Below are 57671 nucleotides of genomic sequence, written 5' to 3'. Positions count from 1 at the left end.
GTGGCCAGCAACATCTCGTAGATTTGAAGAGAACCGAAGATGGTGGAGACTGGACCCAATTCTGCCGCGCGGAAGGCCGGGCCAGTCGTAAATCGATAGCTCCCATAAAGCAGGCACGCCGCACTGATCAGATAGAACGGATTGCACGCCAAGAAGCGCCTCATCCAGTAGAGCAATGGCTGATCCCCATGAGGTAGTTCTAACAGAGGGGGAATTCTGGGTGATCGATTATACTCGTTCATAACAGATCCTCTGGTTGTGTTGCTTAGGGTGCTATTTACTATCTAATATAGCTATTGACTATTACACGCTATCATTTACAGTGTTTTGTGTTTAAATGCAAGTGTTTTCTGATATAAAAAAAGCAGGTGCTATGAAGACTGAGCAAAAGAACGAGAATCCACGCTGGTACACAATCAAAGAAGCTGCCGAATACCTCGGTGTCACCGAACCGACGATCTATCGATGGATGCGCGATAAGTTGATCACCTATCGCAAGATCGGAGATTCGACCCGGTTCCTGCAGGAAGATCTGGATAGTCACGTCCAGGTTTTTAAGAGCGCAAAGGACAGCGAGTCGGTCCAGGAGTTTTGTCCAGTTTGCCACCATAATGAACTGATTGCGGGGCGGATCCAATCCACCGGGCTAAACTATTTTTATCCTGACAAGACCAGATTTTGGACGTTCAAGACCAGCCACATCGAAACCGTGGCGCGTATGTGCACTCGTTGTGGCGCGATCACATGGTTCGGGGATAAGACGAAGCTCACTGGAATCAAAAAGGACGGTTCCCTGCCGACCGCTGAGAATTTGCCCTCATCAGAAACCAACGTTTGAGCCCAAGCGGTGGAATCTCAGGGTGCGAATCATTGCGCCTCCACCAACCGAATACGGAAGCCTTATTGAGGTCCGCATTGTGGGTTGGAGAATCGGGATTCAAAAGTGTAGCTGCCTGACTGGATGGCAAACACGGCGCGGTCGCCTTCGCGGCGAAGGAACTTCACTCCCGGACGCCGTTCCGCGGGCGCGCCGCTTTCCTGCACCACGGCGCCGTCGCGAGCGGGAAGGAAGATGGTCGCTGTCGTGTTCGCGGGAACTGTCGCTTTCAAAACGAAACGTTCGCCGTCGCGCTCCCAGCGCACGGAGATTGGACCGTGGATCGACTCATAACTCGCCTCGACCCACGTGAGATCGCCGACGGGTTGCGGGCGGAGGATGAGTTTCTTGAAACCGGGTCCTGTCGGGTCAACGTCGATGCCCGCGAGGTCTTTGTAAAACCATTCTGTGATTTGCCCGAGCATGAAGTGATTGTGCGACGAGCTGAGGTTCGCATCCCACGATTCAGTGAGGCTCGTCGCGCCCTTCTTGAGTTGGTAGCCATAGCCCGGCTTCTCATCCTGGTTGATCATCCGGTAAATCAAATCCGAGCGGCCGCCTTGGGCAAGCGCCTGGAGGAGGTAACGGAAACCGACGTCGCCCGCGGTCATCGCGTCGCCATGCAGTCCCACATCGCGCACGAGCGCGGCCAGCACGCGAGCGCGGTCGGCGGGCTCAACGATGTTCATCACCAGCGGTAGCGCGTCGGCGCATTGCGATCCCGCAGCGTACGAACCGGTGTCGCCATGAAAGAAGTGGCGGTTGTAACTCCCGCGAATCTTTTCTGCACGATCGGCATAATGTTTCGCGTCGTCCGGACGGCCCAGGAGCTTCGCGATCCGCGAAAGAATCGCCGCATCCTCGAAATAAAATGCCGTGGCGGTCACCGGTGGCGGTGTCAATTGCGCCGGGCCGGGCTTTTTCGGGCCGAGGTCGTACCAATCCCCCAGGCCCTCGGACACGATGTCATCTGTCGCGCGCGTTTCGAGCCAGGCGAAGTACCGCTTCATCGCATCAAAGTGGGTACGCAACAGGTCGAGATCGCCAGTGAATTGGTATTGCTGCCACGGCACGAGGATGAAGGCCGAACCCCACTCCGTCGCATCCCGAAAGGCGCCTTTGAATTTTGCGTATTCCGGCGCAGTCGTCGGTATCAGGCCATCCTCCGTCTGCGCATCGGCCATGTCGTGCATGCCTTTGGCGAAAAGCCGTGTGACATCGAACTCATACCGAATGGCCGGGCCGTTGAGATGATATTGCTCAAGCCACCCAAGCTTTTCGCGATGCGGACAGTCGGTGAGGATGGACACCATGTTCGACCGCTGCGCCCAGCGTACAAGGTCGCGGATGCGATTGAGCAACTTGTTCGAAGTGGCAAAATGTCCGATCGGCGCCGCGCTCGAATGCACGATGACATCTTCCAGTGATTCGATTCGGGGCAATGCATTCGTTTCACCGACATTCGCCGGGAAAAATTCAGCTTTCAGGTATCGACACCCCACGTAAAAGAATTTCGGAAACCATGTCTCTTCGCCATCCGTCGCCTTGGTATATTGCCACCAGGAACTGCCGCGGCTCGCGCCTCCCATTGTGCTGCGATTGATTGTGCCATCGGCATCGACCACCTCCGCCGGCGTGAGCCGCACGACGCTCCCCATCGGTCCGCTCACGCGGAGGCGCGGCATCATCGAGGCGTTCTGCCCAAAATCATAAACCGCACTGCCGTCAGAAAACGCCTTTGTCGCAATGGGCTGCCGCGTCTCAATCGCGCGCAACGGCTCCGTCGCAAAACTCTGGCCGCGTAACGTGTCGCCGACCAGGACCATCCTCACCGCTTGCGGCCACGCGCTGTCATTGAAGCCTGCCCTGGTCCAGTCCACGGGTTCAATCCGCGCGTCAAAGTCTTCCCCGCCGTAGATGTTATTGAATGTGATCGGCCCCGCCAAGGTGCGCCACGTCGGATCGGTGCCGACAAACTCCACCGTGCCGTCAGCATATTCGAGACGCAGGCGCAGAATCGCCCGCAGCGGGCCGAAGGAACCGATGAATTTCGCGAAGCGGTTTCGGCGGACGACATTGTACATACCGTTGCCGAGGATGATCGCGACGGTGTTTGTCCCCTCGCGCAACAACGCCGTCACGTCGTGTGTGTCGTAAAGCGTCGTCCGATCGTAATCGGTCCAGCCGGGTGCCAGCAGGTCCTCACCGGCCTTCGCGCCATTAAAATCGAGTTCATATTGTCCCAGCCCGCAAACATACGCCACCGCGCGACGCAATCCCGGCCGCACGGAAAATTCTTGTCGCAGCAGCAACGACTCGGTCACGACCGGCGAAGTGATCCAACTCCCTTCCCAATCCGCTGGCTTGAGCAACCCCATCGTCCAGGTCGCGTTCTCACTCCACGGCGTAGCGTGCCCATCGCGGTCCCAGGCGCGCACCTTCCACAACACTTGCTGCGACGATCTAAGCGGCGCACCTGCGTACCGCATAAACGCAGTTTCATCCGAAGCGACACGTCCGCTGTCCCACAGATCGCCCCGATCGTGTGCGAGCATGTCCGCCGAGGATGCCGCCAGCACCTGCCACGCGGTCTGTGCCTGCCCGCGCTCGTTGCTCGCCACGCGCCAGAACAATCGCGGCTGCGCCAGATCGACGCCCAACGGATCCACCGCATATTCGCACTTCAAATCCGTTACGCGTAGTGCCGTCGTTCCAAGCTGCTTTGGATCAAGCACCACATATTTGATGTGCTGGCGGTTCCACGTGTACGTGATGTGCACCAGGCCGTCGGATGTTTGGATGACGGCGGGGTACGCATAGCCATTGCCGCTCGGCCGATCTTCGAGCGTCAGAACGTGCTGCCATTTCACGCCATCCGACGAAATCGCCACATCCAGTGGATAACGAGCGCCTTTCGTCGGGCGGTCCGGTGGCGGCGCCGAATGATTGTAAACCAACAATTGACACCCATCCGCCAACGTAACGGCATCAATCCCGGAATTCGGGTTGGGCAATCCGACCGACTCCAACGGGCCCCACGTTTTTCCGCCATCGCTCGACCACGTGGTGGCGATCACCCCGTTCCGCGTACGACAAAGGGCTTGCAGCCGGCCGTCGTGGTGGAAGAGCACGCTCGGCTGGATCGCGTCCAACTTGTTTCCCTTTTCCGCCGGTCTCACGACCTCCCAGGTCTTGCCGGCATCGCGCGTGATCTCGAAATGTACCCGCCAGCCCGCCGCCCCAGCTTCCGTGCTGGAGGGACACAACCAGGCGCCGTCCGCCAAAAGCACCGGCTTGTTCTTGATCGGCCCCAACACGCCCGCCGGTAACCGCACTGGTTTGTCCCAACTTTTTCCGCCATCCGTCGATGTAATCATCATCCCCCACCACTCGCTCGGGGAAGGCCCGACCTTGTAAAACAATACCAGCGGCCCGTTCTTCGGCTGGAACAGAACCGGGTTCCACGTCGGCAGCCGCGTGCCATTCGTCTGCACACCGTTCGCCACCTCCACCGCCTCAAGCCAGTGCCCGCCATCTTGTCGCGCTACCCAGATGCCGACGTCGGGCGCGCGTTCCCGCGTCCCGCCAAACCACGCCGCAACCAGTTTGCCGGGCGCCACCTCAACGATCGTTGAGGCGTGGCATTCCGGATACGGCGCGCGCTCGTTGATGAACGCGGATGAAATCACTGTGGGATTGCGCGGCGCTGCCGCCAGTCCGGTGATCGCGAAGAGTAGAGGAAAGGCAAGAAATCGGGTCTTCATAAACCTCGGGCCGGTGTCGCGACCCGCACCATATCACGCCCGGCAAATCCAAACGCCGCCCACAACAACAGCCCCGCACTGATGACATAGATAATCGCGCCAAAAGCAATGGCCTCGCTCATGTTGTCGATAGGTTTTTCATGCCGGCCGTACTGTGTCGCAAATCCAACGGCCAGCGGCCCGAGCGCGCCGCCGCCCCATCCCACCGTGTTCATGATACCCGCAGCCGTGGCGCGCGCCCGTGGCTCAATCACGTCGAACAGCGACGCGAAAATGTTGGCATCATAAAATCCCTTGGAGAGACCGAAAAGTGTCATGGACGCAAGCAACGTGGTGACACTCGATGTGAGGCCTACCAACCCGACAAACGAAGCGCCCACGAGCAGTCCAAACGCCTGCACCAGCATCCGCCCGCCAACAAAATGGCGCGCCAGCCGGTCGGCCAGTACACCACCCAACGGCACACTCAGCGCGCTCGCGAGATGGATGTATACGCTGCCGGACAGGCCGGCGGCAGTGAGTTTGAAGGCGAATTTTTCAACAAGAAATGTCGGCGTCCACGTGAGGAAGATTGTCGCTACGAAGTTCGCACCGAGAAACGCGGCCATAAGCAGCAGTACTGTCGGTTTACGGAAAATCACGCGGGCCACTTCGCGTACACCCAATGGCGGCAGTACAGCTTGACCGGCTCCCTCGACAGCACCTCGCGCCGGTTCCCGCAAAAAGCAATAAAGTACCAGCGCCAGCACCACGCCGGCGCAACCGAAAAAATAAAATCCCGTACGCCATCCATGTGCTTCCGCGAACCACGCTCCTGCCCAGCTACCCGCGATGGTGCCGATGTAAACGCTCGATTGGTGCAGTGAAAACGCCCGCGAACGGGTACGTCCGTCGTGATAGTCGCTCACCAGCGACATTGTGGCAGGAAAATAAAACGTCTCACCGAGTCCTTCCAGTGCGCGAACGGTTACAAATTGCCACAGTCGACCGCACCACCCGGTCATGACCGTGACGCCGCTCCACAGGAGGCACCCGCCGAGGATCAGTTGCTTGCGGGGCAGACGGTCGGCCAGAAAACCCGCGAACGGCGCGCCGAGCGCGTACACCCACATGAACGCCGAGCCGATTAACCCGAGCTGCACCGCTCTGAAACCAAACTCCTTCTTCAGTATCGGGAAAACCGATGAAATCGCCTGTCGATCCGCGTAGTTGAAAAAGCAGACGAACCACAGCATGCCGACGACAGCCCACTTGTAGTGTCTGTTCCTGTGCCTGGGTGTGTAGGCCGATTCCATTCCGCGAAGCACGCCAACTGTAGAGCGCCTTTTAGCAGAACGTATGGGCTATGCCACGAACAAAGTGTCCTCCCCTCCCACACCTATCCATAGGAAGCTGCCGGCAGGCTCACCCTCCAAACCGGACGCCAAACGGGCGCCTCCACTCCCCGCCCTCAGTTGCAAGGGAGGAGAAAGAGGCGCCCGCAAGGTCATCGTCATCATGCCGCGCCGCTTGCGGCACTGTGTGCTCCGTTGTTATCGACCTTTGGCTCCGCAGTTAGACTCAGCAGCCTGCGTTTCGATCTCGTCCGCCTGATCCGCGCTGATCAAACCCTGCGCCACGAATGCTTCCGCCGCCTGGGTAACTGCGGAGACGTACTTGCCATGATTCTTCCACCTTCCGCCCGAAGCCGGACCGGCGCACGGCGCGATTTGGTCGATGCTGCACCCATCTGCGTCCACAATGGCGCCAGCCGGAGTGTCCGGGCACAGATCCACAGAATCCGGGATTCCATCACCGTCTTCGTCGGTCTCACCGGAGAGCGAAAACGCGGAGTTGAACGGGCCTTGGTGAGTGATGTCGGTCCCAATGCGCAGCCAGTCCGGAGCAAGAGCGTCATTCCGTATCCAGCTTTGCAGGTCGCCCAAGAACGGAGTGCCAGGGGCGACGATCGGTTTGGGCGCGGAAAGCCACAGAAAATCGCCGCCGCTCGATAAGACCTCGGGGCGGAAGAAATAGTGGCCGGCGGGAAGCAAGATCGGCGGGTTGAAGGTCACACTGATCGTCACCTCCTGTCCAGTAACAGGACCTTCGCCATTGGTGAATTGGCCGGGGCTCTTGTTGATGCCGTTCACGACTGAGTTGGACGCGGTGAAGGACGAATTCACCAGCGTGGCGAAAAAGCTCAGGGAACCGTCGGCTCCATCCCGCGTGGCATTGTCGATTTCAACATCGCCGGGTGAATTGGCCCGTGTGGGTACGGTCAGTACGCGGTTGGTATCCGAGTCACCAGGGAAAACGTGATACAGTTCGACTTCAACGTCGCTGATGCTCGCCAGCGGCACTCCCAGGGGAAGCAGGCCCGTGAAGGTTGCCTGGTTGATGAGCGTTGTCTCCGTGAGAATGAAGTCGTCGGCCGTCTCGGTCTGGTTTTTCCCCGGGCTGGACGGACGCGAGAGCGTGGCGATTTTTCCATCCGGATCGCCGGTCGAAAAGGAAAAGGAAACCGCCAGAGCTTGGGATGCCAACAGGACCAAAGCCAGCGCGATTGGCCCCAGCCGTCGAAGGGCCGGCATTTCATTTATAGTTCTCGTTTTGCTACGTTCGTTCCTCATAACGTTCTCCATGGTTGATTTTTTTCGCGCGTCTGACTGGAGCGAAGGATTATCGTCGCTCCAAACAATCAGATTCGCTTTTGCGTGGATATGAGGAACAGGAGGGGAGGTGGTTCCAAAAAAAATTGCGCGGAATGTCCACCCAAGAAGGGAACATATCGGCTGCTCTTGCCTCGTCGTCGGTAGCGGCAGGCCAGGTTCCAACTTCAGCGTCGGGCGGATGTCAGACCGGTAGCACTTTCGATCCAGTACAAGTTTACGGCCTCAGCGAGTTGAGCACTTCCAGCGCTCGCACGGTGGCGGCGCCCCGGGTTTCAACCCCGAGTTTTTCGAATATTTCCTGCACGTGCTTTTTCACGGTGGACTCGGTGATGCCAAGAATCGTCGCGATGTCCGAGTTTGTCTTGCCCTGGGAGAGCCAGAGCAGCGTTTCCGTGGCACGGGGAGTAAGCCCCAGCTTGAGCAGTGGCTCGGCTGAGGAGAAATTGGGTTTGAATTCGCGCCTGGCATTTTGTTGGGAACGGCGCAGCCGCGCTTCGATTGCCTGGACGAGATCAGCGTTGGCCACTGGCTTCGTCAGGTAATCATCAGCTCCAAGGTTCATGCCGCTTCGCAAATCGTCCTTATCCCCTTTGGCGGTGAGGAAGACGAATGGAATCGATGCCAGACCAACATCCTGTTGCAATGCTTGCAACACACCGTAGCCATCCAATTCGGGCATCATGACATCGCAGAGAATCAAGTCAGGCCTTTCTTGCCGTGCAAGCTCCACCCCTTTGCGCCCATTTTCAGCCTCGATTGGCTCGTACTCGTGATAGCGGAGCAGAGCCATGATGTTCCGCCTCATTTCTGGTTCGTCCTCGATCACCAGGATTCTTCTCATGGGTCTATTCCAAAACCGGAAGCCTGACCGTGACCGTGGTGCCTTCTCCAAGTTTACTCACGAGTCGCACGCTCCCTCGGTGGAGTTCCACGCAACGTTTTACCACGAGCAGGCCGAGTCCGGTGCCCGGGCGGGTTTCCACATTGCTTCCGCGATGGAACGCCTTGAACAAGTGTTGGTGATCTTCACCGGGGATACCGATTCCCTGGTCACGAACGATGCAGACCGCGTCCACCCCATCCCGCTGAACCGCGAAACTCACGGTCGCTCCGGGCTCTGAGTATTTCACCGCGTTACTCAGGAGATTTGTGAAAATGTGCCCGAGTAATCTTTCATCCGCCTTCGCTTCCGCCGGAACCGAGGCCAGCGATAATTCGATACGGCACCGCCTGTTTGTCGCCGAAAGAACCTCATCCACCAGGCGGCGGCAAAATACGTTCAAGTCAAGCGTGGCTGGTTGAAAGTCCAACTTGCCGGCGTCCAGGCGGCTGAGAACCAGGATTTCTTCCATCATCCCGGCCATTCGGCGCGTGTTCCGTGTGATGGACTCCAATTGTTCGTCGCGTTCGGCGGGCGGCATCTTCTGGTAAAAATCGCGGAGCAATTCCGCCGAAGACTGGATGATGCCGAGCGGCGTGCGGAATTCGTGTGAGACCATGGAAACGAAATTGCTTTTGAGTTGGCTGAGTTCTTTTTCACGGGCCAACGCCTTGAGGATTTCCCCCTCCGCGTTCTTGCGCTGGGAGATGTCCAGGACCAACGAGAGCATATGGGGTTCGTGGTCAATCGTAATCGTTTCCCCCGAGAGCAGGACGGTGGACGACTCGCCGCAACGATTGCGCCATCGGCACTCCCTTTGACGAATCGAGCCGTTGGTCCGCATATCCCGCCATACCGCCTCCCGCTCGGCAGGATAGTCCCACATGCCCAATTCCGCCGAAGTTCGGCCCAGGACTTCCTCACGCGCATAGCCCAGCCAGTTCAAGAGAGCGTCATTTGCCAGAACATACCTTTCGTCACTCATGCGCAACATGCTGATGAAGACGGGGCTGGCCTGGAACGCCACGCTGAAGCGAGCCTCACTCTCGCGTAATCGTGCCTCGCTTGCCATCAACTCCGCTTCGGCCTTTTTCCGCCCGGTAATGTCCAATCCCATCGCCAGCACGTGCGGCACATGGTTGATTTGGATGACTTTGGAGGACACCAACATGGTGAACTGCTGTCCATGCCGGTTCCTAAAGCTGCACTCACGCTCACGAATGGAGCCTGTGCGGCGCAAGTCTGCCCAAAAGGCTTCGCGATCTTGCGGCTGCTCCCACACGCCGAGCTCGGTCGTGTTCCGTCCGATGATTTCGTCACGCGTGTAACCGGTCCATGCCGCGAATGCATCGTTTACGAGCACAAACTTCCCGTCGCTCATGCGCCCGATGGCGATGAGTATCGGCGACTCCTGGAAGGCGGCGCTGAACCGGGTTTCGCTTTCGGCCAGCGCTGTCTGCGCGCGCTTGCGCTCGGTGTTATCGATGATGCTGGCCCGAACCAGATTCTTGCCCTCCGCCGGCAGGCGCAGCAGCCGCACTTCAGTTGGGATGAGTTTGCCGTCCGGCTGCCGGTGAATCCATTCAAAGACCGGGGTGCCACCGGCCAGGGCTTCATCCATCAATTTGCGGGCGAGTTCGTCGGATCGCCGGCCATCCGCTTGAAGTTCAGGACTCACATCCGCCGGCGTCAACTCAGCCAGTTTTTCCATGGGCACTCCGTAAAGAGTGCAGGCGTGCTCATTCCCGAATAGAAACCGTCCGGTGTCCCCGTCAAAGACCACGATCGCTTCCGGAGCGTGCTCGACAAGCGCGCGAAACTGCGCCTCGCTCGTGGTCAGCGCGGCGGTGCGTTCCGCAACGCGGCGTTCCAGCGACTGGTTTAACTCCAGCAATTCCCGCTCGGTTTTCTTGCGTTCGGTAATGTCGCGCACCACCGACACATTCAGGCTCCGGCCCCCCACCTGGATCGACGTCACCAACACTTCCATCGGAACTTCGTTTCCATCGAAACGGCGGCCCACCCATTCGAACCGATGATTGCCGTATTTTTCAACCAAGGCAATGATCTGAAGCGTTTTTTCGCGGCTCGAAACACCGTCGGGTTGCAAGGGAGGCGAGAAATCTTCCGGCCCCGCCTGCAAAAGCTGTTCCTTCGTGCTCGCGCGCATGAGGTCGACGGCCGCCTGATTGCAGTCCACGAACACACCCATCTGTGGATCGAATAGCAACATCGCATCGGCACTTCGCTCGAACAGGAGCTGGAACATGGAGGGATTATCCGTGAGCGACGACTTCGCCGCACTGGGTCTTTCGTCCCAGTTCCGGCCTGCGGTAACCGGATGCTTCATAAGCCTGCGATTCTCCTAATCGCCCTATAAACCAACCGGAGCGATTCTACAAGGGGTTACAACAAAACACACGCCTCATGGGACGATAGTACCACAGTGCATTGAGGAAAGAATGGAATATGCCCAGGGCTCATACTTCACACTTACATGAATGAGCAATGCAAACTCGCAAGTGTCCGGAGCAAATCGAATGTCCCTGGCTTTAGACGGCAAACAATCATCCGCCGCACGGGAAAGCCACCGACGCGATCCCATACCAGATCGCCAGACAGAACCACGCGAACACCACGGACCAGTGCCGCCTTGGATCCCGGCCGCGGTTTCATGATCCGTCTGGGGTGGATCCGATTGTTTTACGCCATCATCTCAGAGAATTATGTCCTCCCGACAAGGTGAATCGCACAACGGGAACCACCTTATGCCTTCAGATGATTTTGAACAGATAGTGTCCCAGCATTATGAATCGCTCTACAGGTTCGCCCTCAGCCTGACGCGGACAGAGGCCGACGCGTGCGATCTTACCCAGCAAACTTTCTATATCTGGGCGACCAAAGGCCATCAACTGCGGGATCGTAGCAAGGTCAAGTCGTGGCTGTTTACAATCCTGCACCGGGAGTTCCTGCAAATCCGCAGAAGGGCGGTGCGCTTTCCGCATTTCGAGTTGAGCGAAGGGATTGAAGATCTGCCCACCCTCTCACCGGAAATGGTGAACGCGCTTGACGCAGCCCGGGTGTTCGAGCTTCTCGGCCAGGTCCAGGAACCGTACCGGGCGGTGCTCACCCTCTTTTATCTGGAGGACTATTCGTACAAAGAGATTGCTGATATCCTCGAGGTCCCACTTGGTACCGTTCGATCCCGCATTTTCCGCGGCGTGGTCCAACTTCGACAATCAATCCTAGTCGCGGACACGCCGCCACCACGGCCAGCGCCTGAACCGGACACATTCGTCCCGCACTGGCTCAATCTGTCACCGTCCGGCTCGATGGCTGGCGGTGGAAGCATTTGAGCAAATCGTGTGGTCAGACAGCCTGGACGCAAATTGAAATGGCTGCCTCGCTAGGACTCGAACCTAGACAAACTGATCCAGAGTCAGTTGTGCTACCATTACACTACGAGGCAGTCGTGACGGTCCGTAGAAGAGTAGAACGGGGTGAAAAAGGTGTCAAGCCCGCCAGGCCGTTGTGAATCGGCTAGTTAAGCCGCATGGGCATCAGCACGTAGAGGAACGGGGCGTTGACCTTGATGACGCCGGGGCTCAATTCGTCGGTCAATTCCACAAAAACCTCGTCGGCATCCAGGTTACGCAGCGGATCCATCATGTATTGTGGATTAAAGGCAATGGTAATCTCCTTGCCTTTGTAATTGATGGAAAGTGTTTCCTTGGCCTCGCCAACTTCAGGCGTGGTCGCGGTGATCGTCAACGTGTTCTTGCCGAAATTGAGCTTCACGGACTGCGACTTCTCGCTGGCCAAAATCGAGGCGCGGCGGAGTGCCGCCAACAATAGCTCACGTTCCAGTGGAACGCGCTCTTTCGTCTCAGTCGGAATCACCTGGCGGAAATTCGGGTACGTGCCTTCAATCAGCTTGGAGACCAAGGTGGTGCCATCCAACTCGAAAATGATCTGGTTTTCACCGATCGAGAGCTTCACGTCGCCCTTGTCCGCGAGAAGGCGCTCCAGCTCGGCGACCGCCTTGGTCGGCAGGATCAACTCGGCCTCCGCTCCCTTGGGAACCTCGATGTCGTGCTCGATCAGCGCCAGACGGCGGCCATCGGTAGCAACGACGGTGAGCTTGTCACCTTTGAACCCCATGAAAACGCCATTCAAAACATAGCGCGTCTCATCGTTGGAAACAGCGTAGGCAGTTTTCTTCAACATGTCCCGGAGCACTGCTTGCTCAATTTTCAAGGCCTTGCCTGCGCCAGACTCGGGAAAACGCGGAAATTCTTCCTCGGGCAATCCCATGATCTTGTAGAATGACGACCCGCAGCGAATCGAGGCCGCATTGCGGTCGTCCACCTCAACTTCAATCTCCGCCGCAGGGACTTCCTTCAATATGGAAAACAGCTTACGAGCAGGAAGCGTCGTCGAACCGGCCTTTGATACTTCCGCCTCGACTTTACAGCGAACGCCAACATCCAGATCCGTGGTCGTTAAACTCAGGCTGCCAGTGGACGCGTGGACAAGCACATTCGATAAAATGGGCAGCGTTGTGCGGGTGCTCACAACGTTTTGCACGCGCTGCAAGCCGTCGAGAATCGCTTCCTTGGTAACTTTGAATTTGATGGGCATGGCCGTCTGAATACTAAGACTATATTATAATAAGAGAAACAGTCGTTACCGTTCGGGCTGTGAATATCGCAAACAACTTTCCTTGTCAAGGATGCAGCAGGTAGTTGCATCGATTGGCCCCGGCCGAGAAACTTCCGATTTGGGAACCAGTGGATATGATACGGGGACAAATTCCCCAGCCATCGGCATCATTCCGCAGCTGATTGACAACTTGCCGACAGGTTATTGGCGTTGCAGTGATTGCTCCAGGAACGACACGGTCTGGCGCAAACTCTGGTCCTTGGCCGTGCGCTTCTCGATGAGTTTGCAGGCATGGATCACCGTGCCGTGATCGCGGCCACCGAAGCTCTCGCCGATGTCCGCCAATGACCGACTGGTCAGCGTGCGACTCAGGTACATTGCCACCTGCCGCGGGAACGCCACGCTTTGTGGGCGGCGGCGGCTGGTCATATCGGCAATGCGGATGTCAAAATGTTCGGCGACCTTCTTTTGGATCGACTCGATGGTGACTGTCCGCTTGGCTTCTTCATGGAGCGCGTCGCGCAACAGCGATTCCAAGGCATCACGATTGATTTCACTGCCGGTGAGGGATGCAAAAGAGGCGACGCGGATCAGGGCGCCTTCCAGACGGCGGATATTGGTGCGAATCCTTTCCGCGAGAAACTCAATGACCTGATCCGAGAGCTTCACATCCATCAGGGCCGCTTTCTTCTTGAGAATTGCGATGCGCGTTTCCAGCGCGGGTGGCTGGAGTTCGGTCACCAGGCCCCACTCGAAGCGGGAAACCAGGCGGGCCTCGAGGTTTGCGATTTCCGCCGCCGGCCGGTCGCTTGAGAGCACTATTTGCTTATGCGCATCGAAAAGGGTGTTAAAGGTGTGAAAAAACTCGTCCTGCATGCGCTCTTTGCCGGCGAGGAACTGGATGTCATCGATGAGCAGCACATCGACCTGGCGGTACTTTTTGCGGAACTTCGTCATGGTGCTGTTCTGGATGGCCTGGATGAAATCGTTGGTGAATTGCTCGCAGGTGATGTAACAGACCCGGCTGATCTTGCTGTTGCCTGAGGCCGCGTGGCCGATCGCCTGCATGAGATGCGTCTTGCCCAGGCCCACGCCGCCGTAGACGAAGAGCGGGTTGTAGGCTTTCGCAGGCGACTGGGCGACCGCCAGCGCCGCAGCATGAGCAAAATTGTTGTTCGGACCGATGACGAAACTGTTGAAGGTGTACCGTGGGTTCAACTTCGCGTCGAGAGATGCCTTTGCCGCGCCGCGTTTCTCCGTGGCACCAACGACGGTTGGCTTAACGACTTCGGCGGGCGCTTTCAAACCTGGTGCGATGGAAAAACGAACCTGCAGCGGATGCCGGGAGACTTGATTGACGGCCTCGCGGATCAGTGGGAGAAAGTTGTCCTGGAGCCAGATCTGATAGAATTCGTTGGCCACTCCAAGAACGAGGGCGTCCTGATTGATTTCGACGGCCTTAATGGGCGCGAACCACCTGCCAAAAAGTTCTGGATTGAGCATTCCTTGCAGGATTTTGCTCGCGTCTCGCCACAGTTGCTCGTGCCCCGCCGTCATCTTTTCTCCGTCATCGCGATACCTGACTTATTCACAGCTTGCTAACACATTTTCTGTGCGGCAGCCGGTAGGCTGACCTGGCCAAGGACAGGCGGAGAGAAGAGACCTGCACACGAATACCAAGGGAATCAAAACCTTGTAAAACCCCCCATGCGTCGCCAACCAAACGCCCAGCAACTGCGAAAATTACGACTTGGAATCGGCTTTTATACCGATGTGCAGCTGCGTTTTCCCCTCACAACATTCGTGTCAGACTCGGGAGAGAAGCGAACAAAAAAATCCTCATGTCCTGGATAACGGATACGACCAACTAGCGATACATGGCTATTCGTCCAGGCTACTAACAGGTTGTTCACAGCCCCTCCGCGTCCTCGCCTTTACCTTAACGCACAGGAGCATAGCGAGCGAGTTTCCCCGCTTCAAGAAAAAAAGCGTCCGCGCGCAAGAATTCTTTCCTGACGACGTGTACGGTAGAAAAAAACAGGGCTCGAAGTTCGCGAAAACTTCGAGCCCTGCGCGTGACACAATTCCTTTACGCGTCGTAGTACATGTGGAATTCCCACGGATGCGGGCGTAAGCGAATCTGATCCTGTTCTTTGCGCTTCATCTCGATCCAGGTATCGATCACGTCCTGTGTGAAGACGTCGCCCTTGAGCAGGAACTCATGGTCATCTTCGAGTTCGTCGCACGCTTCCGTGAGGCTGCCGGGCATTGACGGCACTTTCTTGAGTTCGCTGGCGGACAACTCGTAAATGTTCTTGTCGAGCGGTTCGCCAGGGTCGATGCGGTTCTCAATGCCGTCCAAACCGGCCATGAGCAGCGCGGAGAACGCTATGTACGGGTTCGCCATCGGATCCGGCGGACGATACTCAATGCGCTTCGCCTTCGGACTGGGTGAGTACGTCGGGATGCGGATTGCCGCCGAGCGATTACGGCTAGAATACGCAAGGTTCACGGGCGCTTCGAAGCCCGGCGTGAGCCGCTTGTAGCTGTTGACAGTCGGGTTCGTGATTGCCGCGATGGCTCGCGCGTGTTTGAGGACGCCGCCGATGTAGTAAAGCGCCATGTCACTCAAGCCTGCATATTCCTTGCCCGCGAAGAGGGGCTTGCCCTTCTTCCACAGGCTCTGGTGCGTGTGCATTCCACTGCCGTTGTCGCCGAAAAGGGGCTTGGGCATGAAGGTGACGGTTTTACTGTGACGCTTGGCGACATTCTTGACGATGTACTTGTACAGCAACATGTCGTCGGCCATCGAAACCAGCGAGTTGAACCGCAAATCAATTTCCGCCTGACCGGCGGTCGCCACTTCATGGTGCTCGCGCTCCACTTTGAGGCCGCACTCCTTCATGACCATGATCATCTCATTGCGGATATCCGCCTGGGTGTCCTGCGGGGGTACGGGGAAATAACCCTCTTTGTGGCGAATCTTGTTGCCGAGGTTCGGGAATTCTTCGCGACCGCTGTTCCAGATGCCCTCGTTGCTATCGATGTAATAAAACGCGCTGTTGGCCGTCTGGCCGTAGCGGATATCGTCGAAGATGAAGAACTCCGCTTCCGGGCCGAAGTACGCGGTGTCCGCAATACCCGTCTGCTTCAGGTAGGCCTCGGCCTTGCGAGCGACGTTGCGCGGGTCACGGCTGTACGGCTCACGCGTGATCGTGTCCACAGCGTCCGCCACGATGCTCAGAGTTGTAACCTGCGGAAATGGGTCAATGATCGCCGTGGCCGGGTCGAGTATCAGCAGCATATCGCTGGCTTCGATGGATTTCCATCCGCGGATCGATGAACCGTCGAACCCGAGGCCTTCCTCGAACACTTCTTCCTCCAGCTCTGAGATCGGCGCGCAGAAATGCTGCCAGGTGCCGAGAAAATCGCAGAATTTTACGTCGACGAGTTGAACGTTCTTGCTCTTACAGAGTGCCAGAACTTCTTTGGGTGTCATGTTTGTCCTCCGGGCCAGATGGTGAACGGGTCACCATCTGGCTGAATGTGATTCGTAGTTGCTCCAGTTTTGCGGCGTTACACAGCCTGATCGCCGCGCTCCTCAGTGCGGATGCGCACGGCCTCGTCGATGGGCAGTACAAAAATCTTGCCATCGCCGATCTTGCCCGTCTTGGCCGTCTTTAGGATCGCATTGACCGCGGCCTCCACGGCGCCGTCGGGCAGGACGATCTCCAATTTCAACTTGGGCAAAAAATCCACTGTGTACTCGCTGCCGCGGTAGATTTCGGTGTGGCCCTTCTGACGCCCGAAACCCTTGACCTCGGTGACCGTCATGCCCTCGACGCCCACGCCTGCGAGCGCTTCCTTGACGTCTTCGAGCTTGAACGGTTTGATAACGGCCTCAATTTTTTTCATCGATTTCCTCCCCTAGTGCGGGTGCGAATACTAGAGAACCGTCCGGGGCCTGTAAACAGAAAAAGCACCCTGACGACTACTCGCCTTCGCCGCAACGGGAGTCGGTACACCGTGTACGAGCAGTGAATTAGCAGTCGATATGCCACAGTGGTTTTAGGAGCACCAAGATCAATGCGCAATAGCTTGTGGGAGAATAGATTGGGCATGATGAGGCCGAACCTCTGAAGGTCGGAAATAAAACGTCGCCATGTGGCAAATTGCCCATGCTGATAAAAACTCGCCCCGCACCGGTTCGTCCCATAAACGCCCGGTCAGTCCTGCAGGTCTTGCACTTGGTTTGCTGTTGCTGCTGCTTTCGACCGCGTGCTAACGTGATCGGGTCATGGACGCACCAGGCAAAGTGCCGGATTCCATCAATTGCCATTCCTGTGGGGCGATCATCGACCTGACGGGACAAACTGGCTTCACTCACGTGGAGTGTAAGCATTGTGGCGCGCTTTCGGTTGTACCGCTGCAGTTCGGCGATTTCCTGTTGCTCAACCCCATTGGCATCGGTGGCGTGGGCACGGTTTACAAGGCCATCGATCTCCCGCTCAACCGCTATCTCGCGCTGAAGATCCTGCACAAGAAGCTCTCCACGAACCCGTTATTCATCAGTAGCTTCTCCCAGGAAGCCCGCGCGGCGGCGTCCGTCAATCACTCCAACGTCGCCCAAGTCTATTCATTCGGCGAAATCGATGGCCAGTATTACCTGTCCATGGAGTTGTGTGACCACGGCAGTTTGGACGACCGCATCACCAAGCTCGGCAAACTCCCCGAGGCGGACGTGCTTTCCATCGGACAGCAGATCACTGCCGCACTGGGTGCCGCCTGGCGACGCGGTCTGTTGCACCGTGACGTGAAGCCGGGCAACATCCTGTTCAATGAAGATGGAGTCCCGAAGATCATCGATTTCGGCCTGGCGCGCAGTCATGACCGGGACGCCGGAGGCGCTGGGGAGGGGGTTTCGGAACAGCTTTGGGGAACACCCTACTACGTTGCGCCCGAGAAACTCCGTGGTCATCCTGAAGACTTGCGCAGTGACATCTATTCGCTGGGGGCAACGCTTTTCCACGCGCTGGCGGGTCAGCCACCATCCGATGCTGCCACGACGGGCGCGGTGGTCGCCCAGCACACGACGCAACCGGCGCTATCCCTGCAAACGCACACGCCCGGCCTGCATGAGCGCACGACGCGGGCAGTTGCCTGCATGTTGGCCCAGGACCCGGCCGAACGGTACGAATCCTATGAGGAAGTGATTCAGGATCTCACCGAGGCGCAGGAAGAACTGAAGGCAGCCAGTGCCGCAAAATCCATCGTCGCTCCAACAGGTGAACGGTTTTCGATGTTGTCGGTACTGGGGATGCTGGCCACACTCGTGGTTTGTCTGGCAGTCGTCTGGTTCATGTGGAAGAACCGGGTGACGATCTTCCGTTGAAGCACCTGAATCACGGTGGGACGGTCGGGGTAATTACCACAATCTGGTTGATCACGCCCTTCACGCCCTTCACGGCGTGCGCGATGGCTTCAGCGCGCCATGACGTGGCGAGATTCGGCGCCGTTCCGCGGAGCGTGACCTTGCCGTCGTCGACTTCCACGATGATGCCCGCCGTTGTTGTGGGGGTGGCGTTGAGCTGACGGCGAATCCTCAGGCCGATGCTCTCGTTGGTTGGTGCCTCACCGGATTCTATGGGCGATGAAACAGGCTGCTCGATGGCCCGCATGGCAGGCCGGGGTTCGTTCGGCTTGTCGGGATTCATTGCGCAGCCGCCACAAAACGCGGCGCTGGCAACGCTGACTCCCGAGATAAAGAAAAACCGAACCCGCATAAGCCACCTGCTCTTCCCAGAGATAATCTAGCACGAAGCAGCGAATTCATGGAAGAATTTCTTCCGTGCCGTCTGTGGCGCTGCCGGATTGCACACCTACTCCGAACAGAACTGTAATGGGATTGTCATCATGTTAGAACCCGACGAGCGGTAGTTTTTTGACCAAGGAGGGTAGACGACCATGGCAAACGGTTTAACAACCGAGTCTCCGGGATCGAGAGTCGGCTTTGCATCTGCAGCAGAAGTGGCACAACGGTTTGGGGCAAGGGTGGACACGGCAATTTCGTTGGTCTTGCCCATGTTCAATGAAGGTCCGGTTGTTGAAGCAACACTGACTCACGCGCTGGGATCCTTGGATCGTCTTTTTGAGGATTTCGAGATCGTTGTCGCCGACGATGGCAGCACCGACGACAGCGCGCAGAAGGTTGCGCAGTGGGCGACCAGGGACGCGCGTCTCAAGCTCGTGCGGCTGCCGAGCAACCAGCGCTTTGGTGGCGCCTTGCGTGCGGGTTTATGCGCGGCTTCCAACGAGTTTCTCGTGTACACGGATTTTGATTTGCCCGTGGCCTTGAACAGCCTGCCCCAAGTCCTCCGTGAGTTTTCTGACGCGGATGTACTGACCGGTTACTCTGACGGCGTGACGAAAGACGCAAACTGGCGGTGCCGAGTCATCTCGCTGGGTTACAATTCTCTGGTGAGGAGGCTGTTCGGGTTGTCGCTACGGGACATTAACTTTGGATTTAAGGCCATGCGTAAATCGGTTTGGGATCAACTGGCCTTACGCTCCTGTAGCCCCTTCGTCGATGCCGAGCTTTTCATAAGAGCGCAGCGCCGGGGTTTCCGTGTGAAAGAGGTTGCGGTGCCATTTTCCCAGAGGCAGTTGGGTGCTTCCCACATTCGACGGTTTGACGTCATCGCCACGACGTTGTGGGACATGGCGCGGTTGCGGCTGGAGCCGTTGGGTGTCCCGAAAAGCCAGTGCTGATGATTTTGGACTCGGCCCCGGCGACGAGCAGGCCAGTTATCTTTGGATGTTCTTCCGGATGCTGATGGTCCGATCAGATCTCGGAACGGTGCCATATGAATTGCGAACGCGAGGTTCATTTTGTTGCCAGTTGATAGGCGTACTGCAGCTCTGTTGGTAGTGGCCCTGGCTCTCACAGTCGGGCTGGGCGTGAGCACCGTATATCGCGCGGCAATCTGGCCAATCCAGAGGACCGATTTCACCGTCTACCAACTGGCCGGCCAAGCTGTCGTTGACGGCACCGACATTTATCAAGTGCGCAATGTGCGGGGGTGGGCCTATGTCTACCCGCCGCCATTTGCGATTCTGATGGCGCCATTTGCACAGTTGTCGGTGTTTTGGGGGGCGTTGGTCTGGTACGTGATCTCCGTAGCGCTGATCGTCTGGGCGCTGGTAATGTGCGTAAGGGCAGTGCGGGCGGTCTTTAGTGTCGATTGTCATCTGTTGATTTTGTCGACAATACCCATCGCGATGTTGTTGGTGTGGTTCATGTCCGGGCTCACCCGCGGACAGGCCTCGGTGTTGTTGATGTGGCTGGTGCTCGCAGCGTTCTGTTGGCATTGGGAAGGTCATGACCTGCGGGGCGGCGCTTGCCTGGCCGGCGCAGTCCTGTTGAAAGCTTTTCCGCTGGTCTTGCTTGGGTATTTCGTGTGGCGGAGGAAATGGAAGCTCCTGCTGGCCGCAGTGGTGACCATCATTATCGGCGGTTTAATTCTCCCTGGTGCCATGATCGGTTTCAAGAGGAACCTCGCGTCCTGGGAGCACTGGGAACGGATCGTTGCCCGACCGGCGCTCGCGAATGAAAGTCAGCGGACGCAGAGCGGATTGAATGATCAACTGCTCGACCCTCAGAAACCGCGCAACCAGTCACTGCCCGCCGTGCTGAGCCGCTTGACGAACAATTCGGTTGCCCGGGTGGCGACTGTGTTCCTCGGATTGGGGATGATTGGGGCGATGTGGACGGTGGGACGGAAAGCGGGGGAGGGGTCCGAGCTCCTCATTGCTTCCGCCGTGATCACTTGGATGCTGCTGGTGCCACCGGTATCGGAGACGCACTATTTCATCTTGCTGCTCTTGCCCTTGATGGCGCTGCTAGCGGTGGCGATGAACGAGCCTGATGATACAACGCGGCGAATTATCCGTTGGACGCTGATTGTGTTTTGTACGCTCGTTCTCGCCTCAGCCAGCATCCGCCGGCTTGAGGTCGTGGGCGCGCCTTGCTGGGGAACCTTGATGGTGTGGATGGCCCTGCTGCTCGTGGTGATCCGGCGCGAAAACAATTCGGAGATTGGTGCGCGGGACAGGACTTGAACCTGCACGGCTTTCGCCATACGCCCCTCAAGCGTACGTGTCTGCCAATTCCACCACCCGCGCCCAAGTCATCGGATCGCCGATAAATTATATGGAAAGCCGACCGCCAGCAAGCTAAGATTTCCCGGCTATGTCAGGGCATTCCAGATGGTCGAAGGTGAAGCACTACAAGGGCACCATCGACGCCAAACGCGGCAAAATCTTCGCCAAGCTCGGCAAGGAAATGGCCGTGGCCTGCAAACACGGCGGCGGCGACCCCGGGTTCAATCCCCGCCTGCGCACCATTTTAATGAAGGCGCGCGCCATGAACATGCCCGCCGACAACATTGACCGCGCCATCAAGAAAGGCACTGGCGAACTGCCCGGTGTCACCTACGAGGAAATCACCTACGAAGGCTACGGGCCCGGTGGTGTCGCGCTCCTGATGGAATTGCTCTCCGACAACAAGAACCGCACCGCCGCCGAAATTCGCCAGATCTTCACGAAACACGGTGGCAACATGGCAGTCATGGGTGCCGTGAAACATCTCTTCCATCGCAAAGGCCAGATCCTTGTCGCGAAGGAACAGATTTCCGACTTTGACCAACTGTTGCTGGTGGTGCTCGACGCGGGCGCTGAAGACATGATTACACACCCCGACAACTACTCGATTCTGACCGACCCGCACCAGATCGAGGTCGTACACAAAGCTCTGGAAGCGAAAGGCATCAAACCCGAATCCGCCGAAGTCGCATTTCTCCCGTTAACGCCATTGCCCGTCATGGACGAAAAGACCGCGCGCAGTGTTCTCGCATTGATCGACGCGCTGGAAGACAGCGACGACGTGCAGAATGTCTACTCCAACTGCGATATCCCCGACGAGATCCTGGAGAAAGTTCAAGCAGCCGCCTAGTTGTGAAAATTCTCGGCATTGATCCCAGTCTGCGCTCCACCGGCTTCGGTGTGATCGAGGCTCAGGGCAATCAGTTGACCCCGCTCTGTCACAGTCATCTCAAGAACCCGCCGAGTCTGTTGCCGTCTCGTTGTCTCGTGCGCATCGCCGATGCCATGTTGAAATTGATCACCGACCACCAACCCGAAGCGGTCGCGATCGAGGGCCTGGTCTACGTGCAGAACACGCGCATTGCCTTCACCCTCGGCCAAGTCCGTGGCGTCATCATCGCCGCCGCCGCGAAGCACGATCTGCCGATTTACGAATACGCCCCGCGCAAGGTGAAGCAATCCGTCACCGGCCTTGGCGGCGCCGGCAAGAACCAGGTCGGAAACATGGTGAAAGTCATGTTGGGCTTGAAGGAAGCGCCGCAGGCCGACGCCGGCGATGCCCTCGCCGTCGCCATCTGCCACGCCCACAGTTGCCGCGGCATCCAGGTCAAGCCGCCGAAGCAAATCTAGGTACTCAGTGTTCGGGGAGCGACACTCATGGAGTCAGAGGAACAAAACTCCGGTTCGCATGTTGAACAGGACGCTTCGGACTCGCCTTCCATGGCGGAGATGTTCGACGGCGAAATCGCCCACAAGCGAGTTTCGCTGTTGTATCAACTCGGGTTGGGCGCAGTCGCCCTGATGATGCTGCTTTTGCCGGCGTTATATTTGGGCCTGATCGCCCTCGTGGGATACGGCGTTTACTATCACATGGATCACGACCTGAGTTGGCTTCAGGGCGGAGATTATAGCTCTGGGCCCACTCTTACGAACATCGTGCTTTATTTTGCGCCCGTGGTATCCGGGGCCATCCTGATTTTCTTCATGTTCAAACCATTTTTTGCACGACGACAGCAGCACTTCTTGCCGATGGACATTTCATCCACCGAACACCCCCTGCTCTTCGCGCTGATTGAAAAGATCTGCCAGCAAATCGGGGCCCCGGTTCCGAAACGCGTGGATGTCAATTGCGACGTCAACGCCTCGGCGAGCTTTCGGCGGGGATTACTGAGCTTGTTCGGTCAGGACGTGGTGTTGACGGTCGGATTGCCGTTGGTTGTGGGGTTGGATGTGCGCGAATTCGCGGGCGTGCTGGCCCACGAGTTCGGCCACTTTGCTCAGGGAACGGCGATGCGGTTGACGTATGTGATTCGCCGGATCAATGGCTGGTTTGGCCGGGTTGTTTATGAGCGCGACCAATGGGACGCGTGGTTGTACCACGCATCGCACCAGCGGGACATCCGTGTGTCGGCGGTGTTCCTGGTGGCGCGCCTTGGCATCTGGTTGTCACGCCGCGTCCTGTGGGGATTCATGTATCTGGCCCATGGCATCAGTTGTTTCATGCTGCGGCAGATGGAATACGACGCTGACAACTATGGAATACAATTGGCGGGGACCGACGGGTTTATTTCGACCTCCAAGCGGCTGCAGGTTCTGAGCTTCGCTGCGCAAGAGGCTTATAATGAACTGGATGACGGATGGAAGCGGCGGCGTGTTCCTGATAGCCTGCCAGTGTTCATCGGCAACAAGGCCGACATTCTCCCTCAAGAGATCCGGACGAGAATTGAGGAGTCCGGCGCCAAAGCCGAGACGAAACTGTTTCATACACATCCATCCGCTGCTGACCGCATTCGACAGGCGGAACGCATGTGCGCCGCTGGCGTGTTCCGTGCCGTCGGACCGGCAACGACCTTGTTCCACCGCTTCGACGATCTCGCCCGAAACGTCACGCTGATGCACTATCAGCAAGGATTGCGATTACCGCTGAGGCCCGAGCATCTCGTTCCCGTCGAGGAGACCGTGCGCGAAAGCCGTGGACAAACGGAAGGCGAGCAGGCGATAAAACAGTTTCTCGACGGGCAATTCTCCGTGTTGCGACCCATTGTCATCGACGACCGGGACATCACACCACCGAAAGATCCGGACGAATCAATCCGGAATCTTGTGGCAGCACGGCAGCGAATGATGCAATCGCCGGCGGATGTGGAACCAGCGCTTAAAGAGTTTCTCGACGCCGACACGAAGCTCATGCAGGCCTGCCTGGCGACACAGTTGCTGACGGTTGGTTGCAAGATACAGCCAGCCGAGTTCCATCTAGGCGCGGCTACGTTGGAAGCAGCAAAACAGGCAACCAGCGAAAACGAACGTCGTCAAAACGATGCCGCGTCGCGTCTGCAGGCATTCGAGGCCGACACGACGATTCGCCTGATTTCGGCCCTGCGCCTCCTTCACTCTCCCCAGGTTGCCGATGGGATCAAAGACGTCGAACAGTTACGGATTCAAGCAACCGAGTTGACAGGGGTGCTTCCCAAGCTGGTGTCGGTTTATTCGCTTTTGCTCGCCCTGCGCCAACAGTTTCTGGGCATGCAGGTTGTCAGTGCGAACCGGTCGAAATGTTCGGAGCCGGGACGGGCGGATTTTCGCATCAATAAACTGGCGCAAGACGCGCAACAAAACATCCAGGCCATCCAGACCAAACTGGCTCACGTCCGTTATCCGTTCCAACACGCGAAGACGGAACTGTCGTTGGCCGATTATGCGATGCCCGATCGCTCCGATAACAATTCCGTGGCGCGCACGTATCAACAGGCGAGCAGCCACCTGGAGCGCCTGTTCAAGCTGTATACCCGGATTCTTGGACAGCTGGTTTTGATCGCCGTGACAGTGGAAGATCGATTTAATTTCTCGGAATCGGAACAGCCCCAATCTGGCTCGTAGGATGTAGTCCCTCTAAAAACTTCGTGTCATTCGAGTCGGATTCGTGCTAATTCGTGCCGTGTGATTGCGTATCTCCATGGCCAACTCGCGGAAGCGACGCCAACCCACATCATCATTGATTGCCACGGTGTCGGCTACGCCGTGTTCATCCCGCTTTCGAGTTACGACAAACTGCCGATGAAGGGCAACGAAGTAAAACTGCTCACGTATCATCACGTCGTGTCCCAGGACGGCACACAGCAGTTGTTTGGGTTCGTCACACCCGAGGAACGCGAGATGTTCCTGTTGCTCATCAGCATCAGCGGCATCGGCCCGAAACTCGCCATCAACATCCTTAGTAGCACGTCGATCTCGGCCCTTCGCAATGCCATCGCTTCAGGTGACACCGCGACACTTTCGACATTGCGCGGCATCGGCAAAAAAACCGCCGAACGCCTCATCGTCGAGTTGAAGGACAAAGTCGGCGGAGCCGGAACCTTCGCGACGAAAGGCCGCGCCGCCACCCCCGAGGAACAGAAGCTCATCGACGCCGTCCTCGCCCTCGTCTCCCTCGGCTACAAACAGGTCGACGCCCATAGAATCGTGCTCGCCGTTGCCGATAAGTCTGGTCCCAAGGCCACCGTCGAGGAATTGGTCCGCGCCGCGCTGAAGAGCGCGTGATCTTTTTAGCCTGCCAGAATCCGACCATCACCCGCATAACTGATTCTAATTGCCATACTTAACTGGGGGGTTCGTTTCGCAGAAACAGTTTTTCCGAGGCCCTATTTCTTCTGAAAATCACCGCATCAACCCCGTGGGGGCGCTCGCTAGCTGAGCTTTCGATTGTCAAAGAACCGCACCCAATCCTATCTCGTAAGAGACGCCAAGTCGAGCAGAATTATCGTTTTACGATGCTCTGTGGCAATAATAGTCCGCAAGCTTTTGGAGGTTTCACGGGGGGGCAGCCGGACCTACGCGGCGTCAAGTCCATCCCACGCCCGAATGCCTTCAGTCACTAGAACGCCGGCCCGACATCCTGTTGCGGCTGCGGCGCTGCTTGCTTTATCGCGCACCTGCGTGATACCGAGTGCGGCTTCAATATTATACTCCGCCCACGGCAGGTGGTACCGAGCCCCGTCCGGGGCAGAAATCAATCGGGAAAAACCAACAGACTCCATAGCGTTGTGGAGCTCATTGTAGTTCTCAGCTGTTGCGTTGTGCAGCTCGACCCTTGTCGTGAATTTTGCCATCGCGATTATCTCCTTCTGTTTTGATCGCTGTTTTTGTTGTTGGTTTGAACTTCCTGACATCGAAAAGTGGATCTCCAACCTCGTTCGGCGGGTGATGGTTGCAAGTCTTCTTCTTGAATAACTCCATCCGAATATTGGGTGTGACCGTGCTCCGGTTTCCGTCGTAATCCAGATAAACAAACTCCGCTGGTTTTTCGAACCAAGGCGTGAGCAATTGCACAACAAGTCCAACGGCTGTTGAGGCGAGTACACCATTTGGCCACACCACTTGCGGACGGCTCCCAGCATCGCCGTAACGATTCGCTTCCTCCGACAGCCGGTCGTCTGTTACCAACTCGACACACCTCAAGCAAGGCTTGCCAGGTAAGGAAAGTATAATTTGTCCGCTAATCAAAAACTGTTTGGCTCCGAGGTTATGGACATCCATCCCGATGTCGATGTAAGGAGTAAGGTGGCGACGTGCAAACCGTTCGAGTTGCTCGCGTTCAACGAAGGAGTCGAGGCATCCAATAAGAATGTCGCATTGTTTCAGCGCTCCCGTTGCGAGGTGCCAGGAATCCGGCACCGGAAAAACTCGCGGCGATTCGATTAATCCACGAATTTGGCGTTCCGCGATAACGACTTTTTTCGTTTCGGTTTCAACGTCGGCAAGCGTTCCGCCGATGAGGCGGTTGGTATTGGTATCGGTGATGTGATCCGGGTCGACCAAAACGAACCCACCGACTCCCAGATGAGCTAATTGCTGAACGACGTGTGAACCCCCTCCACCAAGGCCGACGATACCGATGGTTGATGCTGTGAGAATGCTCTCGCTATCGACACCCAGAAAACTTTGCCGATCGAAGCGCGTCATGAGTATCTCCATATTTTGATGGGCGCGCCGACCTCCACGCAACGGTCGATTACCGTTAACGACTTGTCACCTGCCAACCAAATGTGGCCGTAGGCCGATGTGTCACTTAAAACCAGAGCGCCGTGAGGACATTGCGGCGCAATCTGGAAAAAATTCGGAACAAATTTCGCCTGCTCACGAAGATCAATGCCACTGAAACGGGGAGTGCGACAGGGGCCGTGAGAATGCACATGAAACATCGAAACACGCTCTGACATTGCGCACTGAAGCGCCTTGCGGATGGCTTCGGGGCCAATCATGGCGCCAACGGATTTATCGCGGAGGTAATCCCCGTCGTTCACGGGACGATAATCACGGGCAAGTACCCACAGATTTCCATCCGCCGCCGACACCCCGGCCGTGATGAAACCAACGCGCTCGAAGGCGAAAGGGTGCCGCCTTTCCAGATCCTCGCGGATCGTCTTGAGCAGGTGGTAAGTAATTTTAAACTGAATGCTCATGACAGTGCCCTCAGGTGTGCACACAGCATACTGGTCCAGGGCTGATTCGGAACAACGTTGTTCCAGGAGGGAGCCCACCACGTTCGGCCGAGGACAGTGTGTGGTGTCCAATTTCTACTCTGCCCGGCCCCCTCAAGACTCCGCTCAAAAAAAAGCCGGGTCGTGTACCCGCTATGGCCGGCCGGATACAGCAATAGAGTCATCTGCACAGTACCCTCCCCAACGCGAAACTTGAAATCCGGGAGCACCACCACGGCAACACTGTTCTCCGTGTGGAGGGATGCAGTCGAATGCATCGACCGCATCCCGGCAAATTCCACATCCGCGTCCACTACGACGAACCTCCCCCGGGAACCTGGCTGTAAAAGTGCATACCACGTTTCAAGCGGATCTTTTCTCCGGGTTTCAAAGTGACAAGCTCCCCGTCGCGTTTTTTCAGGTTCAGAAGATAACCCTGCTCAATGGGGAACTTTGCCATCAACTCTTCCGTCGTGTAGACGCCACGCGGAAGTTCGTAGGGAACATCCTTGAAGAACACCTCCACTAGGTGCTTCCGCTCTGGAGCGCCGCTGTGAAAGTGCTCATCCTCCTTGAGGTGCACCACCCCTTCATTCCTCTGAATTTCCTCGTCCTCGTGATCGCCATCCACCTCCCGGTAGAGTTCGCGGCCATGTTGTACATTGCCGAGCTTGTACAGAGCCTCCGCTGTCGTCGGATTCGGTGATTCATGGGGTCTTTGGTCGATATGAATTCTCACTTCGTGCTTACGATTTACTTCCGTTTGTTCTGCAGACATGTAAATGCCCACCTTTCGCTATTTCTAGTTCGCAGCCCATTTTTGCGTAGGGCAGCAGTCAACGCATGAGTTCGTCAATAGCTACAAAATACATATATTTTATATATTGTCAATGTGTTTTTTATGTATTTTTTGGTATTAATTGTGTTGACAATTACTATATAAACTATATATTTCTCCATAAGAAAGGAGTGCGAGATTGCAATGGAAACTCAAGGCAAGAGAACAATGACTCTGAACCTGACAGGGGCTGAAATGGAAGCGTTGGAGCGCTTGTCAGGCTTGAAGGATTTAACAAAAACAGCCGTGTTGCGCCAAGCGCTACGATTGTATCAGATGATTGACCAACGGGCGCGACTCGGCGAGAAGATTTATTTTGAAAACGAAGCCAAAGAAAAGGCTGAGCTGATGCTCATTTGACCGTGGAAGCATCCCCAGTTCATCTCATAAGAGTTGCCGATATGGAACTCGTGCCTGCCGACCTTTTGGACGAGATCGGTGAACAGCATGTCGCACTATGGGAAGAAACTTGGATGCCGCAGATGCTGGAGGCCGCCGCGCGTTTGGGTGCAGCTAAAGCCCCCAAGTCATCTTGGCCGCAGGATTTACTTTGGAACTGGCGCCTGAAGACCGACTGGGCAAAGCCGCTTTTGGGAATGCGTTCGTTTTGCATCGTATGTGAAAAAAGTTTAGAAGGCATGATGATGGTTAACCTGACCAAGACATGTCATCTGGAAGAACAGCGGCACAAGGAATTGGCTTACATAGAGTTTATCTCTACGGCTCCCTGGAATCGAGCCAAACTTTTTGGGGTGGCCCGGTATTACGGTGTAGGCAAGATCCTTGTTAGAGCAGCGATCGAATTGAGCCTCCGGGAGGAGTTCGAGGGAAGGATTGGTTTGCATTCACTTCCACAGGCAGACGATTTTTATCGCCGCAAATGCAAAATGAGTGTGTTAGGGGTTGACGCTAAAAAGGAAAACTTAACCTACTTTGAAATGACTCCTGAACAGGCCAAATTGTTTTTGGAGGAAGATTAAATGAAGATCAAAATCTCAAAAGATTGGTGCCGAAAGCACGGCATATTAGAGGGAGACTCTGAGATCGGGGCGGGGTTCCCGCCATTTTTGCCACGCCAGGAAAAGCCGCAGTCCGATATGATCGACATGACAAGCGAGGTGCGCATTGCCTTCGGAAAGTTTCTTCAACTCTTAAGGAGAAACTGCTCTCTGTCTGTGGAAGAATTGGCAAAGCAAGCCGACATAGATGCGAGCGAACTGCTGAACATAGAGGCAAATGTCAACTACAGTCCAGAGCCCAGAACCGTTTACCAACTTGCGATATATTTTAGGCTTCCGCAGAAGCGATTAATGCAACTAGCGGGCCTGACACAAAACAGAGACCCTCAACTCACCAAAGACGCGGTGCGGTTTGCAGCCCGCTCAGAGCCAACAACCAAATTGAATGCATCTGAAAGAGATGCGTTGGAGGCTTTCATAGCCCGCCTGAGTCAGATGGAGTGAGAAGGGGACGTGTGAAAAATACATTCGTGGGAGAGCGGGCTAAGGCTGATATTGATAAACGAGTTGAACGTCTCCTGCGGGGCTTAGGAAATCCAAAACCACCTATTAATTTGGTTGAAGTGCGAGAGTTATTGCACCTCGACAAAAGCTACTATTCTGGCGAAGACGACGGACTACTGGCAGAGACAGTAAATCGACTTAAGCTTGGGGGAAAACAGTTGCTTTTGCGTCCTTCATTACTCAAGGATGCGATTAAGAAATTTGATCTTCGTGCTTTGTACCTTCCTGATCGCAAGCGAATTTTGCTAGACCAAAATGTGCCCGTGAAGAAACATCGCTGGCTAGAGGCACACGAGATAATTCACGACGTTGTTCCATGGCACTCCCCAGTCATGTTGGGAGATAATGATCATACCCCCACGCCTAACTGCACCGCCAAGATCGAAGTTGAAGCGAATTACGGCGCTGGGCAACTGTTGTTCCCGCGTGGACGTTTTGTTGCAGACGCCCGGGCGTTTTCCCCGGGTTTCGAAGCAGTTCGGAAGCTTTACCCCGTGTACGGCAATACCATGACAAGTACGTTTTGGAGATATGTAGAACTCGTCTATCCCGATGTGCCAATGCTCGGCCTCATTACCGCGCATCCGCATGTTTTGCGCAGACCCACGGATTTCGATCTGACCAAACCATGTCGTTATTTTATCCAATCACCGCTCTTCGCGTCACAGTTCAGCGCTGTTGCTGAGACTGAGGTGTTCGAAGAAGTTTCGAGCTACTGTGGAGCACAGTCCGGTGGTCCTCTTGGCGAGGGGGAGATTGTTTTGACCGACGATAACCACGATCAGCACGTTTTCTTTTTCGAAACTTTTTTTAACAAGCACGAAGCGCTAACGCTTGGAAGATATCTCAGAAAACTCTCAATTGTAGTGGCAGTATAAGCGAAGACTTATCAAGTCGGTCGCCTCAGCGTAATTACTCCTTAATCCCAAATTCCCACAGCATGAAGGCGTACTCGAAACCGACATCACGCAATGCGTCGTAACGGCCACTCTTGCCGCCGTGGCCGGACGGTTCCATATTTATCTGGAAAACCAGCGGGTTGGAATCGGTCTTGTTGGCGCGGAGTTTGGCGACATATTTCGACGGTTCCCAATACATCACCTGGCTGTCGTTGAGCGACGACTCCACGAGGATCGTGGGATACGCCTGTCTCCGGATATTGTCGTAGGGACTGTACGTCCTGATGTAGTCGTACTCCTTCTTGATCTTCGGATTGCCCCATTCCTCGAATTCGCCGACCGTCAGCGGCAACGATTCGTCGAGCATCGTGTTGATGACATCGACGAACGGCACGTCCGCCAGCGCCGCCTTGAACAACTGCGGCTGCATGTTCAGCACGGCGCCGATGAGCAGCCCGCCCGCGCTGGCGCCTTCGATGACCGTGTGTTGTGCGTCAGTGTAATGGTGCGCGTCGAGAAACCTGGCGCACGCGATGAAATCGGTGAAGGTGTCGCGCTTAGTCAGCATGCGGCCCGCATCGTGCCAGCGCTTGCCGAATTCTCCGCCGCCGCGCACGTGCGCGATCGCCACGGTCACACCGCGGTCGAGCAGGCTCAGGCGGTTCGATGAGAACCAGACGTCCGTCGGATCACCATACGAACCGTAACCATAGAGCAGCAGCGGATTGCCATCCTTGCGTTTGAGATCTTTGCGGTAAACGAGCGAGATCGGGACAAGTGTGCCGTCTGCGGCGGTCGCAAACACCCGCTCGGTCTGGTAGTGTGCGGGATCGTAACCGCCTTTGACGGGTTGTTGTTTCAGCAACTTCCGTTCGTGCGTAACCATGTCGTAATCGTAAACGGAGCGTGGTGTCGTCAGTGACTCGTAGGTGAAGCGCAGCGTGGTCGTGTTGAACTCAGCATTCTCTTCCGCGGCCACTGCGTAAGACGCTTCCGGAAATTCGATGCGGTGAGGCGTCATTGTGGAGATATCGTAGACTTCGATTTGCGGCAGTCCGTTCTCGCGTTCAGCCAGCACGAGGTGATTGGTAAATACATCAAGATCCTCAATCGACACGTCATCGCGCTGCGGCACGATCTCCTTCCAGTTCTCACGGCGCGGGTCGGCGATCGGCGCGGTCACAATCCGAAAATTACGGCCTTTGTCGTTCGTGCGGATGTAGAAGAGATCACCACCATCATCGACGTTATACTCGTGGTCCTTTTGGCGCGGCGCGATGATCTTTGGCGGCTCATCGGGATGATCGCTGCGCAGATAGCGCACCTCGTCCGTGGTTTTGCTGCCGATGGCAATATACACGAACCGCTTGCTGCGCGAGCGGCTGATGCTCACATCGAAAAGGGCGTCCTTCTCTTCGTAAATCAGAGTGTCGTTCGTGTCGCCAAGATTATGCCGCCAGACACGGTACGGCCGTTTGGCGTCGTCCTCCGTCACATAAAACAACGTCTCGTTGTTCGACGCCCAAGCGGCGCTCGAGACCAGTGGGATCTTCTCGCTGCGCATCTCGCCGGTGCGCAGGTCCTTCACATGAAGCGCGTACTCCCGAAAACCCGTTTCATCCGTGCTGAACGCCAGCAGATTACCGTCGTCGCTCACTTCATAAACGCCGATCTCCAGGAACCCCTTGCCCTTGGCCATCTCGTTCAGGTCGAGTGTGACTTCCTCAGGCGCGTCGACGCTCCCTTTCTTGCGGCAATGGGTAGGGTACTGCTTTCCCTCCTCCGTGCGGTGGTAGTAAAACCAATCGCCTTCGCGATACGGCACGCTCTGGTCGGTCTCCTGCACGCGCCCCAACATTTCCTGGTAGAGCGTCTCCTGCAACGGCTTGGTCGGTTTCATGAACCATTCGGCGTAAACATCCTCCGCTCGCAGGTAGGCGAGGACCTCGGGATTGTCCTTCTGGCGAAGCCAGTAATAGTTGTCCACCAATCGCTCCCCGTGGATCGTCGTGATGTGCGGAACTTTCTTGGCGATTGGCGGCTGGTTTTCCGCCGAGGTGCGCCGTGGCGATGTCGACTGACAGCCGGCGAGTACCGACAGCGAAACCCAGGCGAGCAGGAAGGCCCTCTTCATATGATTAGTCTTGCCTCGATAGTCATGGTTTTAGCATCTTGCACACATGTCGGAACGCTTCGTCACCGAGACCATTCACGACAAGACGCTGGACGTATCGTTGCGTCCCAGTCTCTTCGCCGATTTTCAAGGACAGGGCAAGGTGAAAGAGCGCCTGGATCTGGCCGTGCAGGCCGCCCGCCAGCGCAAGGAATCACTCGACCACATCCTGTTGAGCGGTCCCCCCGGCCTTGGCAAAACCACGCTCGCCCACATCCTCGCGAAGGTCATGGGCGTGAACATCGTCGTCACCAGCGGCCCCGCGCTCGAAAAGGCCGCGAACCTCGCCGGCCTGTTGACGAAGCTCGACAAAGGCGATGTGTTGTTCATCGATGAAATCCATCGCCTGCAAAAGGTCGTCGAGGAATACCTCTATCCCGCGATGGAAGATTTCCGATTGGATATTGTCATCGATCAGGGGCCGAACGCGCACAGCGTTCGCTTGAACCTGCCGCGCTTCACGCTGATTGGCGCGACGACGCGGAGCGGGCTGCTGACCGCGCCATTGCGCTCGCGATTTCCCATCACGGAACGGCTCAACTACTACAGCGCCGACGAATTGACCTCCATTATTGACCGTTCTTCACGCATCCTGAATGTGGACATCGACAACGGCGGCGCGACCGAGATCGCCGGCCGCTCGCGCGGCACACCGCGCATCGCCAATAATCTATTGAAGCGCGTCCGTGACTACGCGCAGGTCAAGGCGAAGTCCAACAAGATCACCGAGGACATCGCCGACAAAGCGTTGGCGATGCTGGAAATCGACGAACACGGCCTCGATGAGATGGACAAACGCATCCTCGAGACCCTTGTCCACAAATTTGGCGGCAAACCCGTCGGCATTAGCTCCCTGGCTGTCGCCGTCGGTGAAGAGCCCGACACACTCGAGGAAGTGTACGAACCATTCCTGATCCAGGAAGGCTTCCTCAAGCGCACCGCCCAGGGCCGCGTCCCGACAGAGTTGACCTACAAGAAATTGGGTATCAAACCCGATGCAAAACAAAACGAGTTCTTCTAAATGCCGAAGCGGACCGACATCCACAAGATTTTGATCATTGGCAGCGGGCCGATTGTGATTGGCCAGGCTTGTGAGTTTGACTATTCAGGAACGCAGGCCTGCAAAGCCTTGCGCGAAGAGGGTTACAAGGTCGTGCTGGTGAATTCGAACCCGGCCACGATCATGACCGACCCGGAATTCGCCGATGCGACGTACATCGAACCAATCACACCCGAGGCGGTGGAGAAGATCATCGAACGTGAGAAGCCCGACGCGTTGTTGCCGACGCTCGGCGGCCAAACCGGTCTCAACACGGCCATGGCGCTTTGGCGCAACGGCGTTCTCCAGAAGCATGGCGTGGAGATGATCGGGGCGAAGGCGGAGGCCATCGAGAAGGGTGAGGACCGCCTGAAGTTCAAACAGGCGATGCAGAAGATCGGGCTCGACCTGCCCATCAGCGGCGTGGCCCACACGGTCGACGAGGCGCGCGAGGTGGCACGGACGATCGGCCGTTTCCCCGTCATCATTCGCCCGGCGTACACGCTCGGCGGCACGGGAGGCGGCATCGCCTATAACCGCGAAGAGTTCGATGCGATGGCGCAGGGTGGCATTGAGGCTTCGCCGGTTTCCGAAATCCTCGTCGAGGAATCGCTCATCGGCTGGAAGGAGTACGAGACCGAGGTGATGCGCGACAAAGCCGACAACTGCGTCATCGTCTGCTCCATTGAAAACCTTGATCCCATGGGCGTGCATACCGGCGACTCAATCACGGTTGCGCCAATCCAGACGCTGACCGACAAGGAATGGCAGCTCATGCGCGATGCCAGCTTCGCCTGCATCCGCGAGATCGGCGTCGAGACCGGCGGCTCGAACATCCAATTCGCCGTGAATCCCGAAAACGGTCGTCTCTGCGTCATCGAGATGAATCCACGAGTCAGCCGCTCCAGCGCGCTCTCCTCGAAAGCCACGGGTTTTCCCATCGCGAAAATCGCTGCCAAGCTTGCGGTCGGCTATACGCTCGACGAAATCCCCAACGACATCACAAAGTCCACACCCGCCAGCTTCGAGCCGACCATCGATTATGTCGTCGTGAAAATTCCGCGCTTTGCTTTTGAGAAATTTCCGCAAGCCGACTCGACACTCACCACCCAGATGAAATCCGTTGGCGAAGCGATGGCCATCGGGCGGACGTTCAAGGAGTCACTGCAGAAAGCGCTGCGCTCACTCGAAATCGGCGCGCACGGCCTAGGCGGTGGACCCTGGGGCGGCCGGGAAACTCCGCCCCGCGACGAAATCGAACGCAAACTCATCACTCCCTGCGCCGAACGCATTTTTTATATCCGCCACGCCTTCCGCGCCGGCTTCAAGGTCGATGCCGTGTACCTGCTCACCAAAATCGACCGCTGGTTCCTCCACAACATCAAAGAAATCGTCGACATGGAAGAAGAATTGGCGAAAGCGGGAAGCCTGGTCGCGCTGGCGCAGACCAACTAGGGCCACTGCGGTGATTCAAAAGCGCCCAGATCCGGCGCGGGACCTGAAAACGGCAGCCCGATATTGATGCCTTTGTTCACCAGCCGCCCTCCGGGCACCGGGCGCATGAACGGAATCTCCGGCAAGCTCCCGTCATCACGCCGCGGCGCGGTGGCAAAGGAATCGTCGATGTTCAATACGTCATTGCTATTGGCAGCTGGTGAAGAGACGACCTGCCAACTGTTGCTGAGAAGAATAGAGCCGCTGGCAAAGGTGTCCACGCTGACACCCGTGAGGATCGAGAGATTGTTACGCACGACGTGGACACCCGCCGTCACCGTCCCGTGGTTCAGGTTGAAATTGTTCGTGGCATTCCCCCAGGCCGTGTTCTGGTCCACAGTGAGGCCGGCCATGTTGTCATTCTGATCGAAGCCGCGCACCGTATTCTTGAACGACAGCGAATTGAGAATGTGATGGGCAGCGGGAATATTCCCGCCGCCTAATTTGAAGCCGTTCCCGTTACCGGTAAAGTTCGTGATATTCAGGACATTCAGTCCGTTTCGGAACGCCCAGCAATTCGTGATGATCACCGGAAACGGCGCGGCAAACAAATCGTAACCATCATCGCAATTCTCCCACGCGCGGCAGCCGCTGATAATGTTGTCCGGCCCAAGCCCCGCCAGCTTGGCGTCGATGCCGTCCGCGTTTTGACCCAACGTGGGGCCGTCGCAATTGTGATACGCATCACAATTCAGGACGAAATTCGAACTGGCGGGATGGCTGAGCTGCAATCCCGTATCGCTGTTATTATGAAAGACACACAAAGTAATAACGTTCGAACTCCCCGACACGTTCATCCCATTGTCACCGGCGTTCTCGATTTCCAGCCCGTAAACCTGCCACCAACTCGCCGACATATTGATACCGCGATTGCTCGACGAAAAAATCTGCGGCGAAAAATCCAAAATCGGGTGTTCTCCGGGATACGCCTGCAAGCGAATTGGATTTGCCGCGCTGCCGTTGCGGCTGATCGAAATCGTGGCGTTCGTCGTGTACGTCCCGCCGCGCACGTAAATCAGATTTCCGGGATTTGCCACGCTGACCGCTTTGGCCACGGAACGGAACGGCGTGTTGATACTCGTCCCCGCCGCGCTGTCGCTCCCGTTCGTCGCAATATAGTACGTTGCCGTCTCGGGCCCCACCTGCAGTAAGGTCACCACGCCGCGTACAATAAAAAGATTCGTGCCGGGCAGGAATGTGGTTAGTCGTTCGCGTGCCGAACCCGGCGGATCACCCGCCAAACTGTTCGTCGTTGTCCGAAACCACCACGGACGAATCCAGTACGTTACATCCACGCTCGCATCGATATCAATCTGCGCACCGAGTTGGTGCCCCGCTTGCTCGAAGAGATCGACTTCAAAGAAACCGTTGCTACTGCTCGGCGTCGCTACGATCGCGCTGCCCAACCCCGTCTCATTCAGCGGATTCGTGCCGAAAGCAAACTCCGCGAGATTGGCCACGCCATCGCTATCGGGATCGTTCGTCGGTCCGCTCTGGGTCGGGACCGTATTCAGGTTCATCGCCGCCCAGTCGTTGTAAAACTGGGCACCGTTCGACGACAGCGGCAGTGCCAATGAGCACAATGCGAAAGCGACTGGTTTTGTGGGGAAATACACAGCGTTGCCTTTATTATCTCTGCACAAGGCCGACTGCGCAAGGTGCAAGCCGAAAGACGACGCGGAATCAAAGAGCATAACCCCGCATTTCTCTCAAAGACGCGAAACCCGGCTACCACAACGTCAGCATTTCACAAAGAATCTTCAAAAAATCGCACGGCTTCATTGACGTTGTGAATTCCTGGCGTAACTTCCCTGCAACAGGGGCGGAGCAACGGATTATGGACCACTTTACGCAAGCCCGGTGAGGGTTAAGGATCAAGCGGAGCGCGCCACCGCGTACAAAGGTTTCGTGACCGACGCGCTCCGCCATCCGAACATCGTCGGCTGCCACTGGTTCTCCTGCCGCGCCGAACCGACCACGGGCCGCACGCTCGACGGCGAGAACTACCAAAACGGCTTCGTCGACGTGGCCGACACGCCCTACACCGAAACCATCCAGGCCGCCCGCGAAATCAGCTACCACCTCTACGAAATCCGCTCCGGGACGGAGACGGCCCGCCCGCAACTGACCGCCCAGCGGTGATAGGATCGTGCGAAGCCCTACCGCATTCATCTATTTGAGACCCGACCATTTTTGTGTTCGGCAAAAGCGTTTTTACTTGTTCAGTCGACCAAAAATCGCTACGTAGTTAGTGGCTTTTCACATCCTGTGAGGTGATGTTGACTGATTCCGTTGCGATGAATTGGGATAAACTTTTGTGCAGGGACAGAGCTCGTGATTTGTTAGGAGGATCGCGTTCAGGTGTATTGCCCGAGGAACATCGCAGTCAGTTCGAGCGCGACTACGGTAGATCAGTATTTTGTACCTCCGTTCGTCGATTGCAGGACAAGGCTCAGGTGTTTCCCCTTGAACCACTCGATGCGGTTCGGACACGGCTGACCCACTCGTTGGAAGTATCAACAGTTGCGCGTGACTTGGCTGCTGCAGCGGGTGAATGGATGTCAAAAAATCGTGCGTTCCCCCTTGATCCGAGCCGTATAAGGGATGTGGAATCGATTGCGGCTACGTGTGCTCTTATTCATGATATTGGAAATCCTCCATTTGGGCATTCGGGCGAGGACGCAATTCGGTCTTGGTTCGAGACTAAAGCAGAGGAAAACCATCTGTTTTTTGATCAGGATTTTCTGGAGGTTATCGATTACCGAAGGAGTCAAAGGGCGCAAGACTTTTTACTTTTTGAAGGGAATGCTCAGACTTTCCGCATTGTCACGAAGCTGCAGTTGCTAAACGATCTTCACGGACTCAACCTGACAGCGGGCACCTTATCGGCGCTATGCAAGTACACCGCGAGGTCTAATGAAGTCGCAGGAAAAGGCGGGGACCACGAAAAGAGAAAGCCCGGATTCTTTGCATCCGAGAACGATCTGATCAATATTGTGCGGAATAAAACTGGTACCAAGGAACAACGCAACCCGATTACGTTCCTCGTGGAAGCGGCGGATGACATTGTGTATTCAGTCGTCGATATCGAGGACGGGATCAGAAAAGGTGTAGTCACTTGGGATACAATTTCGAGTTGGATGGCAGAACATAAGAAAGCTACGGGTTCCCTGCGGCAGATGCTGAGATCCTCAGCGGCAAGAATACGGGGACACACAAGGGGAGCTTTAGACCTCGAAGACAAAGAGGGAGACCAGGCGATTGCTCAGGTGTTCCGGACAAAAGTTATATTCGCAATGGTTCAGGCGGTGATAAGAGAATACAAGCAGAACTACGCACAGATAATGTGCGGTGATTATCACAAAGAGCTGATAACGGGATGCGAGGAGGGTTGCGTAATAAAGGTTTGCAAAGACGCTTGCTTTGAATTCGTCTACCATTCGCCGGAAACGCTTCAGCTTGAATTGATGGGCAGAACCGTGATCCGCCAGCTGATGGACTTATTTTGGGAGGGGGCAGCTGGTTATCGCGAAGGAATCAGCAAAAGTACATTTGAGGGTAAAATATATCACCTAATGTCGAAGAATTATCGCAGGGTTTTTGAGCATGCGCTCGGCCATGGCGATTTGCCGGAGAAATACTGTAGGCTTCAACTCGTAACGGACTATATTTGTGGTATGACAGATACTTTCGCCTGCGCAACGCATAAGAAAATGTTCAATGGGTAATTCAAAAAATAGTGTCTTAGAACGGCGTCTCCAGCGGAAGATCATCGGTTTTCTGGATGCCGATTCGCGCTGGTCTAGGGGGCTGGCGCAACTTTCTAAGGATATCAGATCTCGCGGGTACCGCGCCTTCTTGTTCGGCGGCTGCCTTAGAGATTTGATGTTATCCAGATCGGGAAACATGTTGCCGCGAGACATTGATCTGGTGGTGGATGTCCCTTCGGTCCAGGAGTTGGAGGAAATTTTTGGTGCGGCTCCGAAGCGAATAACGCGGTTTGGTGGAGTTGCGTTTGATTTGGACTGCTTGTCGATAGACGTTTGGCCTCTTGGCGAAACTTGGGCATTCAAAAACGGATTTGTTGGGCCAACGAGCTTCAAAAAACTACCGAGCACAACGTTTCTCAATATAGAAGCAATCGTCGCTGAATTAACGTTCAAGGACGGGCAGCGACCACAAGTTTATGAAGACGGCTTCTTCTCGGCCATTTCAGAGAGGAAGCTTGAAATAAGATTGGAGCAAAATCCATTTCCGGATGCATGCATTGCACGGGCGCTTAGCTTGGGAGCGAGATTGGGGTATTCTCTTGGCCAAAACTTGACTCGCTATATTGTCGATAGGATTCCCCATACAACCCCCGAGGAAATTGAAGAACGCCAAATTGTGCACTATGGTCACTTTTTCCAGAGCGCAGAAGTCATTGATAAGTGGTTTAGGGACTTAACGGAGATGGAGTTATTCTACAGAGGCAGTATCACGCGTGTGCCCACAATGGAGGAAAACCAGTGCGGATTTAGTTGCCAGCTAGTACATAGAGATGCGCTTGAAAACGCGGTAACCCCAACGGGAATGTGGTCTGCCGTAAATCGAATGGAATCAAAGGGCGAAGAACTGAGGGGCGTAGTTGTGCCTAGCTGGGAACCGGTAGATATGTGGACTTGGCCATTCGCCCACTTTGGTGCGGAGACGCCGAAGTCGCCGAGACGAACCTTTTATAAATTGATCTTCCAGGGCTTTGAGAATTTGTTGTCCCAACGATGTTGTCAGCAAGACCAGGATAGGCTTTAAGCGACAGTCCCTAAGTGCAACTGAGACATCGCTGATTGAATCGGTCGAATTCGCCCCTCATATCGGGTGCCAAGTGCGAGTCGAGATATAACCAGCCCGTCTCAAATCTTCAACCGTCACTTGTCAAAACCGTGAGGCTTCGCTAAGGTCGCGTCCGATGGCGAGCAATCACAAGCAGTCACTTCTTCAAAAAGCCAAGTCCATGGGCTTTTCCGACCGGCAGATTGCAACGCTGGTGGGGAGCACGGAGGATGAAGTGCGGGCGTTGCGCAAGAAGATCGGGTTGGTGCCGTCGTACCGGCTGGTGGACACGTGCGCGGCGGAGTTTGAGGCTTACACGCCGTATTACTATTCCACCTACGACACGGGCGACGATGAGGTGCGGAAGACGGACACGCGCAAGGTGATGATCCTCGGCGGCGGACCGAACCGTATTGGGCAGGGGATTGAGTTTGATTACTGCTGCGTGCATGCGGCATTTGCGCTCAAGGAACTCGGGCTCGAGACGATCATGGTGAACTCGAACCCCGAGACGGTCTCCACCGACTACGATACCAGCGACAAGTTGTTCTTCGAGCCGTTGACGCTGGAAGACGTGCTGCATATTTACGAGCGCGAGCAATGCTGGGGCGCGATCGCGCAATTCGGCGGGCAAACGCCGCTCAACCTCGCGCTGGGCCTGCAGAAAAACGGCGTCAACATCATCGGCACCTCGCCGCAGAGCATTGAGATGGCCGAGGACCGCAAGATGTTTTCCGCGATGCTGGACAAACTTGGCATCCCGCAACCGCCCAATGGCCTGGCCACGAATGAAGAAGAAGCGCTCGCGGCCGTGCACAAAGTGGGCTATCCCGTGCTGGTGCGTCCGTCGTTCGTGCTCGGCGGGCGCGCGATGCAGATCGCGTACAGCGATGACGAAATCCGTCACTACATGCGCTTCGCGGTCGAAGCGTCACCTGAACGACCCGTGCTGGTGGATAAATTCCTGGAAGAAGCTTTTGAAGTGGACGTGGATTGCATTGCCGACATCGGCGTTGGGGGGAACACGGTCGTGGTCGGCGGAATGCTGGAGCACATTGAGTTTGCGGGTTGCCACAGCGGCGACGCGGCCATGGTGTTGCCGCCGCATTCGATTTGGCCAGAGAATATCGAGACCATGCGCCGTTACACCGACGCCATGGCGCGCGAATTGAAAGTCGCCGGCCTGATGAACGTGCAATTCGCGGTGAAGGGCACGAACGTGTGGGTGCTGGAAGTAAACCCGCGCGCGTCGCGGACCGTCCCGTTCGTCAGCAAGGCCATTGGCGTGCCGCTGGCGAAACTCGCGGCCAAGGTGATGACCGGTAAGAAGCTTCCCGAACTCGGGTTTACGAAGGAAATCCGGCCGAAGTATTATTGCGTGAAAGAATCGGTTTTCCCGTTTAACAAGTTTCCCGGGCAGGACATCCTGTTGGGACCCGAGATGCGATCGACGGGCGAAGTGATGGGTATCGGCGAGGATTGGGGCGTGGCTTACGCCAAATCGCAAATGGCTGCCTCGCCCGCGCTGCCGCAGAAGGGCCGCGTCTTCATCAGCGTGCGCGACTCCGACAAGAAGCTCGTCGTGCCGCTCGCGAAAGGGTTCAGCGAACTCGGCTTCGAACTGTGCGCCACCAGTGGCACGGCGAAGGTGCTGGAGGAGAACGGCATCAAGGTCCAGGTTCTCTTCAAGCTCACCGAGGGCCGCCCGAACGTGCTCGACATGATCAAGAACGGCGAAGTTCACCTCGTCATCAACACGCCCGCGGGCCAGACACCACGTGCCGACGAGGTCCAGATCCGCGCCGCCGCAATCGTCCATAAAATTTCAATCATGACCACGCTGGCGGGCGCTAACGCCGCGCTGCTGGGCATCAAGGCGTATCGGGAAAAAGGACTGAGCGTCTGCTCGCTGCAGGAATACCACGCAGCGTTGCGGAGTGTTTAGGCGGCTTCTTCGCCTTCGGGAGTGGCTTCCAATTTGGGGGCGATGCGTAGCGTCGCTTTCAATCCGCCGCCGTCTTCCACCACCAGATGCTGGGCTTGAACCTCGCCCGACAGCAGCCCGCCGGGTTTCACGGTAATGATTCCTGTGGATTCGAGTTTGGCGTGGAGGGTGCCGAAGACTTCGACATTGCGGTATCGCGCGTCCTGCTTGAATTTAAACTCCGCGCCTGGTGCGATCCGTAGATCGGGGGCGGACACGGCTTTCTCCGAGAAAATCGCGCCCGCGCCCAGTTCGATGGTCCGCAAGGCGCGGGCCCGTCCGCCTTCGATGATCCCCTCGATGATCACTTCCGCGCCGATCAAGTCGCCGCTCTTTAACACGCCCGTGGATGTGAGACGGATGGTGCCTGCCGTCTTAATTGTTTCCATCCATTCCGAGTCGATGAGGTAATCCTTGAAATCAAGCAGCACGCGGCATTTGGGGCAGTGGGTGGTTGTCGCGCGTCCATGCACCTGAAACTTGTAACCACACTCGTAGCATTCGATGTGGTGCTTGACGGGAACGGCAGTCCGCGCCACGCGCGCACCGGTCTTCTGCAGGTCAGTCGTTGCCGCATCGGTCGTGCTTGCCTCGTCGGCCGCCGGCGCGGGAGGCGGCGAGCCGGGCACAGGTTTGGTGCGCGCGACAGCCCGGATCGTCGCGTAGCTATCGAGTGTGTTGACCTTGCGGTTCTTGGGCACTGCTCACTCCCATAAGAACACGTGCCGCCGCCGGCACGACTCGTTAACGCCGCGCGAAAGAACGGACAGTGGCCGCCTCGGCGTGCTCGTCGCCGGTGGATTCCGTCGATTCGCTCGTTACCGGCGCGGCCGCGCTGAGCGGCGAGCCGGAAGGGTTGACCTCGGAACGACCGATGAAGGTCACCCCATCCTCAACACTGAGCCGTTTGGCGCGGATGTCACCCGTCACACGTGCGGAAGATTTCATTTCGATGCGGTCCTTGGCGGTGACATTGCCCTGCACAGCGCCCTCAATGGTCGCCGAAGTGACTACGATGTTGCCCTTGATCTGCGCTGACTTGCCGACGATGGCGTCTCCGGTGCAATGCAATTCACCATCCAATTTGCCATCGACGCGGATGGAACCGGAGCTTTTGATCGTGCCGGTGATTTCGACCTCGCTGGAAATGACAGACTGCGGGGGTGTGTTGTTGTCCATAACGGCTTTCCTCCTGGTTACGTGCTCAATTTTGGCGCGCACGCGCGCGCCGTCCCAAACTCGCCAACGCCAGAGTCGCAAAAACCGGAAGGCATGACAAGACGAAAGACCAGAGAGGACAAGAATTACCGGGACGCGCCGGACGTGAGTTAGCGATGGCCGAACAGTTTCTGAAAAGCGGGCACTTCACGCAGCCCGACGAAGTCGGGCTCCGCTCTCGCGAGCGCTTTCAGCTTTGGATCGAGATGCAAAGCGTTCTTCAACAACTCAATCGCTTCTTCCTCACGATGTTGGACGGCGCGATAGCAGGCCATGTTGTAGTGCGCCAGCGCATCCTGTGGATTGGCGTCAAACGCACGCTGCAACGTGTCCACGGCTGCGTCGATCGATTGCGTGCGACGACGAATGTAGGCGAGGTTGATCCAAATCGCGGAGTCGCTGGGACTTAATTCAGCCAGCTGGGCCATGAACGGCTCGGCTTCTCTTAGCCGGTTGGCCTGGCAGAGCACGGCCGATTTAATGATGATGGCTTGTGGAAGATCAGGGGAGAGTGAGATCGCTTTGTCGGCTTCCGTCATCGCGTCGTCATACATCTTCAGGTCGAGATAACCCGACGCGTATTCGATATGCTTTTGAACTTCGGGCGTCATGGCTCGAGGTTTCATGTCATTACTATCGTCCCAACACAAAAATATAGCAAGCGCCCAGCCAATTTGCCATGGTAGCAGAATGTTCTACAAGGCGTTGGTGCGTCCCTGGCTCTTCCAGGCCGATCCCGAAGCTGCCCATGAGCGGGCCTTGAACCTTGCCGCTTCACTGGGCCGCTACCGCATCGCTTGTGATGCCGTCGAGAGTCTTTTTGTGGTGGAGGATCGGCGGCTTCGCCAAACGGTGTTTGGGATTGAATTTCCGAATCCCGTTGGACTGGCCGCGGGCTACGACAAGAACGCGCTCGGGTTGGAACTCTGGCCGGCGTTGGGGTTTGGTTTTGTTGAGATCGGCAGCGTGACTTCCCGCGCGCAACCCGGCACAGAACCGCCCCGACTCTTTCGACAGGCCGAGCAGCGCGCGCTTATCAATCGTATGGGATTCAATAATGACGGTGCCGACGCGATCGCGGCACGCATTCGGCCCCCCCCGCACCGCATCCCTATCGGCGTCAATGTCGGGAAAAACCGTGAGGTGGATTTGGCACGTGCCGGCGAAAGCTATGCCGCCACTCTCCAGAAGCTTCATGACCGCGCGGATTTTTTTATCATTAATGTCAGTTCACCCAACACACCCGGCTTGCGAAAGTTACAGGACAAGGAAATGCTCGATGGCTTGCTGGCCAAGTTTCACGAAGAAATCCCCATCCTCTTGAAGATTGCGCCCGACCTGACTTTTGACCAAATCGATGACGTGATTACTCTGGTCCAGAAACACGGAATCGCCGGTATTGTCGCGACGAATACAACCGTCGATCATCCGACGCCGCCGGAGGGCGGATTGAGCGGCGCCCCGTTGCGAGTGCGGGCCACTGAATGTATTCGTCGCGTCTCACGTCAAACGCAGGGCAAGCTCCCGATCATTGGTGTCGGTGGCATTTTCACGGCGGAAGATGCCTACGAGAAAATCCGCGCGGGCGCGAGCCTGGTTGAAGTATGGACGGGGATGATCTACGAAGGTCCCGCCATTGTGCGAAACATCAATCGCGGATTGCTGCGATTGCTAGCACGCGATGGATTTGGGAGTATTGCCGAAGCCGTGGGAACGGAATGAACGACACGCTAAAACTTTGGCCGCACGCCTGGTCGTTGATTCGGGGCCAGCAGCGCGCCGCGCTGGCGGGGCTGGTGCTGACGCTGTTCAGCATCGCTGCGAGCCTGCTGCAGCCGTGGCCATTAAAAATCATTGTTGATAGCATTCTTGGTTCGACGCCCATGCCGTCGTCGTTGGCGGGATTTGCTGACAACAAGCCGGTGGCGTTGCTCGTCGTGTGCCTGGCGCTGCTGTTCATTGGTGTCGTGCGCGGCGGGTTGGGCGCGTGGAGCACGACGTATCTTGTGCGCGCGGGACTGCGGATGACGCAGGAGTTGCGGTTCCGCGTGTATGAACACCTCCAGAAACTGAGTCTGGTGTTCCATGACGGCCGCGCAGTCGGCGATTCGATTTACCGCGTGACGTGGGACACGTATTCCATCCAGACAATCTTCAACGGCGGCCTCATTCCGTTGGTGTCGTCCATTGCGACATTGACCGGGATGATGATCATCATGCTGCGCTTTGACGTCGTGCTGACGCTGCTGGCGCTGGCCGTTGCGCCCGCGCTGGCCCTGACCATCAAACATTACAATCGGTTGATGACGGACGTTTCGACCGAGTACCACACGCGCGAAAGCAAGGTTAGCGCGATGATCCAGGAGTCGCTGTCGGCCATCCGCACCATCCAGGCGTTTGCGCGCGAAGAAGACGAGGTGCGGCGCTTTAGTACGGGTGCGGCGCAAAGTGTGGACGCCAATGTGCGCATGACGAACGTGCAGGTGATGTCGTCGTTTGTTGTCGGGTTGATCACGGCGGTTGGCACAGCCGCAATGATTTGGGTCGGCGGCCAACGAGTGCTGGCGGGCCGGCTGAGCATCGGTGAACTACTCGTGTTCATCACGTACGTCGGGATGCTCTACGGGCCAATGAGCACGATTAGCGGAATCGCTACGGCGGTCCAGGGCGCGCTCACGCCATTCCGCCGCGTCGTCGAGATCCTCGAAACGAAGCCGACGATTCGCGACACGCCCGGCGCCCGACCGCTCACCCGCTGCGACGGCGTTATACGGTTCGAGAGCGTGTGGTTTGGTTACGTTTCGGACCATCCCGTCCTGAAGGGTGTCGACTTCGAAGCGCGGCCCGGTCAGGTGGTCGCGCTTGTGGGGCCGAGCGGGGTGGGGAAATCGACGCTGCTCAGCCTGTTGCTCCGTTTTTACGATCCGCAGAAAGGCCGCGTATTGCTCGATGGGCAGGATATTCGCGAGTTTCAGTATCGGTCGTTGCGGCGCCAGATCGGCATCGTGCCGCAGGAGCCGGTGTTGTTCTCGACCGCCGTGCGCGACAACATCGCGTACGGTCGGCCGGCGGCGACGCTGGACGAAATCATCGAGGCGGCGCGAGCGGCCGAGGCCGACGAGTTCATCCGGGCGATGCCGCAGGGGTACGACACGCCGATTGGCGAGCGTGGGGTGACGCTTTCTGGCGGACAGCGGCAACGTCTCGCGCTGGCGCGGGCGTTCCTGAAGAACTCGCCGATACTGATTCTCGACGAACCGACCGCCGCGCTCGATTCCGAGACGGAGGCGGCGGTGTTGCGTTCCTTGGAACGCTTGCGGCAGGGGCGGACGGTGTTTGTGGTAGCACATCGGTTATCGACCGTGCGGCAGGCGGATTTGCTGCTTGTCATGGAGGATGGGCAAATCGTTGAACGCGGCCGGCACGACGAGTTGGCGGCACGCGGTGGACATTACGCGCGGGTGTGCGAACTGCAGTTCGGAGCGTCGACACATTGAAGAAGGTTATCGTCACCAGCGCGTGGGGCGCAGGCTATCTCGAAGGGGGTGGGATGCAGTGGCTCAACCTGCATTACCTCGCGGGTTTACGGGCGCTGGGTTTCGAGCCGTTCTGGCTCGATGTTCTCGGTCCATCGAAGAAAGGCGCCCAACGCTCGCTCGACGAGATGGTCGATGGATTTCGCGCACAGTGCGAAGAATTCGGGTTCGGGGAAAACTGGGCGGTTCTCTACGACAACCGCGAGGTTTTTGGGATGACCGAGGGCTTGCTGCACTCGCTTTGCGGTGATGCAGTTTTGTTGATCAATCTTTGCGGCTCCTTGAAGAACGACGAGCTGCTGCGTCGCATCCAGCGCCGCGCGTATTTCGACCTTGATCCTGGTTTCACGCAAATCTGGGCGCACGAGTGGGACATGGATCTCAGCAAGCACAACCTCTTCTTCACCGTCGGCCTTAATATCGGGCAGCACGATTTTGTCATTCCCTTGCGCGGTATCGAATGGCAGCCGGTCATGCCACCCGTTGCGCTGGAATACTGGCCCGTGCAAACCGATACCAACGCGGCGAACTTCACGACGGTTGGCCAGTGGCGCGGCCAGTATGCCGTGTGGAAAGACGAGGTATACGGCCCGAAGAACGGTGAATTCCTGAAGTTCATCGAGCTGCCCCGCAGGACGCCACAGCCCATCGAGTTGGCGCTGCTGATCCATGAGACCGAGACGGATGATCTCGCGGCGTTGCGGAAGAACAATTGGCAGTTGGTGAATCCTCACGAAGCGGCGAATGGACGCGACGGCTTTCGTTCCTACGTCCAGCGATCGCGCGCGGAGTTCAGTGTGGCCAAGCACGGCTACGTGAAATCACAGAGCGGTTGGCTGAGCGACCGCACCGTGTGTTATCTTGCCTCCGGTCGGCCTGCGCTCGTGCAGGACACAGGCTTCGGCAAGCACTTCCCGATCGGCAAAGGGTTGCTTACGTTCACGACCCTTGAGGAAGCGGCGCAGGGCATTGAGTCAATCAATGCCGATTACGCTGCCCACAGCGCGGCTGCACGGAAGCTGGCAGAGGAGAAACTCGCCGCGCCGAAAGTTTTGCAGTCCATTCTGGAAAGAGCCGGCGTGAGATGAGGAAGTCGCAATGAGAAGACGGATTCTGTGTTCATTCAGTTGTCGTATCTTGGGCGCAGTGGCGAGCGTGCTGATTTGGGGGGCAATCCAAGTGACCGCGCAGACGGGGGCAAGCTATCGTGTGTCCGGTCGCGTCATTGACGGTATCACTTCTAGCGGTATCTCGAACGTGGAAGTTCAGCTCTACTATGTTCCGCTGGCCTCGAAGACCAACGACCTAACCACATTTGTCGCTACAAATGCCGATGTGAACGGCCACTACGAGTTTGATGGCCTGCCAGGCGAACTGGAAGGACATTTGCGCGTCCTCCAATTGCCCGTCGGTTATGTGACGCCGTTGAAGGAGACCGTGAGGCTGAGTAAGCTGAATCCGACTGATCAAGTGATCTTTCGCGCCGGACCGGCGGCGACACTGGCAGGCAATATCTCAGTCACAAACGGTACGGCCGCCCTCACAAATTTCACGGTTGAAGTGAATGACATGGTGGTGGACGTCGCGGCCGACGGTACATTTATCATCCCCGAGTTATCGGTTTACCAGCAAACCGCACGTCTGATCTATCAGGATGGCCAGTACTTCGACGAACGCGTGGTCTCGCTTCCGTTGATGACTACAAGGCATACCAATACGGTGCAGATTCTGTGGCATCAGCCGATGCACAAGCTCACCTCGGGCGGAATATTGAAGGATGCGAATCGCAATGTGTTGGCCGGTGCTCTTATTCAATTCCTCGGTCAGACGACGGGTGTGTTCGTCGGGATGAAGACCGATGGCAACGGCAAGTACGCGATCTACGACTTGCCAGCTGACCGCTACGCCGTGCGGGCCTTTGTTGGGCGATGGGGCATCGAGCAGCGTACGTTGAGCACCGCTGACAGTATATTGAGCGTGGGCAATAAGGCGGCGACAACGTCAATGCATTGAGAATTAACCGTAAAGGTTAATGGCTGTCTGCTGGAAACCACCCGGTTCGTTTGCTCTGAACTCGCTCAAAGTCTCTGCGCTAATGTATCCGGCCCCGGCGCTTTTCATTGCCAGCCTCTCCTCGCAGCAGCTAACATCCGCCGTGCACACGATAGCCAACGCCGCGCCCCAGGTCATCTTCGAGGATGACGAGCTGCTCGTGGTCGATAAGCCGGGCGGAATGGTCTGCCATTCGGCGCAACGGCCCGAGCACACTTCGCTTGCGGAATGGCTACGGGAACACGGGGTGCCAACACCGCGCATGATCAACCGTCTCGATCGCGAAACCAGCGGGCTGGTGGTTGTCGCGAAGAACGAGAGTGCGGCGAAAACTCTGGGCAAAGCGGTCTTGCGACGCGAGATTGAGAAGGAATACATCGCGATTTGCCAGGGTGAGTTTACGGAGGAAAGCGGCGTGATCGATCAACCGATTGGAGTGAGCGAAACTTCTGTTGTCTACACGAAGCGCATGGTGGATGGCGCGTCTGGCCAGCCCAGCCTGACGCGCTTTGCTATTGAGAAGCGGTTGCGTCATTTCACGGTTGTCAGGTTGATGCCGCGCACCGGACGGGCACACCAACTGCGTGTGCACATGGCGTGGCTCGGTCACCCTATCGTGGGCGACAAGGTGTACGGGCCGGACGAGACGCTGTATCTGCAATTCATCGAGCAGGGTGTGACGACCGAAATGCTGGAGAAACTATTGTTGCCACGGCACGCGCTGCACGCCGAGCGCGTTTCGTTCCTTCATCCGCGCACCCAGCAGCCCTGCGCCTTTCAAGCTCGCTTACCCGACGACATGAGGGTGTTCATCGAGGAGAATCTCTAAATGCGAGCGGTGATCCGGAACGCCCGCTTTCTGTGGTTGCTGTCCTCACAAATTGCGTTGACCCTCGGTGACGGGTTGATGCGCATGGGATTGGTGGAAGTGCTGTACAAACATCAGCACTTCGACAAACGTGTCGAGATCGCCAAGCTCTCTTTTGCAGTTGCCGTGCCGGGCCTGCTTTTCGGTCCCCTGGTGATGGTGGTCCTGGATCGGTGGCAACGCCGCAGTGTATTGATTGTTAGTGATGTCATCCGTGCAGTGGTCGTGCTCGCGATCGCCTTTTGGCTGCTTCCCCTGTTATCGGGCCAGGTTGAGAATCGCGGGCTGCAGTTGGTTTACTGGATGACAGGCGTGTTGGGGATCATCGCGACATTTTATTTGGCCGCGCGTTCCGCATTGCTGCCGAATCTGGTGGACACGGATGAACTTGTCCACGCGAATACGATTTTTGGCATCACTCTGGCACTCGCCACCGTGGGCGGAATCACCCTCGGTGGATTGATCGCCGAAAAAGTGGGGGTGCTGACGACCGTGCTGGCCAACGTCGCAATGTGCCTGGTCAGCGCGGGATTCCTCTGGAAGATCCGGATGGTGCCCCATGCGACGACCGCGACCCAATATCCCGGGACCCGCAACGGTTGGACTGAATTGCGAATTGGTCTTGAATACTTGTGGACGCATCCCACGGCCACGCCGTTGGTGATGTTGAATGGTGTCTTCATGTTTATCGTCGGCATTCTGGCGGTGGTATTCGTCGGCTACGCGATGGACACCTTGCGACTCACCACCAGCCAGGTCGGCTACCTGGCCCTGGCTGGTGGCGCGGGCGCGGCCGCGGGTATTGGGTCATTGAGTACGGAACACCGCTGGACAAAATCGACCTGGTTCCCTGTGGCCCACCTGGTCATCATGGGTGGCGCGCTCATGATGTTGGCGCTTACCGTGCGCATCTGGATTGCCACAATCGGCATCGTCGTGCTTGGCGGGGTTATCGCAACCATGTTGATTTACTTTGATGCCCGGCTCCAGGCGCAGGTCGAAGACGCGCGGCGGGGCGCCGTGTTTGCGGCGCGGGGAATGTTGACCTCGGCCACCATGATCGTGGCGTTCTGGCTGCAGTTTGGAACGGATCTCTTTCGTCGCACCTCGGCGCCATCAGTCTTCTTCTGGCTGGGTGTGGGGTCAATGGTGGTGGCGGTGCTGGCCGGGGTGATGGTGCAAACGCGAAAACAATCGGCGGCGACGGGCACAGTAGCTTGACCCCACTGCCGGGTCTGGGTAGAGTTTTGCTGCGGACAGCCGCGCGACAGAACCGTACAGGAACGAATGCTGCAATACGTCCTCCGTTTCGTGGCGGGCAAGGACCAGGGCCGTGAGTTTCCTTTGCCGCCGGATTTGACCATCGTGATCGGTCGTGTCAACGATGCCGATCTTTTGTTGCTCGACGAGAAGATCTCGCGCAAGCACGCGAAAATCTCCACCCACAAGGGCCGGGTCATGATTGAGGACCTGGCCTCCAGAAACGGTACCTTCGTAAATGGCGTGCGGATCCGCAGCATGGAACTTCAGGAGGGCGACAAAATCGTTATTGGCTCATCCACCATGCAACTGGCTTCCGTCAGTGAAGTCGGGTCGCGGCCACCGCTGCCCCGAATTGTGACGGGATCGCCGGCACCTGCCGGCGCGCCCACCGCGCTTTCGCCGCTTATCTCCGGCTCGATCCACGAGATGCCGCTGCCCGATCTGCTGCAACTCTTCTCCAGTTCCCGCAAGAGCGGCGTGTTGACGATTCGGTCCGACCAGGGGATCGGCAAGATTTACCTGCGCGACGGCCAGGTCTATTACGCCGAGATTGAAGGCAATCCGCTGGTGCGGCTGTACAAAGCGTTTTATCGCATGTTCCGCTGGAAGGAGGGAACGTTTGATCTGCAACCAATTGGCGATCACAGCGTAACGGAGGAGATCACCGAGAGCACGACATCGCTCATGCTGGAAGGGCTGCGCCAGCTGGACGAAATCCACATCCTTGAACCCAAATTGCCGCGGCCCGGAACGCGATTGAAAGCGACGGAACAAATGCCCGGCAACCTCCGCGATCTCGCCACCGAAGAGATTCAATTGTTCCAGCTCATCCTGCACAACGGAACGCTGGAGACCGTGATCGACAGTTTTCCCGGCACGGACTTCGAGGCCTACACGTGCCTGCTGGGGTTGATGAAGCGCGGCTTTGTGACGTTCTAAAATCGGAAATAGCGTCGGACGGCACGGATGAAGGACATGATTACGAAAAACGAACGGACCTCTTTTCCCCTTGGTCTTATTGTAAGTTGAGATTTGCAGTAGGGTGAGGAACTAACACATGTTTAATTACTTGGATGGACAGCCAATGAACGTTGGCGATCATGTGCTGGTAGATGGCAAGACCAAGGCGGTAGTCGAGGCGATTGTCGTACCGGGCACGCCCCTAGGTGAGGCGTTAGGCTACCGTGATAGCCCAAGATTTCTTCTCCGCTATGAAAATGATTTACTGGTTGAAGAGGATAGCACCGATTACGATTTAGTACTGCTTAGTCGTGCCGACCAATAAGCGAATTCAGACCGTTGCACCAGCTAAAGGTTCCAAAACCGAACCGACGCCTCTGTTGACCCGGCGCTAGCCGGACTTCTTGCGAAACGGGGAGTGCAGGTTGAAATAGATTCCACAGAGCGGGCGGGCGTCTTCATTTTGACTGAGCATGATGGTCACATGGCGATCCAGGGCGATACCGTGACGCAGGCCGGGGGCGCGGTTCTGGAAAGCCGTGATCGCTTTGGCCATCAGTGATTGCAGACTCTTGAGAAATTCATCGGGCGTCTTTTCCATGCACACCACGAACTTGTCGTAGCTCTTCACCGCGGCGGCAATCTCGTGTTGGAAGTCGTCCGTTTGCAATTCCATTATGGCCTGATTATGAACACACCCGCGCCTCCCGGCAAGACGGCAACCAAAATCATTTGAATCGGTTCGGGGCGTGGTATCATGCCGAGGGTCGGCTTCGTAAACTGCACGGCGTCAAAAGGTGGCTGCACCATGAGCGAAAAGAAAACGCAGATCATCATCCTTGGCGGCGGCTTTGGCGGGATGTATTGCGCGTTGGAACTGGAAAAGGCCCTGGCGCGCGGCCTGAACGCCGACGTGGTGCTCGTGAACAAGGAGAACTTCTTCCTGTTCACGCCGATGCTCCATGAAGTGGCGGCGAGCGATCTCGACATTACCAACATCGTCAATCCTGTTCGCAGACTTCTGCGGCGCGTGAAGTTTTTCGACGGCGACGTCGAATATATTGATCTCACCAGGAAGCGCGTGGGGGTGTCGCACGGGCCGGAGCATCATCATCACGATCTGGACTACGATCATCTGGTGGTGGCGCTGGGGACTGTGACGAATTTTTATGGGATTCCCGGCCTGGAGCAACGGGCGTTGACAATGAAATCGCTCGGCGACGCCATTTACCTGCGCAATAAACTCATCGAAAATTTGGAAGTGGCCGATTTCGACTGCTGTGCGGCGGACCGCAACCCGCTGCTGACCATCGTGGTTGCCGGCGGCGGTTTTTCCGGAGTGGAAACCATTGCCTCCGTGAACGATTTTCTGCGCGCAGCGATACGTTTCTATCCCAACCTGCGGGAAGACATGCTGCGGCTGGTACTGGTGCATCCTGGCGCGGTCATCCTGCCGGAGCTCGGCGAGAAACTCGGACGCTACGCTCAGGAGAAGTTGAAGATGCGCGGCGTGGAGATCCGCGGGAACACCAAGGTTGCGAGCGTGACCGAACGCGGCGTGAAACTGACCGACGGCGACTGTATCGACACGTTCAACATCGTCTGGACGGCGGGCACTTCCCCGAACCCGCACCTGGGTGCACTGCCCTGCCTGAAGGAGCGCGGCCGGGTGTGCGTGAATGAGTACCTGGAGGTCGCCGACTGGCCGGGCGTGTGGTCGCTCGGCGACTGCGCGACGGTTCCCGATCTCACCACGGGCAAGACCTGTCCGCCCACGGCCCAACACGCACTGCGCCAGGGCCGGGTGCTCGCGCACAATATCGTGGCGACGATTCGCGGCGGAAAGAAAAAAGCGTTTCGCTTCAAGACGCTCGGGGCCATGGCGAGCATCGGACGCCGCGCGGGCGTGGCGGAGGTGTTTGGTTTCCAGTTCTCCGGTTTCGTTGCGTGGTGGATGTGGCGGACGATCTACCTCAGCAAACTGCCGCGCTTTGAAAAGAAGTTCCGCGTCGCGCTGGATTGGACACTGGATTTACTGTTCCACAAAGACCTGGTCCAATTCCAGACCCTGCGGACGAAAGGCGTTTCGCACAAGGAAGCGGAACCGCCAAAATTGGAGAAGGCTACGGAATGATATCCACTCGTCCTTCCTTGGCGTATCTGCTTGCGGCCTGTCTCGAAAATGGCATAGTACATTTTGCTTGGTTACCAGCACTGGAGTGACCAGCCGGGCGCCTGTAGCTCAGTTGGATAGAGCATCGGATTTCTAAGTCAACCAGAAAAACCCGTCAAATTCTTTACTCCTCCTCAACGGTCATCAGAGCCCTGCAAAATAAGGCAAGCATGTTGATGTCGCATCGGTCGCCTTCATCAACAATCATCAGAAATCATCAGAGATTTTTCTGCCGGGTGACAAGTTAGGGTGACAGGTGTTCGACTTGTGCACCTCAGTCAATATCCAGTCACCAGACAATTGCTATAGATCATCTATGGGATAAAGCCTCACTAAATTGGAACTGACACTTAGGAGGAAGGCCGATTGTTTTCCTGCACTACGCAGGCTCTTCATGGGCCGGGTGCAGGCCGTATTGGATCAACTTGGCGCGCATCGTGGGGCGCGAAATGCCGAGCCACTGGGCGGCCCTGGCTTGGTTGCCTTCGGCCAGGGCCATGGCTTGTACACACAACTCGCGTTCGGCGGCCTCCACCAACACGCCGTGGGCGTTTTCAAATTCGCCGTGCGTAGCCCGCTGGAGCAACTCGGAAACGTAGGCCGCCATCGACTGGTCGGTGGTGGGGTGCGGCGGTTCAGTCGGGGTCAGGGCTTGACGGACATTGTCGAGGCCGATGTTGTAGCCACGCGCCGACAGCAGCGCTTTGCGCGTGACGTTTTCCAGTTCGCGGACGTTACCAGGCCAGGATTGCTGTTGAAGAAACTGGAGCGCGTCGTCGGAAATCGTCGCGTTGGGTGTGCCGAGATCGGTGCCGTGTCGTTGGAGGAAGTAACGGGTCAGATCGGGGATGTCTTCACGCCGATCACGCAACGGTGGCAGCATGATCACGGCGATGTTGAGTCGGTAGTACAGGTCTTCGCGAAAACTGTTGTCCTTGATGGCCTGCTCCAGGTCGCGGTGCGTGGCGGCGATGATGCGTACATCGACCGGTATCGTTTCCTTGCCGCCGAGACGTTGGACGGTTTTTTCCTGGAGCACGCGCAACAGACTCGCCTGGCTTTTCGGGGTCATATCGCCGATCTCGTCAAGAAAGACCGTGCCCAGGTTGGCTTGTTCGAAGCGGCCGATCCGTCGGGCGACCGCACCGGTGAAAGCGCCTTGTTCGTGGCCGAACAGTTCGCTTTCCAGCAGCGTCTCGGGGATGGTGACGCAACTGACGACAATGAACGGTTGGGCGAGGCGGTTGCTGTGTTGGAAGATCGCGCGCGCCACGAGTTCCTTGCCGGTGCCTGTCTCCCCGCGGATCAGAACGGTGATGGGCTTGTCGGCGAGGCGACCGATGTCTTTATAGACGGCTTGCATAGCGAGGCTGTTGCCGACCAGCGCGTCCTTGGCGGAAGTGGCCTGGCCAAGTTCAACGGGGTGGGAAACGAAACGCGCGCTGGCGACAGCCCTGGCGATCAACTCGATCAGGCGCGCAAAGTCGAACGGCTTGAGGAAGTAGTCGTAAGCGCCGAGTTGGGTCGCTTCGATCGCGGTCTCGGTCGTGTGGTGCGCGGTCATGACGATGATCGGCAGATGCGGGTTGACGGCGTGGAGTTTGTGAATGAGGTCGAGCCCGGCTTTCTCATCGATCCCGTCCGCGCCGGGCAGTTGCAGATCAGTGAGAACGACGTCCACGGGGATTTTCCCGACACGGACCAGGCCGGCGTCCGCACTTGGAGCGATCTCGACCGTGTAGCCTTCCTGTTGCAACACGTTTTCGACCGAATGGGCGAGCTCCTGGTCGTCTTCAATAATCAAGATGGTCGCTGGAGAATTCATGAGGTCGGTTTATGGCAGGGCAGTACGATGCCGAAGGTCGCTCCTCGACCGTGTTGGGAACGAATCACGAGCGTGCCACCGTGCTTATCAATAATCGCAGCGGCGTTAGACAGGCCCAATCCCGTGCCGTGTTCCTTCGTGGTGAAGAAGGGGTCAAACAATCGAGCTTGCACTGCCGGCGGAATGCCAGGGCCGGTGTCCTGAACTTCCAGTATGACCACATCGGTAAAGTGATCGTTCAGCCGACACGTGTCACGGCGGGCGCGCAAGGTGATCATGCCGCCCTTGCCGATGCTCTCGGCGGCGTTGCGGACGAGATTGATGAGCACCTGCTTCAACTGCCCTGTGTCGGCGAGAAAGGGCGCGTCCACCATGGCCTCGGTCCGCAACTGAATAGACTGTTTTTCACACTGTGGCCGGAAGAGTTCGCTGACGTCGCTCAGAAGCGTCTCGGCGGACATTGGCACGAGATTCGGGGTTGCCGGCCGGGACAAGATGAGGAAATCCGTCACGATTCGATCTAGCCGGTTGATTTCGTTGTCGATGATGGTGGCGTCCTGGTATTCGGATGAGCCGCGGATGAGGGTTCTTTGCAGGGTGAAAATCCGGGCCTTGATAGTCGTCAGCGGGGTGCGGATTTCGTGGGCAACGCCCGCTGCATGCTTGCCGAAGGTGACCAGCTTCCTTTGCCCTTCAACGATCGCATCGCTATCGCTCAGCTTCGAGCGCAGCGGCGACACGACACGTCGATATAGCACCATCATCAACCACGCCAGCATCCCAGCCATCACCAGCAAGGACACGCGCATCAAACGACGAAATGCCGGAAACCATGGTTTTGATCCGCTCAAGAACAATTGGATAGTTTGTCCTTCTGCGCGTGCCTGGCTACCGAGAACCGCGAGACGCAGCGACTGAGTTTGCACCAGCTCCAGGTTGGTCAGTTTCTGGTCCTGATTGGCCGCGAGACCTGTAGCGGGGGACACCTTCTGGGCTGTCACCATGTAATCATCGAACGCACGCTCGATATTCATTAACAGTGTGTTCAAGTCAGTCGTGAGCATGACCGGCTGGATCTGGATGACCTTGGCTCCGGCGAAGGTGGACCTTTGCTGGGCGATCCACACTTTCAAGGCCCGGCTCTTGAGTTGGAATCCATCCCAATCCGCTCGCTCGCCCCGGACGACATAACGCAACAGCGCACCGTTTAACTCCTCTACGGCCGATTGGAGATGATCGGCCACCACAAAATACTCATCGGTCCGCACGTTTCCGCCGACCACCTGAACGGCTTGAAATGTCTCATAGGCCTCCCAGCCGATGACGCTCAGCGCCACCAGCAGCAGGAAGTCAAACACACCCAGACGCAAATGACGGATCGAGGGCAAGTCGTCAACCTTGGAGTTTCGCCGCTTGATCAACCACGGCGCGACGCTCGGCAGTTTCATCCACCACCCGCATGATGTCGCCCCACTGCCCCGGCGACGGCACGGATCTCACATCATGGCCATGAAATGCAGCTAGCAATTTGTGGAGGGAGTTTAACATCAAGCCCGTGTGCGTGGCGGACGCATCGTCGCTGTCACGGGTGGCTTCATATAACGGCCAGTCGTACTGTTTCATCATCTTTCCTATCGCGGCCAACACGTCACCCCACTCGTCGCGGGACGGTGTGTGCCATGATTGGAATGCCTCGCAATCCAACAACGCACAGGCGAGTTCGTATGGTTTGTTGAGCAACCGGCCGAATTCCTCCCGTCGGATCTGATTGGTCGCCACAGAAGCCTACTTTGGGAGTGGAGGGTTGATAACATCCATGT

At 57.0% G+C, this 57671-nt stretch carries 49 protein-coding genes, 2 tRNA genes and 2 pseudogenes (1 of these 53 only partly in view); 28 read left to right on the top strand and 25 right to left on the bottom strand.

Features of this window, described 5'->3' with window-relative positions:
- Nucleotides 1-164 carry the beginning of a hypothetical protein gene (locus VNL17_10935; GenBank protein ID HXI84587.1) on the bottom strand. The gene continues 1390 nt to the left of window position 1, outside the view, so the window shows 164 of its 1554 coding nt (coding positions 1-164); it begins with the start codon at nt 162-164; its stop codon lies off the left edge, out of view.
- 209 nt (nt 165-373) lie between these two features.
- On the opposite strand from VNL17_10935, the gene VNL17_10930 reads away from it, so the two are divergent.
- Complete coding sequence (locus VNL17_10930) at nt 374-838, top strand: helix-turn-helix domain-containing protein (GenBank protein ID HXI84586.1); 465 nt, start codon at nt 374-376, stop codon at nt 836-838.
- A 62-nt stretch (nt 839-900) separates the two neighbouring features.
- Here the strand turns inward: VNL17_10930 and VNL17_10925 are convergent, their stop codons facing one another.
- The 5 genes from VNL17_10925 to VNL17_10905 all read right to left on the bottom strand — a co-directional run bounded on the left by VNL17_10925 (nt 901) and on the right by VNL17_10905 (nt 10525).
- Complete coding sequence (locus VNL17_10925) at nt 901-4641, bottom strand: family 78 glycoside hydrolase catalytic domain (GenBank protein HXI84585.1); 3741 nt, start codon at nt 4639-4641, stop codon at nt 901-903.
- Complete coding sequence (locus VNL17_10920) at nt 4638-5936, bottom strand: MFS transporter (protein HXI84584.1); 1299 nt, start codon at nt 5934-5936, stop codon at nt 4638-4640. Before VNL17_10920 ends, VNL17_10925 begins: the two co-directional genes overlap by 4 nt.
- 237 nt (nt 5937-6173) lie before the next feature.
- Complete coding sequence (locus VNL17_10915) at nt 6174-7214, bottom strand: PEP-CTERM sorting domain-containing protein (protein ID HXI84583.1); 1041 nt, start codon at nt 7212-7214, stop codon at nt 6174-6176.
- 295 nt (nt 7215-7509) lie between these two features.
- On the bottom strand, nt 7510-8136 hold the full coding sequence (locus tag VNL17_10910; protein ID HXI84582.1) for a response regulator transcription factor: 627 nt from the start codon (nt 8134-8136) through the stop codon (nt 7510-7512).
- Between the two features lie 4 nt (nt 8137-8140).
- Nucleotides 8141-10525, bottom strand: coding sequence for a PAS domain-containing sensor histidine kinase (locus tag VNL17_10905; GenBank protein HXI84581.1), 2385 nt, complete (start codon nt 10523-10525; stop codon nt 8141-8143).
- 376 nt (nt 10526-10901) lie between these two features.
- Here VNL17_10905 and VNL17_10900 point away from each other — a divergent pair, with 376 nt between their 5' ends.
- Nucleotides 10902-11531, top strand: a complete 630-nt coding sequence (locus tag VNL17_10900; GenBank protein ID HXI84580.1) for an RNA polymerase sigma factor — start codon at nt 10902-10904, stop codon at nt 11529-11531.
- Nucleotides 11532-11570: 39 nt separating this feature from the next.
- Here the strand turns inward: VNL17_10900 and VNL17_10895 are convergent.
- From VNL17_10895 to VNL17_10875, 5 genes are all read right to left on the bottom strand, one after another.
- Nucleotides 11571-11644, bottom strand: a tRNA-Gln gene (locus VNL17_10895).
- 71 nt (nt 11645-11715) lie between these two features.
- A complete protein-coding gene (dnaN, locus tag VNL17_10890) occupies nt 11716-12816 on the bottom strand; it encodes a DNA polymerase III subunit beta (protein ID HXI84579.1) in 1101 nt (366 codons plus the stop codon).
- A gap of 222 nt (nt 12817-13038) precedes the next feature.
- Entirely contained in the window at nt 13039-14394 is a 1356-nt protein-coding gene (dnaA, locus tag VNL17_10885; GenBank protein ID HXI84578.1) for a chromosomal replication initiator protein DnaA, read from the bottom strand.
- 532 nt (nt 14395-14926) lie between these two features.
- On the bottom strand, nt 14927-16336 hold the full coding sequence (gene glnA, locus VNL17_10880) for a type I glutamate--ammonia ligase (GenBank protein HXI84577.1): 1410 nt from the start codon (nt 16334-16336) through the stop codon (nt 14927-14929).
- A 77-nt stretch (nt 16337-16413) separates the two neighbouring features.
- Nucleotides 16414-16752 (bottom strand): P-II family nitrogen regulator, encoded by a 339-nt coding sequence (locus tag VNL17_10875; protein ID HXI84576.1) that lies wholly within the window; start codon nt 16750-16752, stop codon nt 16414-16416.
- A 382-nt stretch (nt 16753-17134) separates the two neighbouring features.
- Here VNL17_10875 and VNL17_10870 point away from each other — a divergent pair, with 382 nt between their 5' ends.
- Nucleotides 17135-18229, top strand: a complete 1095-nt coding sequence (locus VNL17_10870) for a serine/threonine-protein kinase (GenBank protein HXI84575.1) — start codon at nt 17135-17137, stop codon at nt 18227-18229.
- Between the two features lie 10 nt (nt 18230-18239).
- On the opposite strand, the gene VNL17_10865 is transcribed toward VNL17_10870, so the two are convergent.
- Nucleotides 18240-18620, bottom strand: a complete 381-nt coding sequence (locus VNL17_10865; GenBank protein ID HXI84574.1) for a BON domain-containing protein — start codon at nt 18618-18620, stop codon at nt 18240-18242.
- A gap of 181 nt (nt 18621-18801) precedes the next feature.
- On the opposite strand from VNL17_10865, the gene VNL17_10860 reads away from it, so the two are divergent.
- Nucleotides 18802-19605, top strand: a complete 804-nt coding sequence (locus VNL17_10860) for a glycosyltransferase family 2 protein (GenBank protein ID HXI84573.1) — start codon at nt 18802-18804, stop codon at nt 19603-19605.
- A 159-nt stretch (nt 19606-19764) separates the two neighbouring features.
- Nucleotides 19765-20955: a glycosyltransferase family 87 protein gene (locus tag VNL17_10855; GenBank protein ID HXI84572.1), complete on the top strand. Its 1191-nt coding sequence runs from the start codon at nt 19765-19767 to the stop codon at nt 20953-20955.
- Here VNL17_10855 and VNL17_10850 read toward each other — a convergent pair.
- Nucleotides 20934-21018 (bottom strand) — tRNA-Leu (locus VNL17_10850). The genes VNL17_10855 and VNL17_10850 overlap by 22 nt on opposite strands.
- Before the next feature lie 67 nt (nt 21019-21085).
- On the opposite strand from VNL17_10850, the gene VNL17_10845 reads away from it, so the two are divergent.
- From VNL17_10845 to ruvA, 4 genes are read left to right on the top strand one after another with little or no spacing between them, the layout of a single operon-like run.
- Nucleotides 21086-21847, top strand: a complete 762-nt coding sequence (locus VNL17_10845; GenBank protein HXI84571.1) for a YebC/PmpR family DNA-binding transcriptional regulator — start codon at nt 21086-21088, stop codon at nt 21845-21847.
- 2 nt (nt 21848-21849) lie between these two features.
- A complete protein-coding gene (gene ruvC / locus VNL17_10840; GenBank protein HXI84570.1) occupies nt 21850-22347 on the top strand; it encodes a crossover junction endodeoxyribonuclease RuvC in 498 nt (165 codons plus the stop codon).
- Between the two features lie 27 nt (nt 22348-22374).
- Complete coding sequence (locus VNL17_10835; protein ID HXI84569.1) at nt 22375-24594, top strand: M48 family metalloprotease; 2220 nt, start codon at nt 22375-22377, stop codon at nt 24592-24594.
- A gap of 60 nt (nt 24595-24654) precedes the next feature.
- Entirely contained in the window at nt 24655-25254 is a 600-nt protein-coding gene (gene ruvA, locus VNL17_10830) for a Holliday junction branch migration protein RuvA (protein HXI84568.1), read from the top strand.
- 522 nt (nt 25255-25776) lie between these two features.
- On the opposite strand, the gene VNL17_10825 is transcribed toward ruvA, so the two are convergent.
- From VNL17_10825 to VNL17_10815, 3 genes are all read right to left on the bottom strand, one after another.
- The gene (locus tag VNL17_10825; GenBank protein HXI84567.1) at nt 25777-26676 is read right to left on the bottom strand and encodes a ThiF family adenylyltransferase; all 900 of its coding nucleotides are present in this window, start codon (nt 26674-26676) and stop codon (nt 25777-25779) included.
- Nucleotides 26673-27287, bottom strand: a complete 615-nt coding sequence (locus tag VNL17_10820) for a hypothetical protein (protein ID HXI84566.1) — start codon at nt 27285-27287, stop codon at nt 26673-26675. Before VNL17_10820 ends, VNL17_10825 begins: the two co-directional genes overlap by 4 nt.
- 220 nt (nt 27288-27507) lie before the next feature.
- Nucleotides 27508-27972 carry a hypothetical protein gene (locus VNL17_10815; GenBank protein HXI84565.1) on the bottom strand — a complete coding sequence of 155 codons (465 nt, stop codon included), beginning with the start codon at nt 27970-27972 and terminating at the stop codon, nt 27508-27510.
- Nucleotides 27973-28176: 204 nt separating this feature from the next.
- Between VNL17_10815 and VNL17_10810 the strand changes: the two genes are divergently transcribed.
- The 4 genes from VNL17_10810 to VNL17_10795 are packed head-to-tail and all read left to right on the top strand — an operon-like array spanning nt 28177 to nt 30433.
- Entirely contained in the window at nt 28177-28392 is a 216-nt protein-coding gene (locus VNL17_10810) for a transcriptional regulator (GenBank protein ID HXI84564.1), read from the top strand.
- Between the two features lie 41 nt (nt 28393-28433).
- On the top strand, nt 28434-29012 hold the full coding sequence (locus VNL17_10805; GenBank protein HXI84563.1) for a GNAT family N-acetyltransferase: 579 nt from the start codon (nt 28434-28436) through the stop codon (nt 29010-29012).
- On the top strand, nt 29013-29495 hold the full coding sequence (locus tag VNL17_10800; GenBank protein HXI84562.1) for a helix-turn-helix transcriptional regulator: 483 nt from the start codon (nt 29013-29015) through the stop codon (nt 29493-29495).
- 11 nt (nt 29496-29506) lie between these two features.
- Nucleotides 29507-30433 (top strand): DUF955 domain-containing protein, encoded by a 927-nt coding sequence (locus tag VNL17_10795; protein ID HXI84561.1) that lies wholly within the window; start codon nt 29507-29509, stop codon nt 30431-30433.
- Nucleotides 30434-30467: 34 nt separating this feature from the next.
- Here VNL17_10795 and VNL17_10790 read toward each other — a convergent pair whose 3' ends face one another.
- Nucleotides 30468-32588, bottom strand: a complete 2121-nt coding sequence (locus tag VNL17_10790; protein ID HXI84560.1) for a S9 family peptidase — start codon at nt 32586-32588, stop codon at nt 30468-30470.
- A gap of 46 nt (nt 32589-32634) precedes the next feature.
- Between VNL17_10790 and ruvB the strand changes: the two genes are divergently transcribed.
- On the top strand, nt 32635-33648 hold the full coding sequence (gene ruvB, locus VNL17_10785; GenBank protein HXI84559.1) for a Holliday junction branch migration DNA helicase RuvB: 1014 nt from the start codon (nt 32635-32637) through the stop codon (nt 33646-33648).
- A pseudogene (gene carB / locus VNL17_10780) lies at nt 33649-35085 on the top strand (carbamoyl-phosphate synthase large subunit).
- A gap of 32 nt (nt 35086-35117) precedes the next feature.
- Here the strand turns inward: carB (VNL17_10780) and VNL17_10775 are convergent.
- Nucleotides 35118-36776 carry a right-handed parallel beta-helix repeat-containing protein gene (locus VNL17_10775; GenBank protein ID HXI84558.1) on the bottom strand — a complete coding sequence of 553 codons (1659 nt, stop codon included), beginning with the start codon at nt 36774-36776 and terminating at the stop codon, nt 35118-35120.
- Nucleotides 36777-37068: 292 nt separating this feature from the next.
- On the opposite strand from VNL17_10775, the gene VNL17_10770 reads away from it, so the two are divergent.
- The 4 genes and pseudogenes from VNL17_10770 to carB (VNL17_10755) all read left to right on the top strand — a co-directional run bounded on the left by VNL17_10770 (nt 37069) and on the right by carB (VNL17_10755) (nt 41917).
- Complete coding sequence (locus tag VNL17_10770) at nt 37069-37302, top strand: hypothetical protein (protein HXI84557.1); 234 nt, start codon at nt 37069-37071, stop codon at nt 37300-37302.
- A gap of 155 nt (nt 37303-37457) precedes the next feature.
- Nucleotides 37458-38888: a dNTP triphosphohydrolase gene (dgt, locus tag VNL17_10765; protein HXI84556.1), complete on the top strand. Its 1431-nt coding sequence runs from the start codon at nt 37458-37460 to the stop codon at nt 38886-38888.
- Nucleotides 38881-39951: a hypothetical protein gene (locus tag VNL17_10760; GenBank protein ID HXI84555.1), complete on the top strand. Its 1071-nt coding sequence runs from the start codon at nt 38881-38883 to the stop codon at nt 39949-39951. Before dgt ends, VNL17_10760 begins: the two co-directional genes overlap by 8 nt.
- 175 nt (nt 39952-40126) lie before the next feature.
- Nucleotides 40127-41917 (top strand): annotated as a pseudogene (carB, locus tag VNL17_10755) (carbamoyl-phosphate synthase large subunit).
- Here the strand turns inward: carB (VNL17_10755) and VNL17_10750 are convergent.
- From VNL17_10750 to VNL17_10740, 3 genes are all read right to left on the bottom strand, one after another.
- Nucleotides 41914-42657 (bottom strand): polymer-forming cytoskeletal protein, encoded by a 744-nt coding sequence (locus VNL17_10750; protein ID HXI84554.1) that lies wholly within the window; start codon nt 42655-42657, stop codon nt 41914-41916. The pseudogene carB (VNL17_10755) and the gene VNL17_10750 sit on opposite strands and share 4 nt — an antisense overlap.
- A gap of 43 nt (nt 42658-42700) precedes the next feature.
- A complete protein-coding gene (locus VNL17_10745) occupies nt 42701-43135 on the bottom strand; it encodes a polymer-forming cytoskeletal protein (GenBank protein ID HXI84553.1) in 435 nt (144 codons plus the stop codon).
- Between the two features lie 149 nt (nt 43136-43284).
- Nucleotides 43285-43800, bottom strand: coding sequence for a tetratricopeptide repeat protein (locus tag VNL17_10740; protein ID HXI84552.1), 516 nt, complete (start codon nt 43798-43800; stop codon nt 43285-43287).
- Nucleotides 43801-43864: 64 nt separating this feature from the next.
- Here VNL17_10740 and VNL17_10735 point away from each other — a divergent pair, with 64 nt between their 5' ends.
- The 8 genes from VNL17_10735 to VNL17_10700 all read left to right on the top strand — a co-directional run bounded on the left by VNL17_10735 (nt 43865) and on the right by VNL17_10700 (nt 52178).
- Entirely contained in the window at nt 43865-44896 is a 1032-nt protein-coding gene (locus VNL17_10735; GenBank protein HXI84551.1) for a quinone-dependent dihydroorotate dehydrogenase, read from the top strand.
- Complete coding sequence (locus VNL17_10730; GenBank protein HXI84550.1) at nt 44893-46671, top strand: ABC transporter ATP-binding protein; 1779 nt, start codon at nt 44893-44895, stop codon at nt 46669-46671. Before VNL17_10735 ends, VNL17_10730 begins: the two co-directional genes overlap by 4 nt.
- Nucleotides 46668-47798 (top strand): hypothetical protein, encoded by a 1131-nt coding sequence (locus VNL17_10725; protein HXI84549.1) that lies wholly within the window; start codon nt 46668-46670, stop codon nt 47796-47798. Before VNL17_10730 ends, VNL17_10725 begins: the two co-directional genes overlap by 4 nt.
- 10 nt (nt 47799-47808) lie before the next feature.
- Nucleotides 47809-48723 carry a carboxypeptidase-like regulatory domain-containing protein gene (locus VNL17_10720; GenBank protein ID HXI84548.1) on the top strand — a complete coding sequence of 305 codons (915 nt, stop codon included), beginning with the start codon at nt 47809-47811 and terminating at the stop codon, nt 48721-48723.
- Nucleotides 48724-48805: 82 nt separating this feature from the next.
- Nucleotides 48806-49591 (top strand): RluA family pseudouridine synthase, encoded by a 786-nt coding sequence (locus VNL17_10715; GenBank protein HXI84547.1) that lies wholly within the window; start codon nt 48806-48808, stop codon nt 49589-49591.
- Complete coding sequence (locus VNL17_10710) at nt 49592-50851, top strand: MFS transporter (GenBank protein HXI84546.1); 1260 nt, start codon at nt 49592-49594, stop codon at nt 50849-50851.
- A 66-nt stretch (nt 50852-50917) separates the two neighbouring features.
- Nucleotides 50918-51832 (top strand): DUF4388 domain-containing protein, encoded by a 915-nt coding sequence (locus tag VNL17_10705; GenBank protein ID HXI84545.1) that lies wholly within the window; start codon nt 50918-50920, stop codon nt 51830-51832.
- Nucleotides 51833-51950: 118 nt separating this feature from the next.
- Nucleotides 51951-52178: a hypothetical protein gene (locus tag VNL17_10700; protein ID HXI84544.1), complete on the top strand. Its 228-nt coding sequence runs from the start codon at nt 51951-51953 to the stop codon at nt 52176-52178.
- 66 nt (nt 52179-52244) lie between these two features.
- Here VNL17_10700 and VNL17_10695 read toward each other — a convergent pair whose 3' ends face one another.
- Entirely contained in the window at nt 52245-52529 is a 285-nt protein-coding gene (locus VNL17_10695) for a hypothetical protein (GenBank protein HXI84543.1), read from the bottom strand.
- Between the two features lie 132 nt (nt 52530-52661).
- On the opposite strand from VNL17_10695, the gene VNL17_10690 reads away from it, so the two are divergent.
- The gene (locus tag VNL17_10690; GenBank protein ID HXI84542.1) at nt 52662-53987 is read left to right on the top strand and encodes an NAD(P)/FAD-dependent oxidoreductase; all 1326 of its coding nucleotides are present in this window, start codon (nt 52662-52664) and stop codon (nt 53985-53987) included.
- Between the two features lie 418 nt (nt 53988-54405).
- Here the strand turns inward: VNL17_10690 and VNL17_10685 are convergent, their stop codons facing one another.
- From VNL17_10685 to VNL17_10675, 3 genes are read right to left on the bottom strand one after another with little or no spacing between them, the layout of a single operon-like run.
- Nucleotides 54406-55851, bottom strand: a complete 1446-nt coding sequence (locus VNL17_10685; GenBank protein ID HXI84541.1) for a sigma-54 dependent transcriptional regulator — start codon at nt 55849-55851, stop codon at nt 54406-54408.
- Nucleotides 55848-57299 carry an ATP-binding protein gene (locus VNL17_10680; GenBank protein HXI84540.1) on the bottom strand — a complete coding sequence of 484 codons (1452 nt, stop codon included), beginning with the start codon at nt 57297-57299 and terminating at the stop codon, nt 55848-55850. The genes VNL17_10685 and VNL17_10680 overlap by 4 nt, the downstream gene beginning before the upstream one ends.
- Nucleotides 57244-57630: a hypothetical protein gene (locus tag VNL17_10675; GenBank protein ID HXI84539.1), complete on the bottom strand. Its 387-nt coding sequence runs from the start codon at nt 57628-57630 to the stop codon at nt 57244-57246. Before VNL17_10675 ends, VNL17_10680 begins: the two co-directional genes overlap by 56 nt.
- Nucleotides 57631-57671: the final 41 nt, after the last annotated feature.

It is taken from the genome of Verrucomicrobiia bacterium (assembly GCA_035577545.1).
Taxonomy (GTDB): domain Bacteria; phylum Verrucomicrobiota; class Verrucomicrobiia; order Palsa-1439; family Palsa-1439; genus Palsa-1439.
The sequence above is the reverse complement of the archived record's forward strand: the minus strand, read 5'-3'. Positions and strand labels throughout refer to the sequence as shown.

What these genes read in the sequence shown, in the direction of transcription:
- dgt (HXI84556.1), top strand. Translation starts at nt 37,458, where the DNA reads ATGAATTGGGATAAACTTTTGTGCAGGGACAGAGCTCGTGATTTGTTA.
- VNL17_10680 (HXI84540.1), bottom strand. Translation starts at nt 57,299, where the DNA reads ATGAAACTGCCGAGCGTCGCGCCGTGGTTGATCAAGCGGCGAAACTCC.
- VNL17_10810 (HXI84564.1), top strand. Translation starts at nt 28,177, where the DNA reads ATGGAAACTCAAGGCAAGAGAACAATGACTCTGAACCTGACAGGGGCT.
- VNL17_10925 (HXI84585.1), bottom strand. Translation starts at nt 4,641, where the DNA reads ATGAAGACCCGATTTCTTGCCTTTCCTCTACTCTTCGCGATCACCGGA.
- VNL17_10920 (HXI84584.1), bottom strand. Translation starts at nt 5,936, where the DNA reads ATGGAATCGGCCTACACACCCAGGCACAGGAACAGACACTACAAGTGG.
- VNL17_10700 (HXI84544.1), top strand. Translation starts at nt 51,951, where the DNA reads ATGTTTAATTACTTGGATGGACAGCCAATGAACGTTGGCGATCATGTG.
- VNL17_10915 (HXI84583.1), bottom strand. Translation starts at nt 7,214, where the DNA reads ATGCCGGCCCTTCGACGGCTGGGGCCAATCGCGCTGGCTTTGGTCCTG.
- VNL17_10860 (HXI84573.1), top strand. Translation starts at nt 18,802, where the DNA reads ATGGCAAACGGTTTAACAACCGAGTCTCCGGGATCGAGAGTCGGCTTT.
- glnA (HXI84577.1), bottom strand. Translation starts at nt 16,336, where the DNA reads ATGACACCCAAAGAAGTTCTGGCACTCTGTAAGAGCAAGAACGTTCAA.
- VNL17_10710 (HXI84546.1), top strand. Translation starts at nt 49,592, where the DNA reads ATGCGAGCGGTGATCCGGAACGCCCGCTTTCTGTGGTTGCTGTCCTCA.
- VNL17_10835 (HXI84569.1), top strand. Translation starts at nt 22,375, where the DNA reads ATGGAGTCAGAGGAACAAAACTCCGGTTCGCATGTTGAACAGGACGCT.
- VNL17_10800 (HXI84562.1), top strand. Translation starts at nt 29,013, where the DNA reads ATGAAGATCAAAATCTCAAAAGATTGGTGCCGAAAGCACGGCATATTA.
- VNL17_10815 (HXI84565.1), bottom strand. Translation starts at nt 27,972, where the DNA reads ATGTCTGCAGAACAAACGGAAGTAAATCGTAAGCACGAAGTGAGAATT.
- VNL17_10735 (HXI84551.1), top strand. Translation starts at nt 43,865, where the DNA reads ATGTTCTACAAGGCGTTGGTGCGTCCCTGGCTCTTCCAGGCCGATCCC.
- VNL17_10865 (HXI84574.1), bottom strand. Translation starts at nt 18,620, where the DNA reads ATGCGGGTTCGGTTTTTCTTTATCTCGGGAGTCAGCGTTGCCAGCGCC.
- VNL17_10870 (HXI84575.1), top strand. Translation starts at nt 17,135, where the DNA reads ATGGACGCACCAGGCAAAGTGCCGGATTCCATCAATTGCCATTCCTGT.
- VNL17_10900 (HXI84580.1), top strand. Translation starts at nt 10,902, where the DNA reads ATGTCCTCCCGACAAGGTGAATCGCACAACGGGAACCACCTTATGCCT.
- VNL17_10720 (HXI84548.1), top strand. Translation starts at nt 47,809, where the DNA reads ATGAGAAGACGGATTCTGTGTTCATTCAGTTGTCGTATCTTGGGCGCA.
- VNL17_10745 (HXI84553.1), bottom strand. Translation starts at nt 43,135, where the DNA reads ATGGACAACAACACACCCCCGCAGTCTGTCATTTCCAGCGAGGTCGAA.
- VNL17_10715 (HXI84547.1), top strand. Translation starts at nt 48,806, where the DNA reads ATGTATCCGGCCCCGGCGCTTTTCATTGCCAGCCTCTCCTCGCAGCAG.
- VNL17_10805 (HXI84563.1), top strand. Translation starts at nt 28,434, where the DNA reads ATGGAACTCGTGCCTGCCGACCTTTTGGACGAGATCGGTGAACAGCAT.
- VNL17_10930 (HXI84586.1), top strand. Translation starts at nt 374, where the DNA reads ATGAAGACTGAGCAAAAGAACGAGAATCCACGCTGGTACACAATCAAA.
- VNL17_10825 (HXI84567.1), bottom strand. Translation starts at nt 26,676, where the DNA reads ATGACGCGCTTCGATCGGCAAAGTTTTCTGGGTGTCGATAGCGAGAGC.
- VNL17_10910 (HXI84582.1), bottom strand. Translation starts at nt 8,136, where the DNA reads ATGAGAAGAATCCTGGTGATCGAGGACGAACCAGAAATGAGGCGGAAC.
- dnaA (HXI84578.1), bottom strand. Translation starts at nt 14,394, where the DNA reads ATGACGGCGGGGCACGAGCAACTGTGGCGAGACGCGAGCAAAATCCTG.
- ruvB (HXI84559.1), top strand. Translation starts at nt 32,635, where the DNA reads ATGTCGGAACGCTTCGTCACCGAGACCATTCACGACAAGACGCTGGAC.
- VNL17_10790 (HXI84560.1), bottom strand. Translation starts at nt 32,588, where the DNA reads ATGAAGAGGGCCTTCCTGCTCGCCTGGGTTTCGCTGTCGGTACTCGCC.
- VNL17_10730 (HXI84550.1), top strand. Translation starts at nt 44,893, where the DNA reads ATGAACGACACGCTAAAACTTTGGCCGCACGCCTGGTCGTTGATTCGG.
- VNL17_10690 (HXI84542.1), top strand. Translation starts at nt 52,662, where the DNA reads ATGAGCGAAAAGAAAACGCAGATCATCATCCTTGGCGGCGGCTTTGGC.
- dnaN (HXI84579.1), bottom strand. Translation starts at nt 12,816, where the DNA reads ATGCCCATCAAATTCAAAGTTACCAAGGAAGCGATTCTCGACGGCTTG.
- VNL17_10695 (HXI84543.1), bottom strand. Translation starts at nt 52,529, where the DNA reads ATGGAATTGCAAACGGACGACTTCCAACACGAGATTGCCGCCGCGGTG.
- VNL17_10740 (HXI84552.1), bottom strand. Translation starts at nt 43,800, where the DNA reads ATGAAACCTCGAGCCATGACGCCCGAAGTTCAAAAGCATATCGAATAC.
- VNL17_10845 (HXI84571.1), top strand. Translation starts at nt 21,086, where the DNA reads ATGTCAGGGCATTCCAGATGGTCGAAGGTGAAGCACTACAAGGGCACC.
- VNL17_10875 (HXI84576.1), bottom strand. Translation starts at nt 16,752, where the DNA reads ATGAAAAAAATTGAGGCCGTTATCAAACCGTTCAAGCTCGAAGACGTC.
- VNL17_10705 (HXI84545.1), top strand. Translation starts at nt 50,918, where the DNA reads ATGCTGCAATACGTCCTCCGTTTCGTGGCGGGCAAGGACCAGGGCCGT.
- VNL17_10760 (HXI84555.1), top strand. Translation starts at nt 38,881, where the DNA reads ATGGGTAATTCAAAAAATAGTGTCTTAGAACGGCGTCTCCAGCGGAAG.
- VNL17_10905 (HXI84581.1), bottom strand. Translation starts at nt 10,525, where the DNA reads ATGAAGCATCCGGTTACCGCAGGCCGGAACTGGGACGAAAGACCCAGT.
- VNL17_10685 (HXI84541.1), bottom strand. Translation starts at nt 55,851, where the DNA reads ATGAATTCTCCAGCGACCATCTTGATTATTGAAGACGACCAGGAGCTC.